This window comes from Roseomonas gilardii, from assembly GCF_001941945.1.
Taxonomy (GTDB): Bacteria; Pseudomonadota; Alphaproteobacteria; order Acetobacterales; family Acetobacteraceae; genus Roseomonas.
Window position 1 is genome coordinate 3,547,672 of the sequence record NZ_CP015583.1, and the last position, 56,785, is coordinate 3,604,456.

Consider the following 56,785-nt stretch of genomic DNA (forward strand, 5'->3'; position numbering starts at 1 on the left):
TGCTGGAGAAGATGTTCGGCCGGCGCTGAGCCGTCCCCCGCCGGTCAGTTCTCAGGGGCCGTCCCGCAGGGCCTCCGCGTTGGCCCAGCCCGCCCGGGCGCGCGGCATCCCGCCCGCGGCCGCACGCCGTTCCGCGCTCCGCTCCGGCGCGGGCACGCGCACCGGCCCCGCCTCGGCGGTGCTGTCCGCCAGCAGCGGGCCGAGCCGCTCCACCTGCCGCGCCAGCTCCGCCTGGCTGCGCACCCCGGTCTTGTGGAAGACGCGGCGCACATGGGTCCGCACCGTGTTGACGGTGATCCCCAGGATCTGCCCCACTTCCGGCAGGCCGATCCCCTGCGCCGCCCAGGCCGCCACGCCCGCCTCGGCCGTGGTCAGCCCGTGGATCTCGCGCAGTTGCTGGCAGAGCTCCGGCGTGGGCATGGTGCCGCGCGCCGGATCGGTCAGCAGCAGCAGCACGCTGGCCCTGGGCGAGGCCGGCAGGACCTGGCGGTGGCGCTCCACCTCCCGCACCGTGAGCGGCATGGCCTGCAAGGCCAGGGACGTCTTTCCCGTGTTGCGCGGCAAAGGCAGCGCCGCATGCTGGCCCAGCGCCGCCCGGTTCACCAGATCCCGCAGCAGGCGCGTCATGCCCGGCGACCCCGCGCGCAGGTTGCCCTGGCGCTCGGTGCCGATGCCGTCGGCCTCCTCCAGCATCCGGCTGGCGGAACGGTTCGCCCAGATCAGGGCGCCGCGCGCATCCGCCAGCATCAGCCCGCAGGCGAGCCGGTTCAGGATCTCCAGCAGCGGCCCGTCCGGCCGCGCATGGGGGGAGGCCAGCCGGTGGTGCATCTCCGCAGCACGGCGCAGATGGGGGGCAAGCCGCATCAGCAGGGCGGTTTCCGGCGGGCCGAAGCGCGTGGCGCGGCGCGGGCGCAGCAGGCGCAGCGTGGCCTGCTGCGGCCGGTCCGGCGGGCAGAGGGCGAGGCACAGCCCGTCCTCCATCCCGTGCGGCCGCATCCAGTCGGTGAAGAAGCGCGTGCGCTCCAGCGCCGGCGAGATCTGCCGCAGCGTCGCCGGCGCCTTCCAGGCCGCACCGGCCAGCACCGCCGGCGTCACCGGATCGAGCGCGTTGTAGCAGCCGCCATACCCGCGTACTGCCTCCTCGGAGAGGCCATAGGCCATGGTGATCCGGGCCGGCACGCCCGCCTCGCCGACATGCAGCGCCGCGGCGCCGCTGCCGAACAGGTCGGCCAGCCGGCCCAGCGTCTCGGGCCAGCGTTCCGGCGCCATGCCGGCCTCGTAGATCAGGCCGGTCACGGTGGAGACCGGGTCCTCGGCCTGCGCCGCCGCCGGCAGCAGGGGGGACAGGCCGACGGTGACACGGGCCTCCGGAGTCGTCCGAACGGATGACGCTTGGCCTTCCAGCATGGTCTATCCTCTCGGCCGGGCTGAGTGCGCCCGGCATATGGCTGATTCGTCTGAGGACATCCTGCTGGGCCGCGGTCCCGCAGGCTGTGCGGCAGGTCACACCGCCCGCCGGCCGCCGCTTTTTTCCGGGATTCCGCCCCCCGGCCGCATGGAAATGCCGCAACGACGCGCCGTCGCGGCCCCGACCCGCCGACATGCCTTCACCAAGCCGCTGAATCCTTTACGCTGCGGCAAGATCATGGGCGGTGTTCAGCATGGATGACGTGCTCCGGTGGCTGCAATCGGTGGGCCTTGCCCAGTACGCACCGGACTTCGCCGAGCACGGGATCAGCCTGTCCGATCTGCCGGAGCTCAGCGAAGCGGACCTGCGCGAGCTCGGCCTGCCGATCGGCGCCCGCAAGCAGCTTCGCCGGGCGCTGCGAACCAGAGGCGCCCGCAGCGGCGCCGAGCGCCGTCCGCTTTCGGTTCTGTTCCTCGACCTGGTCGGCTCCTCCCGCCTCGCGGAGCTGCTGGAGCCCGAGGACCTGATGCGGATCATGCAGCGCTACCGCGAGGCCTGCGCCGGCCCGGTGGCGCGCTATGACGGGCGCATCGCGCAGTTCCTGGGCGATGGCGTGCTCGCCTATTTCGGCTTTCCCGCCGCGCATGAGGACGATCCGGAACGCGCCGTCCGCGCGGCGCTGGAGGCCGTGGAGGCGGTGCGGCGGCTGCGCGTGCCGCTGCCGAACCTGCCGCCGGGGCAGGAGCCGCTGCGCGCCCGGGCCGGGATCGCCACGGGGCAGGTGGTGATCGGCGACCTGCTGGGCCATGGCGATGCGCCGGGCGACAGCATGGCCATCGGCTCCACCCCCAACCTCGCGGCGCGGCTCCAGGCCCTGGCACCGCCCGGCGGGGTCATCGTCTCCGGCGAGACCCGGGCCCGGCTGACCCCGATCTTCGAGATGCGGGATCTCGGCCCGCAGGTGCTGAAGGGCTTCAGCGAGCCCTGCCCCGCCTTCCTGGTGCGGCGGGAGGCCCAGCGCAGCGGCCAGCGCCGGCGCCTCGCCCGCCCCGACGCCTTCGTCAACCGGCTGGCCGATCTCGCGCGGCTGCAACAGGCCTGGGAAAGCGTGTTGGCCGGTGCCAGCCGGACGGTGCTGCTGCGGGGCGAGGCCGGGATCGGCAAGTCGAGCCTGCTGCGCCGCTTCCTGGCGACGCGGCGGGACCGCATCGGCTCCGCCACGCTGACCTTCATCGCCTCGCCCTTCCACACCGACACGCCCTTCCACCCCCTGGTGACGCCGCTGCGCACCCTGGCCCGCCTGGCCCCGGACGAGGAATGGCCGGATGCCCTGGTCAAGCTGCGGCACTGGCTGGGCGACGAGGCGCCGGAGATCGACGAGCGCGCCGCCGCCCTGGCGGAGCTGCTGCTGGTCGGCGACGACGGGGCGGGGGCGCGGCCGGCGGCCCTGTCCGCCATGGCGCCGCGACGCCTCCGCAGCCTGACCCTCACGGCGCTGCTCGACCAGCTCACCCGCCTTTTGGCGCGGCAGCCGCTCTGCCTGATGGTGGAGGACCTGCACTGGCTCGATCCCAGCTCCATGGAGCTGCTCGAACGCGCCCTGTCCCGTCTGCCGGGCCGCTGCCTGCTCCTGCTTACCTCGCGCGAGGCCTTCACCCCACCCGCCACGCCGGCCTGGGGCGATGTCGAGCTGCTGGAACTGCGGCCGCTGAGCGAGCCCGACATGGTGCAGCTGGTGGAGGCTGTGGCCGGCTCCTCCGCGGATGCCCCGCACCTGACGCGGCGGATCAGCCGGCTGGTGGCGTCGCGCACGGAAGGCGTGCCGCTCTACGCGCAGGAACTGGCGCGCGCCATCCTGGACGGCACGGTGGAGGCCGAGGCGGAGGTGCCGCCCAGCCTGCGGGAATGCCTCGTGGCGCGGCTCGACCGGGCGCAATCCGCCAAGGCGGTGGCGCAGGCGGCGGCGGTGGCCGGGCGCTCCGTGCCGCGCGACCTGCTCCAGGCGGTCACGGAACTGCCGAAGGAGGAGCTGGACGCCGCCCTGGCGCATCTGGAACTGGCCGGGGTGCTGCAGCGGCGCAGCCTGCCGGGCCGCGAGGGCTGGACCTTCCACCACGCGCTGCTGCGCGACGCCGCCTATGAGAGCCTGGTGCGCGACCGGCGCCGCCTGCTGCACGCGCGGCTCGCCCAGGCGCTGCCGAGGCTCGATCCGGACCGGGTCGCCGCGGAGCCGGAAGTGCTGGCGCATCACCTCGCCGAGGCCGGGCGGGTGGCGGACAGCGTGCCGCTCTGGCTCGCCGCGACGCGACGCAGCCTGGCGCGCTCCGCCTATCCCGAGGCGACGCGCCTGCTGCGCCGGGCGCTGCGGGCGATCGACACGGTGCCGCCCACCCCGGCGCTGCGCGCGCAGAGGCTGGAACTCCTGGCCCTGCTCGGCCCGGCGCTGATCGCCCTGCATGGGCCGGGCGCCGCCGAGACGCAGGACCACTACGCCGAGAGCTATGCCGCGCTGAACGACACGCCTGCCGAGGAAAGCGCGCATTTCCCCATCGCCTGGGGCTGGTGGCGGGTGTCGCGCGACTACAACATCAAGCGGCTGCGCTCCGGCGCCCTGACCGAGCGGGCCGCCCGGCGCGGCGAGCCGGGCAGCCTGCTGCAGGCGCATCACTGCGGCTGGGGCACGCGCTTCGGCCTGGGCGACCTCTGCGGCTGCCGCCGGGACATCGAGTCCGGGCTCGCCATCTACGAGGCAGGCGACTACCGCCACCACGCCACGCTCTACGGCAACCACGACGCCAAGGTCTGCGCCCTGGGGGAGACGGCGCTGCTGGAATGGCTGGAAGGCCGCCCCGAGGCGGCGCTGCGCGCCGAGACCCGGGCGCAGGCCTGGGCGCTGGAGATCGACCACCTGGGCAGCATCCTGCACGCGCTGGACATCCACGCCATGCACCGCGCCTACCGGCGCGACCCGGCGGAGATGGCGGAGGCGGCGCGGCGCATGATGGAGGCCGCCGAAACGCACGACCTGCCCGACTACCGCGCCAAGGGGATGATCTTCGGCGGCTGGGCGGCCTCGGCGCGTGGCGACGCGGCGGAGGGGCTGCGCTCGATCGAGGCGGGACTCGCCGTGCAGCGCGAGGTCGGCACCATCGAGGACTTCCCCATCTTCCACACCCTGCTGGCCGAGGCGCAGACCACGGCGGGGCAGGTGCAGCGCGCGGTGGCGGAACTCGACGAGGCGCGCGAGCTGTTCGAACGCGTCGGGCTGCATATCTGGATGCCGGAGGTCTGGCGGGTGCTCGGCCTGCTGCGCCTGCAGGCCGGCGGCCCCGGTTCCGAAGCCGCCGCCGAGGCCTCGCTGCGCGAGGCGCTGCGGCTGGCCGAGGCACAGGGCGCGTGGATGCTGGTGCTGCGCACCCGGCTGAGCCTCGCGAATCTCGACCTGCGGCTCGGCCGCCTCGGCGATGCGGAGATGCTGCAAAGGCTGGCCGGCCTCGCGGAGCGGGCGGAACGGGAGGGCGACGGCGAGGTCGAGCGCCTGCTGGCGGCGCTCCGGCGCACCAGCATCTCCTTCGCGCCGTGACCGGCCCCGGCCTCTTTCCCGGCCTGCCGCCGGAGGATGAGGCCAAGCGCTTCCGCCTGGGCGCGCACCGGGTCCGCGACCCCGGGGAAACGCTGGAACGGGCCCTGCGCCACGCGGCGCGCTTCGGCCTGACGCGGGTCGCGGTGCTGACCGGGCTGGACGTGACCGGCATCCCCGTCGCGGCGGCCATCCGGCCCAATGCGCGCTCGCTCTCCGTCTTCCAGGGCAAGGGCGCGACCCTGGCGGCGGCCAAGGCTTCGGCGGTGATGGAGGCGGTGGAGACCTGGCATGCCGAGACCCTGGCGGCGGCGCTGCGCTGGGGCAGCCATGCCCGGCTGCGCGAAAGCGGCCTGGCGCTCCTGGACCCGGTCCGGCTGCCGCGCAGCGCCGCCGCGCCGGACCTGCCGGCGCGGGAGGTGCCGATGCTCTGGGCCGAGGGGCGCGACCTCGCCGGCGGCACGCCGCTCTGGGTGCCGCTGGACCTGGTGACGGCCGACTACGCGCTGGACGGCCCGCCCTCCGGCGGCTTCCTCCAGGCGACCACGAACGGCCTCGCCTCCGGCAACACGCGCGGGGAGGCACTGGTGCACGCCCTGGCCGAGCTGGCGGAGCGCGACGCGCATGCCCTCTGGCTGGCCCTCCCCCCGGCAGCCCGGGCGGAAACGGCGATCGACCCCGACAGCGTCGCCGACCCGCTCTGCGCCGACCTGCTGGCCCGCTTCGCCGCCGCCGGCATCGCCCTGGCGATCTGGGACATCACCTCCGACCTCGGCATCCCCGCCTTCCGCGTCCTGGCCCTGCCGGGACGCGAGGAGCCGGGGGTGGAGGCGGAGCTGGGCCTGGGCTGCCATCCCGACCCCGGCGTGGCCCTGTCCCGCGCCCTGACCGAAGCGGCGCAGTCGCGCGTCACCCGCATCTCCGGTGCCCGGGACGATTTCGCGCCGGAATCCTACGCTCCCCCCGCCCGCGCCGCCCGCCACGCCGCCGCGCTGCGCGCCATGGCCGAGGCGGCGGCGCCCCGGCGGCGCTTCGAGACTGTCCAGGGCTGCGCCACGCCCACCATCCGTGGCGACCTCGCCCTGCTGCTGTCCCGGATCGGGGCGGCCGGGCTCGGGCCCGTGGCCTGGGTGGACCTAACGCGGGAGGAGATCGGCATCCCGGTGGTCCGGGCCGTCGTGGCGGGGCTGGAGGGCACGCCGGGCCCGGCCGGCGGCGGCTATGCCCCCGGCGAACGGGCCCGGGCACGTGCAAGGGCACGCGCATGAACGCGCCCGTCGTCTTCCTCGGCCCCAGCCTGCCCTGGGAGGCCGCCCGGGCGATCGCGCCGGAGGCCGTCCTCCTGCCCCCGGCACGGCAGGGCGACCTCTACCGCGCGGCGCGCTCCCTGCGCCCCCGCGCGATCGGTCTGGTGGACGGGCTGTTCCGGGAGGCTCCGGCGGTCTGGCACCGGGAGATCCTCTGGGCGCTCTCCGAGGGCATCCCCGTGCTGGGCGCCGCCAGCATGGGCGCCTTGCGCGCCGCCGAATGCGATGCCTTCGGGATGGAGGGGGTCGGCACCGTCTACCGCGCCTATCGCGACGGATGCTTTCCTCCCTTCGACGGCCCCTTCGAGGATGACGACGAGGTCGCCATCCTGCACGCCCCCGCCGAGGCCGGCTGGATCGCCGCCTCCGATGCCATGGTGGACCTGCGCGCCACCCTCGCGGCCGCCCTGGGCGCCGGCGTGATCGGGCCGGAGGGCTGCGAGGCCCTGGCCCGCAGGCTCAAGCGCCTGCCCTTCCCCGAAAGGAGCCATGCCCGCCTCGTCGAGGAGGCCGCTGCCCTGCCGGCTCCGGGGCGGGCGCTGGAATGGCTGCGGCATCACCGGGTCGCGCAGAAACGGCGCGATGCCGAGGAATTACTAACGCGAATCGTCCGGACCTCCCCCGATCGGAGGGCGCCGGGCTTCCGCTTCACCCGTAGCCTGGCCTGGGAAAGCTTCCTCGCCACGCAGGCGGCCGTGCCGCTTGCGGAGGAGGAACAGGGGGGAGGCGCATTGCTGCGGGAACTGGCGGTCTCCGATCCGGTCGCATGGCGGGAACTGCGCCTGATGGCGGAGGGCCATCCGGGCCCGCTCGCCTCCGGGGCGGCCGATGCCGCCGCGCTGGAGGATTTCCGCCGGCGCCACGGCCTGTGGCGGCGCGCGGCGCTGGAGGCCTGGCTGGCGGCGCATGACCTCGACGAGGCCGGGCTGCACCGGCTGCTGGCGCGCGAGGCCGCGCTCCGGGAGCATCTGCGCCATCCCCCTGGCCCGGCCACCCTGGAGGCGATGCTGGATGCCCTGCGCCTGTCCGGCCGCCATGCCGGGCTGAAGGCAAGGCTGGCCGGGCGGGAGGAAGACCGGGACTCACCCGGCGAGGCCGTGCTGGATGCGGCATGGCGCTGGTGGTTCGAGACGCGGGCCGACCTGCCGCCACCGCCCCCCGGCGAGGAGGACAGCGGGGCGCGAGCCCATGGCTTCCCCGATGCGGGCGGCTTCCGGCTCGCCGTCTGGCGGGAGTACCGCGCCGCCATGGAGGACGAAGCGGCCGGTGACGGGACGGGCCCCGAGCCCCGGGGCGAGGGCTGAGGCATGGCCGGGGGCACGCTGTTCCGGCTCTTCCCCCAATGGGCCCAGGGCTATGCCGAGCCCGAGCTGGTGGAACTGGCCGCCGCCCCCGGCAGCATCGGCCCGGGCCCCTCGGATTCCCGGATGTATGTCGCGCACGCGGTGGACAAGCGCGAACCCTATGACCCGCCCGTCTGGCTGCCGCCCTACCGGGGGGCGCTGCTGCCGCCCGCCCTGCCGGACGCGGCCGGGAACTTCGACCACATCCCCTTCGGCACGCCGGAATTCCTGTCGGCGCATCTCTACGGCGTGACCCGGCTCGTGCTGGAGATCTGGGAGGACTATCTGGGCCAGCCGGTCCGGTGGTGGCATGCCGATGTCCTGCCGCGGCTGGAACTGCAGCCGGTCGTGTACTGGGCCAATGCCCAGTCCGGCTTCGGCTTCCTGGAGGCGGGGCTGCGCTGGACCCGCTTCGGCCAGGCGCTGCCGCTCTGCCTCAGCTTCGATGTCGTGGCGCATGAGGTCGGCCACGCCATCCTCTTCTCCACCATGGGGGTGCCGGATTCCGGCGCGGTGAGCGGCGCCTTCCTGGCCTTCCACGAAGCCTTCGCCGACCTGATCTCGACCCTTTCCGTGCTGTACTTCCCCTCGGTGGTGACGCGGCTGCTCGCCCAGACCTCGGGCAACCTCTACGAGCTGAACCTGGTCAGCCGGCTCGGCGAGCTTTCGGATGTCGAACAGGTGCGCGTGGTGGACAACACCGTCCGGCTCCGCGACCTGCAAGGGCTGCGCCTGCTGGACGATGGCACCTGGCGCGACCCGCTGAACCTTGGCCGCAACGCGCATATGCTGGCGGCGCCGCTGACCGGCGCGGTCTGGGACATCCTGGTGGAGCTGTTCCAGGAAGGGCTGGTGGCGGAAGGCATCATCCCGCCGGACCGCGACACGCGGAGCTGGACGCCGGCGGCGGTCACGGCCGCGCTGGCGCCGCTGCGCCATGCCTCCGCCGAGGCCCTGGCGCGTTTCGAGGGCGTCTTCCGCCATTGCCTGCACCGGGCGCGCGACCGCATCGGGCTGGCCATGGCGCGCACCATCCTGCGGCTGGACCCGGAGACGCTGAGCTTCGACCAGGTCGCGGCCCTGCTGATCGAGGCGCTGACGGAACCGGGCGCCACCCCGCGCATCACGATGGGCGCGCTGCTCGACATCTTCGACGAGAGGGACATAGACCCTCGCCCCTTCCTGGCGGGGCTCTCCGCCGGAACAGTTCCCCCACCCGTCCCCCGCGCCGCATGGGCCACCCCGGCCCAGCCACGCCAGGGCCGGACCGGACCCTGCGCCTGCCACGGCGACATCATCGCCACACGCCGGATGATGCCGCACGGATCGCGCGCATCGCCGGGTTGAAAACACTGCCGTATCATTCCTGAACGGTTATAATACCGCGAAGCGTCTCGCGGATGGAGATGGAACATGTCGGACAGTCCTGAGCCGGAGAAGACGGAAGCGGAAGGCGCCGAGGCAAAGGCCAGTCCCGCGGAGCGGTTCGAGGAGACCCTCCTCGCCCCGGCCGCGATCCGGCTCTTCGGCGTGCCCTTCCCGGGCCTCACCATCAGCAAGACGTCCCGCACGCCCTATGCACGGAGCGGCGGCTTCCGGGACCCCCTGATGGCGCGGCTGGCGCCGGATGCCGATCCGCCGCCCGCCCTCGCCCGGATCTTCGGCTACAGCTACGACGGGCAGTACGTGCCGCTCGCCGCGCCCGCCATCTTCCTGGTGGAAGGCGAAGGCATCCCCGTGCCGGAACACGGCACCGTCGCGACGACCGGCTTCATCCGGGACTCGGGGCACTTCATGAAGGACCTGCGGGTCTGGCTCTTCGACCGCGGCGACATGGGCCTCCGCATCGACATCAGCACCGGCAGTATCGAGGCCCTGCTGCATGGCGGCCGCGCCGACACGCTGGCGGGACGGGCCGAGGTCACCGGCCGGGCGGAGGTGACGGGACGGGCCGAGGTCTTCGGCCGCGCCAATCTGAGCGGGCGCTGAGCGCGGGGCGCCGTCCCGGAAAAGCTGGAAGGGGAGAGGAAGGCCACAGCGAAGCGGACGAGGCCGGGCGCAACCACCCGGAGCCGATTCAAGGAAACCGCCGGGGAAGCCGCAACGGCTCCGGCCGCGCATCTCCGCCCAGGCCGATTGCCCCTGGCGGAATGCCGCGGCTCCGGATAACCGCTGCACCGGTCCCGGCACCGTTCCGATATTCCGGAGAAGGAAGCCTGGGGCATGTGGAGCCATGGAGTGGATACCGAGAGTCTGGGGCGCCTGGCCCTCCTGCAAGGCGCCGAGCCGGGCGCGCTGGAAAAGGCCGCCCGCCATGCACGCTGCCGTTCCTGCGAGCCCGGCACGGTTCTGATCGACTTCGGCGAGCTGTCGGACGATGTGTACTTCCTCCTCGAAGGCGCCGCGCGGGTCGTGGCGCGCACCGGAGAGGGCTACGAGATGATCCTGGGCGACCTGTCGCCCGGCGAGGCCTTCGGCGAGCTGGCGGCCATCACCGGGCAGCCGCGTTCCGCCAATGTCACCGCCCTGCACCGCTCGCGCTTCTGCGTCCTGCCGGGGCCGGCCTTCATGGAGCTGGTGCTGGCCTCGCCCGCCGTGTCGCTGCGCATGATGCGCTATCTCGCCGACCTCGTGCGCTCGCGCAGCGAGAGGCTGTTCGAGCTGGCGGCCCTGCCGGTGCGCCAGCGCCTCTATGCCGAACTCCTGCGCCTGTCGCGCGGACGCGGCACACCGGGCCAGACGGCCGAGCGCGTGGTCAGCCCGCCGCCGCCGCATCACGTGCTGGCCGCCCGCATCGGCGCCCGGCGCGAGGCCGTGTCTCGGCAATTGTCGGACATGGAAAAGGCCGGGCTGATCGATGCGAGCCGCAGCGGCATCGTGCTGCGGCGGCCCGAGGCGATGCGCGCCGAACTCGACGCCGCGCTGCGCGGCGCCGAACGTGCGGTGAATGCCCTGAACCTGTCATAGGCCCCGCCCGGTTCACGAGCCTTCGGCGCGAAGGCTCCGGGCCTTTTGCCGGGAAAGCGGCTTCACACCGCCGGACGACACCGGCATGCGGCGATCGGCCCTGGCGCCCGCGCGTCAGGCGCGGCTCGGCCTGCCGTAGCGCAGGCCGCGCAGCCAGCGCCAGGCGCGCCACACGAGGCGCTCACCCAGGCCGAGCGATGCGGGCCCCATGGCCCGCCGCCTGTCCAGTCCTTCGAGCCGCTGCCCGACCTGCTCGAAAAGGTGCTGCGCCGGATTCGTCATTGCGGGCCCCTCCCCGTTCCTTGCCTGGACGGCATCCTGGAGGGTCAGCGGCCCTTGTGGCTGTGTGCCGGGACACAGGGTGGGCAGGCCGGCGGGATCAGCCCTGGATCAGCAGCACCAGCATGACCACAGCCATGGCGGCCCCGGCGGAACGGACCACGGCGCGACCGGCCGGGGCGCGCCAGCGGCCGAGCGCCAGGCCCAGCGCATGCAGCCCGGCCGTGGCGAGCAGGAAGCCCGCCGCATAGGTGGCGGCCCCGGCCTCGGGGTGCATCTCCGCGCCATGGGCATGGCCATGGAAGAGGCCGAACAGCGCCGCCAGGGACAGGGCGGCGGCCAGCGGCAGGCGAGCGGCGAGCGCGACCACGGCGCCCAGCACGATCACCGAGGCGGCGATCCCGGCCTCCACCATCGGCAGGCCGAGGCCCGCCATGCCCAGCGCGCCGCCGGCTGCCATGGCGCCGAGGAAGGCGGCGGGCAGCGCCCAGGTCGCGCGGCCGCCCAGCAGCCCGGCCCAGAGGCCGATCCCCAGCATGGCCATCAGGTGGTCGAGCCCGCCCAGCGGATGGGCGAAGCCGGCGGTGAAGCCATCCACCGGGCCGATGCCGGTATGGGCCAGGGCCGGCAGCGGCAGCAGCAGCGCGGCGGCGACGGGAAGGAGGCGGCGCATCAGGCTTGGGTTCCTTGGGCGGTGGCGGAAAGGCCGCGGGCGGGGATGCCACCGGCCTCCAGGATGAAGGCGGCGATCTCGGCCACGCCCTTGTTCTCCTTCAGGTTGGTGAAGAGGAAAGGGCGTTGGCCGCGCATCCGGCGGGAATCGCGGTCCATCACGCCGAGATCGGCGCCGACCAGCGGGGCGAGGTCGATCTTGTTGATCACCAGCAGGTCGGAGCGGGTGATGCCCGGCCCGCCCTTGCGCGGGATCTTGTCGCCCGCCGAGACGTCGATGACATAGATCGTCAGGTCCGCGAGCTCCGGCGAGAAGGTGGCGGCGAGGTTGTCGCCGCCGCTCTCGATGAAGAGGATCTCCAGCCCCGGGAAACGCTCCACCATCTCGCCCACCGCGGCGAGGTTGATCGAGGCGTCCTCGCGGATCGCGGTGTGCGGGCAGCCGCCCGTCTCGACGCCGGTGATGCGCTCGGGCGCCAGCGCGCCGGAGCGGGTGAGGAACTCCGCATCCTCCCGCGTGTAGATGTCGTTGGTGATGACGGCGATGTCGTGCGTGTCGCGCAGGTACTTGCACAGGCGGTCGGTCAGCGCGGTCTTGCCGGAACCGACAGGACCGCCGATGCCGACGCGGAAGGGGCCATTCGCCTGCCGATGACCGGAGCGCCCTGCGGAGGCGTGGATCGGCTGGCCCGAAACGATTTCAGTCATGAACGGAAGAGCCTCGTGTACTGGGTCTCGTGACGCATGGAGAAGAGGTCGAGGACCGGGGCGGCGGTGCCGATCTCTTCGGGATCGGCGGCCAGGGCGGCGTCGGTGGCGGCCTCCACAACAGGCAGGAGCGTGGCGGTGGCGATCTGCCCGTCCGTCTGCCCCAGCGGGACGAGGCGAACGCCGGCGCTGACGAGGTTGGCGGCGAAGCCCGAGAGCCAGGCGAAGAGCGCCGGGCGGAGCGCGACGCCGTTCCAGGCCGCCGCCGCGCCGAACGCCACGGGATGCGTCATGCGGCGCGGGTGACGCGCGACAAAGGCGGCGAAGCGCGGATCGGGCCAGGCGGCGGCGGTGACGCTGGCGAAGGCATTGCCCTGCGCCGTGCTTTCCAGCGCGGTTTCCGCCGTGCCGCGCCAGGCCGAGGAGAGTTCGGCGACCTCGTCGAGGCCCCCTTCGTCGCCGTCCCGCGCGGCGCGCCAGGCGGCGGCGAGGAGCGGCCCGTCCACCGCCCCGGCCCCGCGCGTCAGCGCGGCGGCGATGTAGCCGGCGAGGCCCTGACGGTCGCGCACGGCGCCCTCCTCCACCGCGGCTTCCAGCCCGTGGCTGTAGGTATAGGCGCCGACCGGATAGGCCGGGGAGATCCAGGCCAGCAGGCGGTAGAGGGCGGCGTCGCCCTCAGCCATGCCGGTGGCCGTGATGCGTGTGGCCGTCGCCATGGTGGTGGTCGTGCCCATGGGCGTGATCGTGGTCATGCGCGTGCCCATGCCCCTGCGTATGCCCTTCCTGGGGCCCATGATGATGGGCGGTGTGGCGGTTGTGCTCGCCATAGGCGCCGCCTTCCGGGTTAAAGGGCGCCTGGATCTGGCGGAGCGTGGCGCCGAGGCCGCGCAGCATGGCGGTGATGACGTGATCGTCGCGGATCAGGATTCGCGCGGCGTCGATCTCGGCGGGCAGGTGGCGGTTGCCGAGATGCCAGGCGAGGCGCGCGAAATGCGCGGGATCGGCGGAGGTGACCTCGACCAGCGGCTCGGGCGCGGCATGGACGGCGATGGTGGTGCCGTCCTCGCAGCGCAGCCCGTCGCCGTCATAGAGCACCGTGGCTTCCGGCAGGTCGAGCAGGAAGGAAAGCCCCTTCTCGCCCGTGTAGCGGCGGCGGCGGCGATGGCGGTCGTCGAAATCGAGGGTGATGCTGTCGCGCGCCTCCGCCGGGTTCCATTGCCCGGCGGGGAGGATGGTGGTGGCGCGCGGCAGGGTGTCGTCGGTCATCGGGGCTCTCAGAACAGGAAATATCGCTGCGCCATCGGCAACACCTTCGCAGGCTCGCAGACCAGCAACTCGCCATCGGCGCGGACCTCATAGGTCTCTGCATCCACCTCGATGCGCGGGCAGAGGTCGTTCAGCACCATGTCGCGCTTGCTGATGCCGGATCGGGTGTTGCGCACGGCGAGGAGGGGGCGGGTCACGCCCAGGCGCTCGCCGAGCCCGGCCTCCAGCGCGGCGGCGGAGGTGAAGGTCACGCCGATCGCCGGCAGGGCGCGGCCGAAGCCGCCGAACATCGGGCGGTAATGGACCGGCTGCGGCGTCGGGATGGAGGCGTTGGGATCGCCCATCGGCGCCATGGCGATGGTGCCGCACTTCAACACCATCTCGGGCTTCACGCCGAAGAAGGCCGGGCTCCAGAGCACGAGATCGGCCAGCTTGCCGACCTCGACGCTGCCGACATGCTCGGCGATGCCCTGGGAGATGGCGGGGTTGATCGTGTACTTGGCGATGTAGCGGCGGGCGCGGAAATTGTCGTTGTCGCCCACCTCCTCCTTCAGCCTTCCACGCTGCTGCTTCATCTTGTGGGCGGTCTGCCAGGTGCGGATGATCACCTCGCCGACACGCCCCATCGCCTGGCTGTCGGAGCTCATCATCGAGATGGCGCCGAGATCGTGCAAGATGTCCTCGGCCGCGATGGTCTCGCGCCGGATGCGGCTCTCGGCGAAGGCCACGTCCTCGGGGATTCTCGGGTCCAGGTGGTGGCACACCATGAGCATGTCGAGATGCTCGTCCAGCGTGTTCACCGTATAGGGCATGGTGGGATTGGTGCTGCTGGGCAGCACGTTCGGCTCGCCCACCAGCCGCAGGATATCGGGGGCATGGCCGCCGCCCGCGCCCTCGGTGTGGAAGGCCTGGATGGTGCGGCCGCCGATGGCCTTGATCGTGCTCTCGACGAAGCCGCTCTCGTTCAGCGTGTCCGTGTGGATGGCGACCTGCACGTCCAGCGCATCGGCCACGGCGAGGCAGGTGTCGATGGCCTTCGGCGTGGTGCCCCAGTCCTCGTGCAGCTTCAGCCCCGCCGCTCCGGCATGGATCTGCTCCTCCAGCCCTTTCGGCAGGGCGGCATTGCCCTTGCCCAGGAAGCCGAGATTCACCGGGAAGCCTTCCGCCGCCTGGATCATGCGGGCGAGGTGGAAGGCGCCGGGCGTGGCGGTGGTGGCGAGCGTGCCATGGGCCGGGCCGGTGCCGCCGCCGAACATGGTGGTGACACCGGAAGCCAGCGCCTCCTCGATCTGCTGCGGGCAGATGAAGTGGATATGCACGTCGATGCCGCCGGAGGTGAGGATGCGGCCCTCCCCCGCGATGATCTCGGTGCCCGGGCCGATGACGATATCGACGCCCGGCTGCGTGTCCGGATTGCCCGCCTTGCCGATGGCGGCGATCCGGCCGTCGCGCAGCCCGACATCGGCCTTGTAGATCCCGGTATGGTCGAGGATCAGCGCATTGGTGATCACGGTATCCATGGCGCCGCCGTCGCGCCCGACCTGGGACTGCCCCATGCCGTCGCGGATGACCTTGCCGCCGCCGAACTTCACCTCCTCGCCATAGGTGGTGAGGTCGCGCTCGACCTCGATGACGATGTCGGTGTCGGCGAGGCGGACCCGGTCCCCGGTGGTGGGGCCGTACATGCCGGCATAGGCGGAGCGGGAGATCCGGGCGGGCATGGTCAGAGCTTTCCTTCGATCTCGCCACGGAAGCCGTGGACCACGCGATCCCCGGCGAAGGGGATGAGGCGCACGATGCGGGTCTGGCCCGGCTCGAAGCGCACCGCCGTGCCGGCGGCGATGTCCAGGCGCTGGCCGCGCGCCCGGTCGCGATCGAAGCGCAGCTCGGGATTGGTTTCGGCGAAGTGGTAGTGGCTGCCGACCTGCACCGGGCGGTCGCCGGTATTGGCGACCTCCAGCTCCGTGACCGGGCGGCCGGCATTCAGCTCGATCTCGCCGCTGGCGGGGAAGAGTTCTCCGGGAACCATGGCCTGCCCTCCCCTAGCGGATCGGCTCGTGGACGGTGACGAGCTTGGTGCCGTCGGGAAAGGTCGCCTCGACCTGGATCTCGTGGATCATCTCGGCGACGCCCTCCATCACCTGGTCGCGCGTCAGGACGGTGGCGCCGTCGCGCATCAGCTCGGAAACGCTGCGGCCGTCGCGTGCCCCCTCGACCACGAAGTCGGTGACCAGGGCCACGGCCTCGGGGTGGTTGAGCTTCACGCCCCGCTCCAGCCGCCGGCGCGCGACATGGGCGGCCATGGCGATCAGCAGCTTGTCCTTTTCGCGCGGCGTGAGGTGCATGGGCGGCTCCGTTCGGTGCGGCGGAGTATGCGGGCGGGGCGCGGCAGGGGTCCAGAGGGGGAGCGCGCGACGCGGCAGGCCGGGCGCCGCCGTTCAGGGAAGCAGGCGCCGGACCATCATGATCTCGTCCACCTCCCGGCCCTCGTGCAGGAAGCCGCCGGGGATGCAGCCGATCTGGCGGAAGCCCTCGCGCTCGTAGAAACGGCGCGCGACGGGGTTCTCGGCGCTCACCATGAGCTCGACCTGCCGGTGGCCCAGCCGCCGAGCGTGATCGACGGCATGGCGCAGGAGGCGGCCCGCCAGCCCGGTGCCACGCTGCTCCGGGCGCAGATAGACCATGATGAGCATGGTGCGATGGGCGGTCTTGCTGGAGGACTGGGCCATCAGGCCCATGATCCCGACGGGCTCCGCGCCCTGGAAGGCGACGAAGACCGGGTTCGCGGTCAGGCGGCGGCGCCATTCCTCCGGCGGCAACGCCTCCCAGTCCGCCGCGGTGCTGGCATAGGCGGCGGGCTCGGCGCGCAGGGCCTCCAGGCGAATCCGGCGGAAGACCTCCTCGTCGCCGGGCTGCAGGCATCGGATCATGTTCCGGACTCCTTTCCACCGAAGCGGGCGCCGAGGCCATCGCCGCGGCCAGAGGGACAGAAGTAGCGGGCAGAGGTAGCGGGCTCTTCCCCGGTCCGAAAGCACCGGGGGCCGTATTCAGGTCATCCATAGCCGTGGCAGCGCGCGCGGCAGGCCGAGCAACCCATCGCGGCAGGCGGGAATGGCGCTGGCGAGCGCGGCGCGGACCGGCGCGGCGGAGCCAAGCCAGCGGAGCAGGAGAATGCCCTCGCGCGGCATGGTGGCGGCGCCCTGGAGAGGGCCCGTGGAGGCGGCGAGATCGCGGAAGGCCGCGAGATGCGCGGCCGCGTCCGGGGCGGCGTAGAGGAGCGTGGCATAGGCGCCCGCGCCGCCGAAGGCGAAGCGATCGGCGAGCGACTCCCCGGGCGGATCGAGGCGCAGGGCATCGGTCCAGACGAGGCGCCCGCCGCGGCGCAGGCGCCAGCGATCGTGGAGGAAGCCGGTCGCGAAGCGCTCGCCCCGGGCATGGCGGCCGAAGACGAGCATCTCGGCGGCCAGCAGGCGGGCACTGGCGGCGAGCTCGATGTCGAGGCTGCGCCGCAGGCGGGCGCCGTCGAAGAGGATGGTTTCCTGCGGCAGCCATTCGAGGGTGGCGCCGGGTTCCGCCCGGAGGCTCGTGGCGATGCGGGTGTCGGGGCCGAGGGAGCGGTAGAGCTTCTCGGCGGCGGGGGTGCAGAGCGTGGCGGTGGCGCCCTCCCCCAGCCGCGCCGCGATGCGCAGCGCGTCGCCGCCGGCCAGGCCGCCGGCGGTGTTGACCAGGGCGGCGAGCGGCGGTTCGCCGGGCTCCGGCCTGGGGAAGAGGACGCGCAGCGGGGCGGCCTGATGGAGATGGCGCAGCACGGTGCGGGGCGCGGCGACGGATGCCGCCCGGGCGAAGGCGAGTTCCGCCGTGCCCTCGGCCCGCTGGTGACGGATGGCGGCGGGCATGCCGGGAGAGGCTGGCAGGGAGGAAAGCGGGGAGTCGGGCGGCGTCATGGGCCTGATCGCTATGCCATGCCCAGGCGCCGTCCATAAGCGGGGCAGGATGCCCTCCCGCTGGTCAGGGACGGCGGCGGAGGCGGGGCGCATGACCGGAGCGGGAGAGGCCGGGCGGAATGCGGGAAATGAAGTCCTCGTCATCCTTCCACGCTCGTCGCGCGGCACCGGGAATGGCGCGGCGGCCGGACGGAAAGGCCATGCCGGGGGTGCCCCAAAGGGGTGCCGGGGGTTCACGGCCCTGACCGGCGGCCGCGGCTTGGCATGGGCTGGCTTGCGGGCCGTTCACCCGGCGCCGGGAAAATCCGAACTTCCGGTGACAAAGCATCACAGGGTGAAGTTCGCGGCTCCGTGAACAGGATGTTTCCGGTATGATCATTGCAGAAAAGGCAGCATCAAAGCTGCCACCTCCCCATTCCGCGGGTTCCGTCCATGCCCTTCGCACTTCGCGCCCCGTCCCTTCCGGGAGCGCCCTTCCCGGTTCCGCCCGGCTTCCTGTCCAGGCTGCTGCCCGGAATCCTGCTGGGCTCGGCCCTGTTCCTGCCCGGCGCGCCGGCGGGGGCGCAGGAACGCGGCGGGGGGGCGCCGGCCGTCTCGGTCGCGGTGGCTCCGGCCACGGTGGGTCCGGTGCCGGTGGAGGTGCTGACCAACGGCAATGCCGAGGCGCCCTCGGTCATCTCCGTCCGCTCCCGCGTCGATGGGCAGGTGGAGAAGGTCTGGGTCAACGAGGGCGACCGGGTGCAGGCGGGGCAGGTGCTGTTCACGCTGGACAGCCGCCTCATCCAGGCCCAGCTCGCGCAGCAGCAGGCGAACCTGGACCGCGACCGTTCGACGCTGACGCGGGCGCAGGAGGACGCGCGGCGCTATGCCTCGCTGCAATCGGGCGCCTATGCCTCGCAGCAGCGGCTGGAGCAGGCGCAGGCCGACGCCACCGCGGCGGCGGCCGTGGTGCGGGCGGACGAGGCGCTGCTGGCGCAGACCCGGCTGAACCTGGACTTCGCCACGATCCGCGCCGAGGCACCGGGCCGGCTGGGCGCGCTGCCGGTGAAGGCCGGGAACTTCGTGCGGGCCTCGGAGGGGGTGGTGCTGGCCACCATCACCCAGACGGACCCGATCCTGGTCACCTTCGCCGTGCCGGAGCGCTGGCTGTCGGTGGTGCATGCGGCCCAGCAGGCCGCCGCCGCCGGCCAGTCCGCCGCGCCCCGGGTGCTGGCGCGGGCGCCGGAGGACCAGGGGCCGCGCGCCGAGGGCGAACTGATCTTCGTGGACAGCACGGTGGACAGCACCACCGGCACGATCCGCATGAAGGGCCGCTTCGCCAATGCCCCGGCGCGCTTCTGGCCGGGACAGTACCTGGAGGTGGTGCTGGTGCCGCGCACCGACCCGAAGGCCCTGTCGGTCCCGGCGGCGGCGGTGCAGCGCGGGCAGCAGGGCAGCTTCCTCTACGCGGTGAAGGGCGAGGGCGACAACGCCGCCGCCCGCCGGGTCGCGGTGAGCGTGGTGCGCTATGCCTCCGGCCGGGCCGTGCTGGCCGATGCCTCGCTCTCGGATGGGGAGCCGGTGGTGACGGAAGGCGCGCAGCGGTTGCAGGAAGGTTCGCGCGTGACGGTGCGCAACGGCGCCCCGGGGGGTGCTCCGGCGGGTGCCGCCAAGGTCGGTGGCGCGGAACCGGGCCGCGCGCAGCGTGAGGCGGCGGCGCGATGAACCTCTCCGAACCCTTCATCCGCCGCCCGGTGATGACCGGGCTGCTCGCCGTGGCGGCCGTGCTGGCGGGCATCCTCGCCTATTTCTCCATGCCGGTGGCCGCCGTGCCGCGGGTGGACTTCCCGGTGATCACCGTCTCCGCCCAGTTGCCGGGGGCGAGCCCGGAAACGATGGCGACCTCGGTGGCCCTGCCGATGGAGCGGGAATTCTCGACCATCGCGGGGATCGACAGCATCTCCTCGACCTCCGGCCAGGGCACGACGCAGATCACGCTGCAGTTCGTGCTGAGCCGCAACATCGACGCGGCGGCGCAGGACGTGCAGGCGGCGCTGACCCGGGCGCAGCGGCGGCTGCCGACGGAGATGACGACGCCGCCTTCCTACCGCAAGTCGAACCCGGCGGATGCGCCGGTGCTGCTGCTGACGCTCTCGGGCGGCGACGTGCCGCTGTACAAGCTGAACGACATCGCCTCCACGCTGATCTCCCCCGCCCTGTCGCGCGTGCCCGGCGTGGCGCAGGTGGTGACCTTCGGCGAGCAGCTCTATTCCGTGCGGGTGCGGATGCGGCCGGAGCGGCTGGCCTCGATGGGCCTCACGCTCGACCAGGTGAGCAACGCCATCGCCACGGCCAATTCCAACACGCCGGTCGGCACGCTGAGCGGGCCGCGCCAGCAGCTCGTGCTGCGGGCCAACGACCAGCCGCCCGACGCGGATGCCTTCGGGCACCTGATCGTGGCGGGCCGGGCCGGGGCGCCGGTACGCCTCTCCGACATCGCCGACACGGTGGACGGGGTGCAGAACGACCGCATCGCCTCCTTCCGCAACGGCACGCGCGGCCTGACCCTGGCGGTGCAGCGGCAGCCGGACGCCAACACGGTGGATGTGGTGGACGGCGTGCGGGCGGCCCTGCCCGCGCTGCAGGCGGCGCTGCCGCCGGGCGCGACGCTGGACGTGAACCTGGACCGCTCCGTCTCGATCCGCGCGGCGGTGCATGACGTGCAGGAAAGCCTGCTGATCGCCGTCGCCCTGGTGGTGCTGGTGGTCTGGCTCTTCCTGCGGCGGATGATGGCGACGCTGATCCCGGTGATCGCGGTGCCCGTCTCGCTCGCCGGCACGCTGGGGCTGATGTACCTGCTGGGCTACGGCATCGACAACGTGACGCTGCTGGGCCTGACGCTCGCGGTCGGCCTCGTGGTGGACGACGCGATCGTGATGCTGGAGGCCATCGTCCGCCATGTCGAGGAAGGGATGCACCCGCTGGAGGCGGCGCTGCGCGGCTCGCGCGAGGTGGGCTTCACCATCGTCTCGATCACCTGCTCGCTGATCGCGGTCTTCCTGCCCATCCTGCTGATGGGCGGGGTGGTGGGACGGGTGTTCAACGCCTTCGCCGCCACCGTGTCGCTGGCCGTCGCGGTGTCCTGCGTCGTTTCGCTCACGCTGACCGCCATGATGTCCTCCTGGCTGCCCGCGCACAGCAAGCCGTCGCGGGTCGATGCGGCGCTGGAGGGCTGTTTCCGCGCGGTGGAGCGGGCCTATGCCTGGGCGCTGGACATCGCCCTGCGCTGGCGGGCCGTGGTTTGGCTCTTCTTCATCGCCTCGCTGGCGGCGGCGGGCTGGATGGCCGTGGCGATGCCCAAGGGCTTCTTCCCGATCGAGGATACGGGGCTGCTTTCCGTCTCCACCGAAGGGCCGCGCGATGCCTCCTTCGACGCGATGCTCGACCTCCAGGGGCAGGCGGCGAAGATCATCCAGGCCAACCCCGCCGTGCAGATGGTGAACTCCTCCGTCGGCGCCGTGGGCAACAGCCTGTCGATCAACCAGGGGCGGATGTATGTGGAGCTGAAACCGCGCGACCAGCGGCCGCCGATCGGCGAGGTGGTGCAGCAGCTCCGCCGCGCGACGGCCCGCGTGCCGGGGCTCAGCGTCTATCTGCAGCCGATCCAGAACCTCTCCTTCGGGGCGCGGCAGGCTCGCACGCTCTACATCTACACCCTGCAGGGCCTCGATTCCGACACGCTCTACGACTTCTCGGAGAAGCTCGCGGCCCGGCTGCGGCGTCTGCCGCAGCTCCAGGACGTGAACACCGACCTGACGCTGGACGCGCCCGTGGTCTCGGTGCAGGTGGACCGGGAGCGCGCGGCGGCCCTCGGCGTGAACATCGACCAGGTGCGGCAGGCGCTCTACTCCGCCTTCGGCGCGCGGCAGATCTCGACCATCTATGCCCAGGCCAACGCCTATCCGGTGATCGTCGAGGCCCTGCCGGAGGACCAGCGCAACGAGGACGGGCTGGACAAGATCTATCTCCGCGCCAGCGGCGGCAAGCTGGTCCCGCTCTCCACCCTGGCGAAGGTGACGCGTTCCACCGGGCCGCTGACCGTGGGGCACCAGGGGCAGCTCCCGGCGGTGACCATCGGCTTCAACGTCGCGCCCGGCGTGGCGCTGGGCGACGCCACGGCGGCGATCCAGCAGACGGAGGAGGAGCTGGGCCTGCCCGCCGGGGTGATCGGCAACTTCTCCGGCACGGCGCAGGTCTTCCAGCAGGCGCTGGCGGGCCAGGGCATGCTGATCCTGGCCGCCGTGCTGGTGATGTATGTGGTCCTCGGCGTGCTCTACGAGAGCCTCGTGCATCCGCTGACCATCCTGTCCGGCCTGCCGGCGGCGGCGCTCGGCGCCCTGGCGACGCTGTGGTGGTTCGACCTGGACCTGTCGGTGATCGCGGTGATCGGCGTGCTGCTGCTGGTCGGACTGGTGAAGAAGAACGCCATCATGGTGGTGGACGTGGCGCTGGTCCGGCAGCGGGAGGGCGAGGACGCGCTGTCCGCCGTCCGCGCGGCCTGCCTGCTGCGCTTCCGCCCGATCCTGATGACGACGCTGGCGGCGGCGGCGGGCGCGGTGCCGATCGCGGCGGGCTGGGGCGCGGCGGCGGAGCTGCGGCAGCCGCTGGGCCTCGCCATCGTCGGCGGCCTCGCGGTCAGCCAGGCACTGACGCTCTTCGTGACCCCGGTGCTCTATCTGGGCTTCGAGGCCCTCGGCCAGTGGGCGAAGCGGCTGCGCGGGCGCCGCGCGGGGCCGCATATCGGGCCGGCGGCACAGCCGGCGGAATAGGGACCGCATCCCCGGGGGAACAGGCGGAAAGCCTTGTCCCCCCGGGCCTGCCTCCCTTCAGGCAACCAGCGCACGGCGCGCGGCGGCGGGATCGTTCACCAGGAAGCCGCCAGCCCCCTCCCCGGCCATGCGGCGCAGGGCGGCGGGGTCGAAGTCGCCGACCTTGCGACCGGTGGCCCCCTCGCCCGTGGTGATCCAGACCGGGCGGCCGCGTTCCGTATGGGCGGCGATACGCCCCGGGGCAGTATCCCATTCCCAGAGCCGCAAATGGGTGCCCCCGGCGGTAAAGAAAGCCTCCTCGTCGCTTCCGGGGCCGAGGAAGCCCAGTATGGCACCACTCCAGCCCGCCGCGCGGACCCGGACGACGGAGTCCAGGGCGTGCAGCCCGAGGGTGACAGGGCGGGCGGGCACGCCGCGCAAGGCGTCGAGGATGACGTCCAGCGCCTCGGGCCGCTCATCCTTCACGTCGAAGAGAATGGGCTGTGTCTCGGGCAGCGTATCGAAGAGCAGCGCGAGCGGCGGCGCGGCCGGGGCGCCTCCCGCAGCGATGCCGGCGAGCGCCACGGCGCTGGTCTCCCGCAGCACCAGGGGCTGCGCGGCGAGGCGGCGCAGATCGGCATCGTGGCAGCAGACGATCCGGCCATCGGCGGTCAGGCGGAGATCAGCCTCGATCAGATCGGCACCGGCCTCCATCGCGCCCCGCCAGGCGGCCGGCGAGTTCTCGCGATGGAAAGTGGAGCAGCCGCGATGCGCGATGACACGGGGGAGCACCATCAGGCGAAGCTCAGATTATCGGGACGAAGGTCCATGAAGTAGAAGGTGCAGGGACGCCAGCGGATGTTGGAGCGCACGGCGTAGAACTCGGCGGGCTGGTAGAGGATGGTGCCCGGCGCCTCATCCTCCCAGGCATCGAGCATGTCAGCGAAGAGCGCGCGGCGCTTCGCCGGGTCGGTCTCGCCCTCCAGCGCATGGCCGGCGCGGTTGAAGGCTTCCGTGGAGGCCCAGGATTTCGACACCTGCGGCGTGCTGCCCGGCCCCCACACGATCCAGATCGCGCCGAGCGGGTCCGGCAGGCGGGTGGAGTTGGACCAGTTGCTGATCTGGCCACCGGCCGCCGGACGGAGCTGCGCGGCATTCTCCACCACCTGCAGGCGGACATTGAGGCCGACCGCCTTCCACATCTCCACCAGCACCTGCGCCGCTGGGAGAGCATTCGTGTAGTAGTTGGCCTGGGTGCGGTAGGTGATCTCGGTCCCGTCATACCCCGCCTCGCGCAGCAGGGCCCGCGCACGCTCCGGGTCGTAGCGCAGGCTGCGGTCCGGCAGGAACATGTCGCCGTATTCGGGAAAGTTGTGGCTGTGCGGCACCAGGGCCGCCCCGTTCCAGAGCGTCTTCACCAGCAATTCGCGGTCGATGGCGAGGCCGAGCGCCTGGCGGACCCGCTTGTCGGCGAGGCCGGCGCCGCGCTGGTCGAAGACCAGGACATGGACATTGGCGAGCACCACGCTGCGCAGGTCGATGCCGGAGCGGCCCTGCAGCTCCTCGACCTGATCGGGCGGGATATTGGTGGCGAGGTCGATATCGCCGGCCAGCAGCGCGGCGGTACGCCCGGCGACCTGCGGGATTCCGCGGAACTCCACCGAGCGCGCGGTGGGACGGCCCATCCAGTAGTCGTCGAAGGCGTCGAGCACGATCGCCTGGTCCCGGCGCAGGCTGCGCAGGCGGTAGGGGCCGGTGCCGACCGGGGCCTGCCCGAAGCCCTCCAGGCCGCGCTCCTCATAGGCGCGCTTGTTGACGATCCAGGAGCACCATGAGGCGAGGCGCTGCTCCAGCAGGATATCGGGCACTCGGGTGCGGAAGCGGACGGCGAGCGGCCCTTCCGCGGTCACGGATTCCAGCGTCGGGAAATAGGACTTCGCCTCCACCAGCAGGGGCTGGCCGCCCATCATGCGGGCAAAGGTGAAGACCACGTCCTCGGCGGTGAGCAGGTCGCCGTTATGGAAGCGCACACCGGGGCGCAGCGTGACGAGAAGGTCGCGCTCGCCCTCGCGCCGCCATTCCGTGGCCAGATGCGGCACGAGACGGGCACCGCCGCCATCCGGGGAGGACAGGAAATCGCGCCGGATCAGCGTGTCGAAGACGGAATAGGTGATGCGGGTGCCGACATTGCTGAGTTCCTTCGCCGGTTCCAGGGTCGGCGGCAGGTCGGCGACGCCGATGCGCAGGACAGGGCGTGAATCGGTGCCGGAGGCCGTCTGGGCGATGGCGCGCTGGCCGGGAAGCACGGCGGCCAGGCCGCCGCCGAGAAGATGACGCCGTGTCGGTCGCATGGTCCCGAAATCCCTGATCCGCGAAGGCGCGGAAACTGCGGCGGATCGATGACACGGCGATGACGGAACGGGGTCGGGCGCATGACGATCGGGCGGCGCGACGGCACCCCCGGCCCTTCGCAACCGGACGGGGCGCGGTATGATCCCGCCCCGTTCTTTCCGGAGGTGCCGACCCTGCTGCCGAAGCTCCCTCCCCTCGTGGCGCTGCGGGCCTTCCACGCGCTGGCCAGCACCGGCAGCATCCGCGCGGCGGGCGAGGCCCTGGGGGTCAGCCACACGGTGGTGTCCCGGCACGTCCACAACCTGGAACAGGCGCTCGGCGTGCCGCTCGTCAGCCCCTCCGGGCGCGGGCTGGCCCTGACGGCGGAGGGTGCGCGCTTCGCGGCGCGGGTGGCGCCGCATCTCGCGGGCTTGGCGGAGGCCGCCGCCGATCTCGGCCGCCGCCGGCGGCCGCTGACCATCCGCTGCGTGCCGGGCTTCTCCAACGTCCGGGTGCTGCCGCGCCTGCCGGAACTCCAGCGGCTGCTGCCGGGGCGGGAAGTGGTGCTGGAGCCGCGCCTCTCCCGCAGCCGCCCCGAAGGCGTCGAGGTGGATGTCGAGGTGGTCTATCTGGAACACCTCGCGGTGTTGCCGCCGCTGCGCAGCGAGGCGCTGGCACGGCCGCGCGTCTTTCCGGTGATGAACCGGGAGATGCACGGGCGGCAGAGCATCCGCGACATCGACGATCTCCTGCGCCTGCCGATGCTGCACGACGAATCCATGGACCTGTGGCGGCACTGGCTGCGCGCCATGCGCTCGCGCCGGCAGCCCTTCGGGGCCTGCCTCGGCACGGCGCAGCTCGCGCTGGATGCAGCGCGGCTGGGCCAGGGCGTAGCGCTGGCGAACGAGCTGCTGGTGGAGGACGACCTCCGCGACGGCCGGCTGGTGGAGCCCTTCCCCTCCGAGGTGCGGCCCAAATCCTACCACGTCCTGGCCGATGCGGCGCGATGGGAGGAAGAGGAGATCGCGACCGTGCGCGCCTGGTTCCATGGCATGTGCCACGCGGAATCAAACGGCGCGAATGGTACGGAAAAGACACCGGTCCTCGCCAAATAGCTGATTGTCCTCCCCCGGGGCTGCGGGATCATCGCGGCCACACGCAGAGGAGCCTGCTTCGCATGAGCGATCCCCAAATCGACACCCAGATCGCTGCCCGCATCGCCGAGATGGTGGACCGGAACTTCGACGCGCAGATCGAGACGACGAAGCGCTTCTCCGCCATCCCCAGCACACGCGGCGCCGAGGGCCCGGCCCAGGACATGATGGCCGACCTGCTGCGCGAGCGCGGCTACACGGTCGATGACTGGGCGATCCGGATGGAGGATCTCGCCGACCTGCCCGATTGCGGCGTGATCGAGCACGACTTCTCCCAGGCCCGGACCGTGGTGGGCACGCTGCGCCCGGCGCAGGAAACGGGACGCTCGCTGATCCTTCAGGGGCATTGCGACGTGGTGCCGGCAGGGCCGCTGGACATGTGGGAAACGCCGCCCTTCAGCCCGGTGGTGAAGGATGGCTGGATGTACGGGCGCGGTGCCGGCGACATGAAATCCGGCACCATCGCCGCGCTCTACGCGGTCGAGGCGGTGCGGCAGGCGGGCTACAGCCTCAAGGGGCGGCTGCACTTCCAGTCGGTGATCGAGGAGGAGAGCACCGGCGTCGGCGCGCTCTCGACATTGCAGCGCGGCTACCGCGCCGATTGCGCCCTGCTGCCGGAGCCGAGCAACCGGACGATCACCGATGTCTGCGTCGGCGTGCTGTGGTTCCGGCTGAAGGTGCGTGGCATCCCCGCGCATGTGGCCTATGCCAGCGACGGCTCCAACGCGATCAAGGCGGCCTACCGGCTGATCCAGGGGCTGGAAGGGTTGGAGGCGGACTGGAACCGCCGGGCGAAGAGCGACTCGCATTACGGTTCGATGGAGCATCCGCTGAACTTCAACCCGGGCATCATCAAGGGCGGCGACTGGGCCTCCTCCGTGCCGGCCTGGTGCGACGTGGACTGCCGCATCGCGATCCTGCCGGGCTGGGACGTCGATGCCTGCCGCAAGGAGATCATCGACTGTGTGATGGCCACGGCGAAGGCCGACCCCTTCCTCGGCAACAACCCGCCGGAGGTGGTCTGGTCGGGCTATCTCTCGCGCGGCTACGTGCTGGAGAATGCCGAGGAGCCGGTGGCTCTGCTGCGCGCGGCGAACGCGGCCTTCGGCGGCGGCGAGCTGCGCAGCCGCGCCGGCACCGGGCTGAACGACGCGCGCTTCTACAGCCTGTTCTACGGCATCCCGGCCTTCTGCTACGGGCCGAAGGCGGAACAGGTCCATGGCTTCAACGAGCGCGTGGAGATCGAATCCATCCGCGGCACCACCAAGAGCATCGCCGCCTTCGTCGCAGGCTGGTGCGGCGTCGAGCGCGCCTGAGCCTCCAGAGGCTGGCGCCCGTGGCCCGGGGGACAGTGGCCCCGGGGGAAAGGCTCCGCCTTCCCCCGTACCCCCATCCGCCAGGACCCTGCGGGCCCTGGACCCGATGAGGCTGGCACTGCCGGGAGCCATCGTTCTGCGGGTTCGTCCCCTGGCACTGGCGGCACCCACAGTCGCCGGAGAGTGATGCTCTCCGGTGCAATCCGGCCGCAGGGAGAGCCAACTACAGGCAGGTCCAGGAGCCACCGGCTCCTGGCGGATAGGGGGTATCGGGGGAAAGGCAGCGCCTTTCCCCCGGGCCACGGGCACAACCGCCGACAAGGGCGCGCCGGAACGCCGGGCATGGCATCGTGACGGGCTATTTCATCGCGAGGCGGCCAGGGCCGCCAGACGCAGCGGAAGGATGATGAAGCATGCAGAGACGCAGCCTGCTCAAGGGAAGTGGCGCGATCCTGGGAGGAGCGGCGGCCTCGCTCGCCGCGCCGGCGAAGCTGCGCGCGGCGTCGCAGACCACGCTGCGCTTCATCCCGCAGATCGACCTCGTCTATCTCGACCCGGTCTATACGACGCCCTACGTGTCGCGGAACCACGGCTATCTCGTCTTCGACACGCTCTACGGCATGGACGGCAACTTCCAGCCGCAGCCGCAGATGCTGGAGGGGCACAGCATCGGCAATGACGGGAAGCAATGGGACCTGACGCTCCGCCCCGGCCTGCTCTGGCATGACGGGGAGAAGGTGCTGGCGCGGGACTGCGTCGCCTCGATCCAGCGCTGGGCCAAGCGCGACCCCTTCGGCGCCACGCTCATGGCCACCACGGACGAGCTTTCCGCGCCCGACGACCGCACCATCCGCTTCCGGCTGAAGCGGCCTTTCCCGCTGCTGCCGGTGGCGCTGGGCAAGACGCCCTCCCCCATGTGCGCGATGATGCCGGAACGGCTGGCGAAGACCGATGCCTTCCAGCAGGTGCCAGAGCTGGTCGGCAGCGGCCCCTTCCGCTTCAAGGCGGATGAGCGCGTGCCCGGCGCGCGCAACGTCTATGAGAAATTCGCCGGCTACAGGCCGCGCGAGGGCGGCACGCCGGACTGGACGGCCGGGCCGAAGATCGTCCACTACGACCGCGTGGTCTGGAACACCATGCCGGATATCGGCACCGCCACCGCCGCCCTGCAGAATGGCGAGCAGGACTGGATGGAATACGCCTATCACGACATGCTGCCCCTGCTGCGCGGCATGCGGGACGTCACGGTCCAGGTGCCGGACCCGACCGGGCTGGTGACGATGTTGCGCGTCAACCATCTCCAGCCCCCCTTCAACAACCCCGCCATCCGGCGCGCGCTTCTGCCCGCGATCGACCAGACCGCCTACATGCAGGCGCTGACCGGCGGCGATCCCGCGCTGTTCCATGTGCCGGTCGGCTTCTTCTGCCCGAACACGCCGATGGCGACCGAGGCGGGGCTGGAGGTGTTCAACCCCCCGCATGACTTCGCGAAGGTGAAGGCCGAGCTGATCGCCGCCGGCTACAAGGGCGAGAAGGTGGTGCTGATGGTGCCGGCCGACAGCCCGACGCTGAAGTCGCAGGGCGATGTCGCGGCGGACATGCTGAAGCAGGTGGGCTTCAACGTCGACTACCTCGCGCTGGACTGGGGCACGATGCTGACGCGCCGCAACCGCAAGGACGGGGCCGAGCAGGGCGGCTGGAACGCCTTCGTGACGAGCTGGGCGGGAACGGACTGGCTGAATCCGGCGGGCCATATCGCGCTGCGCGGCAATGGGGAGGCGGGCTATGCCGGCTGGTCCACCAGCCCGCGCACGGAGGAGCTGCGCGACGCCTGGTTCCAGGCGCCGGACGAGGCGGCGCAGAAGGCGATCTGCGCCGAGATCCAGAAGCAGTGCCTGACCGACGTGCCCTACTACCCGCTGGGCCAGTACATCCAGCCCACCGCCTATCGCAAGTCGATCACCGGGGTGCTGAAGGGCTTCCCGACCTTCTGGAACGTGCGGCCGGCCTGAGGGGAAGCCACGGGGAAGATGCAGATGGAAAAGCACGAGGCCCTGCGCCGGCACGCGCTGGACTGGATCGCCGCGAACGAGGCACGGCTCTCCGCTTTCAACGCGCGGATCTGGGCGCATGCCGAGCCCGCCTGGCGCGAGTACCGCTCGGTGCGGGACTATGTGGAGATCCTGCGCGCCGAGGGGTTCGAGGTCGAGGAAGGCTCGGGCGGCATGCCCACCGCCTTCGCCGCGCGCTGGACGCAAGGGGGCGACAAGGGCGAAGGCGGCCCGGTCCTGGCCGGCTTCTCGGAATACGACGCGGTGCCGGGCAATTCGCAGCAGGCCGTCCCCTACCCCGCCCCGCGCGAGGGCCTGCACCCCTATGCCGCCGGGCATACCGACCCGCATTCGGTGCTGGGCACCGCCTCGCTCGCCGCGATGCTGGCGGCGAAGTCGGCGATGCAGGCCCATGGCATCCCCGGCACGCTGAAGCTGTTCGGCGAGCCGGCGGAGAAGGTGTGTGGCTCCAAGCCCTTCCATGCCGCGCGGGGCTATTACGACGGGCTGGACGCGGCGGTGGTCTGGCATCCCTGGCCGCTGAACACGGTGACCGGGGAGACGCATTTCGGCGCCTACTGGAGCGCCGTGATCAGCTTCGAATCCGAGGCTCCCGAACGCTGGGTCGATCCCGCGCTGATGCCGATCGACGCGGCCCATGCGGTGGCGCGCTCGCCCGGCGCGCTGGACGCGCTGTGCCTGATGTACACGATGACGAAGTACACCAAGGAAGCGATGTTCCCGCATGCCGGCTCCTGGACGCTGAACGAGTTCGTCCTCGGCGATGCGGGCGCGACCTCGGACAACCTCACCCCCCGCTTCTCGCAGATCCAGTATTCCTGGCGTGCCTCGGCGCTGGAGATCCAGGAGCAGATCTGGCGCGTGCTGGCCAACAACGCGCGGCAGACGGCGGCGACCACGGGCTGCCGCGCCTTCGTGCGCTGGGTGACCAAGACGCGGGTCGGGCTGCCCAACAGTGCGATGACGGACATCACCTGGCGCAACCTCCAGGCCGTCGGCGCCCCCTCCTATTCCGGGGAGGCGCTGGAGTTCGGGCGGGAGATCCAGCGCAACCTGGGCCTGGCGCCGATGGAGGACCCCTTCATCGCGGGCGTGACGAAGCTGACGCCGCCGCAGGAATACGAGGCCGCGCAGCGCGCTGGCCTGCCCTCCTGGCAGAAGCATCTGAGCGCCGACGACTATGTCGAATATTCCTGGCACGCGCCCACGGTGCGGCTGCTGGCGGCGCGTCCCCGGCTGCGGCCGCCCTCGCCGGGCTACAGCTACCCGGCCTGGGCCTACAACGCGCTGAGCGGGCTGCCGGCAGCCATGGACCCGGGCCTGTTCACGGCGGCCCGCACCATGGCGCTGACGCTGCTCGATCTCGCCGGGCGGCCGGATCTGCTGGAGGCGGCACAGGCGGAATTCCGCGAACGCACGGGCGGCGGGGTGGGCGGTTCGCGCTGGGTGGGGCCGCTGCTGCCGCCCGACCTCGACCCGCCGGTGGACCTTCGCTGGCCGGAATACGTCGCCACGGCGCGGGGCGAGGAATGGTGCTTCCCGACGCCCCATGCCGGGACGGGGGCCGGGGAGCCGCTCTGACCCCTGGAAACGGCTGGCACCTCCATTCAGGAGGCGCCAGCCTGCCAGCGCCGCCCCGGGCCCGAATTTCCAGCCCGGCGATATTTTTCCTGTCATGCTCTCGTGAGTTGTAGCCCAGCCCCATATATTGGAACCTGAAACGCCAGAACGGGAGGACATGGCGTCGGCTACCGGCGATCCTCCTCCCATCCGACGGAACATCAGGGCATGGGCCGCCCCTGGGGTAAGGATCGATCCCGATCCGGCCTGCCCCGGGGCTGCCGCGGGAGAACGCGTGCTTGATCGGCCTGATACAATCCGTCCTAGTGGACCTCCTGCATGAAAAAGGCGGGGAAACCCTGCTGCGGGACACACTCGTCCTGGCGAACCTTCCCCCCGACACCAGGTTCCGGATCGACCGCAACTACGCGGATGGCGAGTTCGAGCACCTGCTGGAAGCGGCCATCGCGACCACGGGCCTGAGCCGGCCCGCGCTGATCGAAGCCTATGCCACGGCCTTCCTGGAACGGGCGAAGACGCTGTTCCCCGGCTTCTTCTCCCTGCCGGGCGGGGCACGGGGCTTCCTGCGGCGGCAGGCCGCCATCCATGTCAGCATCGCCGCCGGTCTGCGCAGCCCGGAGGAGCGGCGCGACGTCAAGGACAAGTTCCACATCGAGGATGGCGAGCGCGGCGACCTCGTCGTGTCCTACCAGTCCCCCAGCCAGCTCTGCGACCTCTACCAGGCCCTGGCGCATGGCGCGGCGCGGGAATTCGGAGAGACGCTGACCCTGACCGAACTGCGCTGCCAGCACCGCGACGGCGGCTCGGGATGCGTCTTCCGCCTCTCCTTCCCCATGATGGCCACCGCCCATGAATAGCCGGCCGGAGGCTGCATCCCGCGACACCGAAACCCTCGCGGCGGATGTCTCGCATATCGCGGACCAGCTCTCGCTCACGGTGGACGGCAATTTCGACCTCCATGTGAGTTGCGAGTCCGAAGAAGTCTCGGTCCAGAAGCTGTCCATGATGGTCAACTTCCTGCTGGACAACGTGCGCCGCGCCCTCGCCGCCCAGCGGGAGGTCCAGGAGAACCTGGAGCATCTGGTGGCGCAGCGGACCGCGCAGCTCAGCCTCATCCTGGAAGGCTCCAATGACGGGGTCTGGGTCTGGGACATCGCGGGGCAGACACTGGCCCTCTCGGCGCGCTGGCTGGCCATCAGCGGGCTGGCCGGGCTGCCCACGGAGGGCAATTCCGTCTCCGTCTGGTTCGACCATGTGCACAGCCATGACCGGGCCGGGCTGCACGATGCGATCCGCCGCCACCTCGAAGGGCTCTTGCCGCATGTGGAGGCCGAGTACCGCATGCGCTCCGCCGACGGCACCTCCCGCTGGATGCTCTGCCGCGGCGTCTGCCGCCGCGACCAGCGCGGCGAGCCTCTGATGCTGGCCGGCACCCAGACGGACATCACCCTGCGGCGGCACCTCGACCCCGCGACGGGCCAGCCCAACGAGCAGTTCCTGCTCGACCGCCTCGCCGAGATGCAGGAGGAGGGGCGGGATGCCACGCTCGTGCTGCTGGGCTTCGACGGGCAGGCGCAACTGGCGGAGGCCCTGGCACCGGCACAGACCCGGGAATTCCTCCGCCTCCTGCTGCAACGGCTCACACAGTGCCTGCCGCTGGCCGTGCCGATGGCGCTGCTGCCCGGCAAGTCCGTGGGCGTGATCCTGCCCGGCGGCGCGACGGAAGCACTGGCGCTGACGGAGACGATCCTGACCCGGCTCTGCGAGGAGCCGATCCAGCCGGGCGGCGCCGAGAGGCGCTGGCTTTCCCCCCGGGCCGGAGTGGTGCCGCTGCGGGACATGACAGGCCACGAGGCGGATGCCATCCTCTCCGCCGCCTGGACCGCGTTGCGGCATGCGCGCGAGGGGCGGCGGCGCGAACGCATCGCCGTTTACGATCCGGCGCAGCGCCGGCAGAGCGAGAAGGACCTGGCCGACGAGGTGCGGCTGCGCGAGGCACTGGACCATACCCGGGTGGAAGCCTTCTTCCAGCCGCTCATCCACCTCCTCGATGGAACCCTGGCCGGGTTCGAGGCACTGGCGCGGATGCGGGCGGAGGATGGCACGGCCGTGTCGCCGGCGGAGTTCATCCCCGTCGCCGAGCGGACCGGGCTGATCGCCGCACTCGGCGCGCAGATCCTGGAACAGGCGCTGGCCCGGCTGGCCGAGTGGCGCCGGCAGGGGCTGGTGGACGGGCGGGCGACCATGAGCGTGAACCTCGCCGCCGCGCAGATCGCCGACCCGCATCTGCCCCGCGACCTCGCGACGGCGCTGAGGCGGCATGGGCTGCCGGCCTCCTGCCTGAAGGTCGAAGTCACCGAGACGGTGCTGGTCGAGGACCTGGACATGGCGCTGGAAAGCCTGAACGCGGTGCGCGCGCTCGGGGTCCGCGTGGCGCTGGACGATTTCGGGACGGGCTATTCCTCGCTGAGCTATCTGCGGCGGCTGCCGGTGGACATCCTGAAGATCGACCGCAGCTTCGTCACCGATATCAACGCGCTGTCGGACAAGTGCGCGATCACCGGCACGATCTGCGCCCTGGGGCGAACCCTGGGGCTGGAACTCGTGGCCGAGGGCATCGAGACGGAGGCCGAGGAAGAGGCGCTGCGGGCAATGGGCGTGCAGTACGCACAGGGCTACCTCTACAGCAGGCCCATGTCCGGCGGCGATATCCCGGCGATGATCCCCCGGATGCTGCGGGAGATCGGAGCGCGGGAGATGTGGGAAAGCCACTCCCGGCAGCATGGGCGGAACCGGGCGGCCATGCCGGGCGGGGTCTGATCCAACCGGCGGAACGCACCTCCCTACGGAGCGCGCCGCGCGCCCCGGCCAGCCCCGGGGGAAAGGCTCCGCCTCTCCCCCGGAACCCCCTCTCCGCCAGGACGCTGCGCGCCCTGGACCCGGTGAGCTGGCACTGGCGGCAACCGTCAGCCTGAAACGCCGATCCTTCGGCACGGACGGATACGACAGCACCGGAAAAGAGGAAGAACACCCTGTCCGCTCGCGTGGCGACGGCCGTCGCCGGAGAGCCATGCTCTCCGGCGCGATCCGGCGTCAGCACGAGCCAACGAATGGGGTCCAGGGCGCGCAGCGTCCTGGCGGATGGGGGTATCGGGGGCAAGGCGGAGCCTTCCCCCGGGCCACGCGTCCCGCCGACGGATCGGGGGGCACTGGTAGGGCGGCCTCGCGCCGGAAAGGGTCCATGCCATCGCCGGGGCCTTCCGGCTCCCGGCAACACGGCATGAGGCCGTGTCAGCCGGAACCTTTGGCCACCCCTCCCTGCTTTCCGCCTTCCTCCTGGGATGTCCGGGTCCCGGCGATCGGAGCGGCCAGGGGGGCGACCTGGGGGGCGACCTGGGGGGCGACCTGGGGGGCGACCTGGGGGGCGGCCTCGCGCCGTCCACCGGATTTCAGGAAGGCCTCGTGCATTTCGGCCGCGAGGCCGCGCAGCGACCGGCCGATGGCGGCGTACTGGTACTCGTTCAGATTGGCCAGGGAGGCACGGCCCGAGGGATGCGGAGCGCCGAAGCCCTTGCCGGGCAGCAGGACGATGCCGGTCTCGGCGGCGACGCGGAACAGGATCTCGGTCGGGTTCTGCGTGTCCCGCACCCAGTCCGCGAAGTCGCGGCCATAGAGTCCGAGCGTCACCCTCTCCAGGTCGATCAACGTGTAGTAGTCCACCGAATTGACATCGTCGTCGATCGGCACGCCGAGTTCACGATAGAGCGCCTTCTTGCGGCTGCGGATGACCTTCTTCAGCGCGGCCTTGTAGCTGTCCTTGCCGTCCATCAGCGCGAAAAGCGAGAAAAGCAGCATCTGCACCTGCTGTGGGGTGGAAAGCCCCGCCGTGTGGTTCAGCGCGACGCTGCGGCTGTCCGCCACCAGCCGGTCGAGAAAGGCGAGCTTGCGCGGCTCCGGGGTGAGGCTGCGGTAGCGCTCGTCGAGCGCCTTCCTGTCCTCCTCCGGCAACCCGGCCAGGGCGCGGTCCAGCATGTTGTCGCGGTGCATGGCGATCACGCCCAGCCGCCAGCCGGTGGCGCCGAAATACTTGGAGAAGGAATAGACCAGCGCGGTGTTGCGCGGGCATCGGGCGAAGAGGGATTCGAAATCGTCGGCGAAGGTGCCATAGACATCGTCGGTGAGGATAATCAGGTCCGGCCGCTTCTCCGCGACAATGGCGGCGATGGCCTCCAGCCCCTTCGCATCGATCTTCACCGAGGGCGGGTTGCTGGGATTGGTGACGAAGAAGACCTTCACAGCCGGATCGGCGAGCTTGTCCAGCTCCGCCTGCGGGAACTGCCAGCCCATCTCCGGATCGGCATTCACCGGCACCTCGACGAGCTGATAGTCGGCGAGCTCCGGAATCTCGATATAGGGGGTGAAGACCGGCATGCCGATGGCGACCTTGTCGCCGGGCGCGATCAGCCGGTTCTCGCGCAGCGAATTGAAGATATAGGTCATGGCGGCGGTGCCGCCTTCCACCGCGAAGAGATCGACATCGGCGGAGGAAAGCAGGCCGCCCACCATCTCCTTCACGATGTATTCGCGCACCACCTTCTCGGTCAGTTTCAGCATGCGCGGCGGCACGGGGTATTCGCAGCCGAGAATGGCCTCCGTGATCTCGTGGACGAATTCCGGCTCCGGCAAGCCGATCTGGTCGCGCACATAAGAAACGGCGCGGCGCAGGAAGGCGGTGCCCGGATCGTCGTGGTGGCGGGCGACGAAGCTCTCGAAGCGGGCGGTGATGCCCTCCAGATGCGGCAGGCCGCCCACGCCCTCGGGCATGTAGGAGAAGGACATCTCCGATTCCTCCACCGCGAAGCGGCCCAGGGCGAAGAAGGCCTGTCGCGGCAGGGTGGCGAGGAAGTTCGGGTTGCCGCGCCCGGCATTGAGCATGGTGCGGCTGGCCTGGCTGGAAGCGAGGCCGATCAGCGTGTCCTTCAGCTCGAAGGGGCTGAGCTGCGCGAGGCGGGCATAGTCGATCTGGGCCATGGGATGTCCCCTGACGGGCAAGGAGGATGGGGTGCGGGGGCGTCAGGCGAGCAGCATGATGATGACCATGCCCCAGATGGTCAGCAGCGTGTTCCCGACGGCATAGGTGACGGTGTAGCCGAGGGCCGGGATCTGGCTCTTCGCGCGGTCGGTGATCATGCCGAGCGCGGCGGTGGTGGTGCGCGCCCCGGCGCAGCAGCCGAGGACCAGCGCGTCGTCGAAGCGGAAGACGTACTTGCCGATATAGAGCGCCAGGATCAGCGGCACCGAGGTGGCGAAGATGCCCCAGAGGAAGAGGCTGATCCCCAGCTCCCGCACGCCGGCGACGAAGCCGGGGCCGGCGCTGATGCCCACCACGGCGATGAAGACGTTCAGCCCGACCGAGTTCATGAACCAGACCGTGGCGGGCGGAATGCGGCCGAAGGTCGGATGGATCGAGCGGAGCCAGCCGAAGAACAGGCCGGAAATCAGCGCCCCCCCGGCGGTGGAAAGGGTGAGCGGCACGGCGCCGACGCGCCAGACCAGCGCGCCGGCCAGGGTGCCGAGGACGATGGCGGCGCCGATGAAGGCGACATCCGTGGCGTTGCCGCGCTGGTCGGCATGGCCGAGGGCCTGGGCCGAGGCCGCGATCTCCTGGGTGCGGCCGACCAGCGTCAGGACGTCGCCGCGATGGATCCGCGTGGCGGGGAGGATCGGGATCTCGGTGCCGGTGGCACCGCGGCGGATGCGGCGCAGGAAGACGCCATGCGCCGGGGGCTCGTGGCTGAGTTCCGCCAGGGTCTTGTTGTCCACCGCCTTCCGCGTGACGAGGACGTCCACGCCCTCCATCGGGATGCTCAGCAGTTCCGGATCGTCCACCTCCGTGGCCCGGTGGCCGAGGAGATCGACCAGCACGCCGCGCGGCCCGGACACGGCGACGACGTCGCCCGCCTGCAGCACCGTGCCCCCCTTGGCCTCCAGGATCTTCCCGTCACGGCGCAGGCGTTCCACGAAGAGGCGGGCCTGGGGATAGCTGGCCTCGGCCTCGGCGGCGGTCCTTCCGACCACCGGCATGCCCGGCTCCAGGCGATAGGCGCGCAGCACGAAGTGGTGCCAGGCGCTGCCCTCTCCGCCAGGCTCCGGCCTGCCGCCCATGCGGGCCTCATAGGCCTTGCAGGCGGCCTCCAGGTCGAAGCCCAGCAGCTTCGGTCCCAGCAGCGCCAGGATCAGGGCGGAGCCGATGGTGCCGTAGATATAGGTGACGGCATAGGCGACCGGCATGGCATCCAGCAGCGGCCTGGTCTGTTCCGGCGGCAGGCCCAGCCGGTTCACCGCGTCCGTGGCGAGGCCGAGCGAAGCGGAGATGGTCTGCGAACCGGCGAAGAGCCCCGCGGCGAAACCCAGGTCGTAACCGGCGATGCGGGCGGCGAGCCAGGCGGCGCCGAGGCAGAGCAGGCAGACCACGGCCGAGAAGACCGCCTGCGGCACGCCATCCTTGGCGATGCCACGGACGAATTGCGGCCCGACGCCATAGCCGATGGCGAAAAGGAACAGCAGGAAGAAGATGGACTTCACATTGGCCGAGACGGTGATGCCGAGCTGGCCGATCAGGATCGCGGCGAGCAGCGTCGCGGTGACGGCGCCGAGGCCGATGCCCCGGATGCTGAACGCCCCGACATAGTAGCCGATCGCCAGGGAAAGGAAGACGGCGATCTCCGGATAGGTCCGGAGCGTTTCGACGAACCATGTCCACATCGGCTCAGGGCTCCTGGCCTGGATCTGGTCTCGGGACAGGGCCATCCCCGGGGATGATCCTTGCCGGCCACGGGAAGGGCCGGTGCCCGGATGGGCACCGGAAAGGAGAGCACCGCACGCCACGCCGTCTCCCGCCGGCGGCACAAGCCGGGCGGCGGGCTCGGGAGCTCGTTCCGCGACCTGGCTGGGCGGATCATGAGGGCATCGCGACGCCCGCCAACTCACCTCCCGGTGTCCGGGCCGTGTGGCGGGTCCCTGCCCCGGCGGGCCGGCCTCCGCGCGGTCCTGGCGACGCCGGTATTTCCGGTTGGAAAGCAACGTATTGACGCCACGAGCCCAGCAGCGCGCAATCGTTCCGGCAACAGGTCAAATCCCAGCGAGCCCGGACGAACCCGCCGCGCTTCAATCAGGTGGAGGCAGCGATTGACCCGGCGGGGGGGCAAACCTACCTTCCCTGACGTGCTGGAACACTTCTTGCTGCCTGCTGGGACATGTCCACCGCGAGCCGGGCGTACCGGGACCTGGAAGGCATGATCTCAAGCAATCTCGAAAAGGCGCTGGATGGCCGCGGGGCCGCGGTCCTGCGCCAGATCGTGGAACTCTACGTGGAAACCGGGGAGCCGGTGGGCTCGCGCACCCTGTCGCGCCGCCTGCCGCATGCCCTCTCCCCGGCCACCATCCGCAACGTGATGGCGGATCTGGAAGAGGCCGGCCTGCTCTTCGCCCCGCATACCAGCGCCGGGCGGCTGCCCACCGAACGGGGCCTGCGCCTCTTCGTGGACGGCCTTCTGGAATTCGGCCAACTGACCGAGCAGGAGCGTGAGGCCATCACCGCGCGCTGTGCCGCCTCCGGACGCTCGCTGCACGACACGCTGGGCGAGGCGGGGCGGATGCTGTCCGGCTTGGCCGGGGCGGCGGGTCTGGTCGTCGCGCCCAAGACCAACAGCCCGGTGCGGCATATCGAGTTCGTGGCGCTGGGCCCCGGCCGGGCGCTGGTGATCCTGGTGAGCGAGAACGGGCAGGTGGAGAACCGGGTGATCGAGGTGCCGGCCGGCCTGCCGACCGGCTCGCTCACCCAGGCGACCAACTACCTGAACCACCGGCTGAACGGCCGCACGCTGGACGAAACGCGCGAAGAGGTGAACCGCGAGATCACGGCGAACCGCAGCGCGCTCGACGAGCTGACGGCGCAGGTGGTCGAATCCGGCCTCGGCATCTGGTCCGGCGGCGGCGGCGGCTCCCTGATCCTGCGCGGGCAGTCACGGCTGCTGGAGAACCTGGACCAGACGCAGAAGATCGGGGAAATCCAGGCACTGTTCGACCAGTTGGAGGCGCAGGAAACCATGCTGCGCCTGCTGGAGCTGGTGCAGCGCGGCGAGGGCGTGCAGATCTTCATCGGCGCGGAAAGCGGGCTCTTCGATGCCTCCGGTGTCTCGATGATCGTGGCGCCCTTCCGCAACTCCCAGGAGCGCATCGTCGGCGCGGTCGGCGTGGTCGGACCAACGCGGATCAACTACCGCCGGATCATCCCGGTGGTGGACTACACCGCCGGCGTGATCGGGCGCCTGCTGGGCTGAAGGGATCCGGCCCGGCCCTCTGCCCCGAGTGCCTGCGTCCAGCCCCGGGGGCAAGGCTCCGCCTCGCCCCCGGCCCCCACTCCGCCGGGGACCGAAGCCGGTCCCCGGACCCCGGGCTTGAGTTGGCGCCTGTGATGACCGTCAGGCTGCGGCCCGATCCCTGGGAACAGGTGGATCAGCGGGGCCCCCGAAGAAGAAAATCACCATTTCCGCGCTGGCGGCACCGGCAGTCGCCGGAGAGCATGGCTCTCCGACGCGATCCAGCCGCAACAAACACCAACGAACGGGGTCCAGGGCCCGCAGGGTCCTGGCGGATAGGGGGTCCGGGGCGAAAGGCAGCGCCTTTCCCCCGGGAAGCGCAACGCCCGAAGTGACGCGCCGCCGATCCTACATCGTCCAGCCGCCGTCGATGACGTGGATCTGGCCGGTGGTGTAGGTGGCGGTGGCCAGATAGAGGGCGAGGTCGGCGATCTCCTCGGGCTGGCCGATCCGGCCGATCGGCTGACGGGCGATGAAGGCGGCGCGGGCCCCCTCGTAGTCGCCCCCGGCGGCGAGGCGCTGCTGCAGCGAGGGGCTTTCCACCGTGCCGGGGCAGATGGCGTTGCAGCGGATGCCACGCGTCACATAGTCGGCGGCGATGGACTTGGTGAGGCCGACCACGGCGGCCTTGCTGGTCTGGTAGGCGAAGCGGTTGGGCACGCCCTTCACGCTGGAGGCCACCGAGGACATGTTGATGATGCAGCCGTCGCCGCGCTCCAGCATGCCCGGCAGCACGGCACGGCTGGTGCGGACCAGGGCCTTCACGTTCAGGTCCAGGGCGAAGTCGAGATCCGCGTCCGGCATCTCCAGGATCGTGCCGCCATGCACGACGCCGGCGCAATTGAACAGCACGTCCACGCGGCCGATCTCGGCCATGGCCTGACGCACGGCGGCATCGTCGAGCACGTTCAGCACGCGGCGCTCGATGCCGGGGCCTTCCAGCTCCTCCAGCCTCGCCGCGTTGACATCGGTGGCGACGACCTTCGCGCCCGCGCGGGCGAAGAGTTCCGCCGTGGCGCGGCCGATGCCCTGCGCCGCGCCGGTGATCACGGCAATCCTGCCGTCCAGACTGAGGGTCATGTGTCGTCTCCCGCTCGGGTGCTTCGGAGCCCGCCCGCCTTTCGGCGGCGTGGGGCGGGCTCCCGTCTCTTTCATGGCATGGCCCTCGCGGGGGTCATGCCGGGGCGAAGGGCGGCCGCGCTCAGTCCGCCGGATGCATGTGCAGTGCGGGCATCGGATCGTCCGCCCGCGCCCGCTCCGCCATGCCCTGGCCGAACCGTCGGTACCAGAGGCCGGTGATGATCGGCACCACCAGGGAGGTGACGATGATGCAGATCGCCACCAGCACCGTGGCGGTCTGGGCCACCGGCATGAACTGCGGGGCGACGGCGGCGATGGCCAGCGGGTTGGCCGCGGCGGCGCCGGCGGTGGAGGAGGCGGCGATGCCGGCGGTGCCCGTGCCGCCGCCGATGATCCGGTCGGCCAGGATCAGCGGGATGCCGGTCAGCACGATGACCGCCAGGGCGAGCACCACGCCGAGGCCCGCCAGCGGCGAGAGCAGCGTGTTCAGGTCGATCGTGTTGCCCAGCGAGAAGGCGAAGAAGGGGATCATCAACTGGCCGCCGGGCGCGAAGAAGGCGCGCAGCTTGGGGTCGAGATTGCCGAGGGCGAAGCCGACCAGGAAGGGCAGCACGGCGCCGACGAAGATCTGCGGCTCGAAATGCGCGGCGCCCGAGGCGCCGAGGATGATCATGCTCATCAGCGGGCCGGATTCGATGGAGGTGAGGACGAAGGCGCCGGCTTCCTCCTTCGTGCCGTAGCTCTGCATGAGCGAGGCGTAGAGGCCGCCATTCGTCATATCCATGGCGCAGACGATGGCCAGGATGGAGAGGCCGGCGAAGAAGCCCGTCTGGATACCCTCGGCCGGGATGAACATCGAGGCGACGAGGGTGATGATCCAGGCGGCGACCAGCTTGGTGAGCACCAGAGTGCCGGACTTGCGCAGCACCGTGCCGGTGGCGGAGAGCTTGATCGAGGCGCCCATGCAGAAGAACCACACGGCCAGGATCGGGATCACGCCCGTCATGATGCCCTGGGTGAAGCCCTTGAAGTAGAGCGGGGCACCGGGGGCGAAGGTCTTGCACAGCGCGCCGAGCAGCAGCGGCATCAACATCAGACCGCCGGGGATCCGGTCGATCGTATCCTTGATTCTCATGGACGTACCCTCACGCTTCCTGATTGCGGGGCGAGGGTTCCCGGCCCATGGGCCTCGCCCTCCGCCCGTGGCCCCGCCCTTCTCTGGACCGGTGGCCGGGGTTGTATGGGTGACAGGAGCCGGGGCGCCGTGCGGGTGCTCCCGGGAAGTCCGGACCGGCCAAGCCGGCCCGGGAAAGGCGGTTCAGCCGGCGGAGACGCGCTGGCGCTGCACGCCGAGGCCCTGGATCTCCACCTGCATCGTATCGCCGTCGCGCAGGTAGCGGGGCGGCTTCATGCCCATGCCGACGCCGGGCGGGGTGCCGGTGGTGATGACGTCGCCGGGCAGCAGCGCCATGAAGCGCGAGATGTAGGAGACCAGGAAAGGCACCTGGAAAACCATGGTGCGGGTGGAGCCGTCCTGCACCGTCTCACCGTTCACGGAGAGGGTCATGCGCAGGTCCTGGGGATCGGCGATCTCGTCCTTCGTCACCAGCCAGGGGCCGAGCGGGCCGAAGGTCGGGCAGCCCTTGCCCTTGGTCCACTGCCCACCGCGCTCAAGCTGGTATTCGCGCTCCGACACGTCGTTGCAGACGCAGTAGCCGGCGACGTAGTCCAGCGCCTCGGCCTCGGAGACATAGGAGGCGCGCTCACCGATCACCACGGCGAGTTCCACCTCCCAGTCGGACTTGGTGGAGCCGGGCGGCAGCAGCACGGTGTCGTCCGGGCCGACGATGCAGGAGGGGGCCTTGTTGAAGAGGACGGGCTCGCTGGGCACCGCCATGCCGCTCTCGGCCGCGTGGTCCGCGTAGTTCAGCCCGACGGCGATGAAGTTGCCCGTGCCGGCGACGCAGGCGCCGAGGCGCGCCCCCTCGGGGGCCAGGGGCAGGTCCGCCACGCGGACGTCACGCAGGCGGGCGAGGCCGTCACGCGACAGGACCGGGCCGGCGATGTCGGGCACCACCGAGGACAGGTCGCGGATACGGCCATCGGCATCGACGAGACCGGGCTTCTCGGCGCCGGGTGAACCGAAACGAACGAGCTTCAAGACGCTGTCTCCCTAGGCATGCGGCCCCTGGCCAGGCCTGTCGGCCGCTTCTTCACGAGTCTGGAACCTTGGTGCAGGCTTCCCGCCGATCTTGCGAAATGTCAATATGGTTCGAAAGAACCACCGATTTTCGAAAATAACGGGGTGCCGTCGGAGTGCAGCAGGCAAAGGAACGGGTGGAGACGCGCACGCTGGCAGGCGATGCCTATGCCACCATCCTGGACGCGATCCGCCGCGGATCGCTGCCACCGGGGCAGCGGCTGCGCTTCGCCGATCTCCAGGCGCTCTGCGGCACCAGCGTGTCCCCGGTGCGGGAGGCGCTGGTCCGGCTGACGGCGGAGGGCTTCACCCTGGCCGACAACCACCGGGGCTTCTGGGTGGCACCGGTTTCCGCCGCCGAGATGATGGATATCGTGCGCAACCGGCAACTGCTGGAAGGCGAGGCCCTCCGTCTGTCGATCCTGCACGGGGACGCGGAATGGGAAAGCCGCGTGCTGGCGGCGCACCACCTGATGGCGCGCCTGCCGCGCGAACGCGACGACATCCCCTCGGCGATGCGGGACGACTGGGAGCAGAAGCACGCCGCCTTCCACGCCAGTCTTCTCTCGGCCTGCGGATCGCCGATCCTGACTGGCCTGTGCGGGGCCCTGCTGGCGCGGGCGGAACGCTACCGCCGCATGTCGGTCAGCATCCCGGGCGTGAGGCGCGATGTCGTGCGCGAGCACCGGGACATCCTCGACGCCACGCTCGCACGGCAGCCGGAGGAGGCGGTGCAGGCGCTGCGGGAGCACTACCAGCGGACGGCGGATGCGGTCCGCCTGTTCTTCGACCGGCGGCAGGAGCCGGGATAAGGCCCCCCGGCTCCGCCCGCCTCACTCGTACCAGGTGCGCCCGTCGCGCTCGATCAGGGCGATGGCGGCGGTGGGGCCCCAGCTTCCGGCGGCATAGGGGCGCGGGGTCTCGGGCTTGTTCTCCCAGCTTTCCAGCAGGGGCTCGACCCAGTTCCAGGCGGCCTCGACCTCGTCGCGGCGCATGAAGAGCGTGGCATTGCCACGCACCACATCCATCAGCAGCCGCTCATAGGCATCCGGGTAGCGGCTGTTGAAGGCCTTCTCGAAGGAGATGTCGAGGCCGGTGGGACGCAGGTGCAGGCCGCCCGGCCCGGGCTCCTTGGTCATCATCTCCAGCCGCATCCCTTCCTCCGGCTGCAGGCGGATCAGCAGGCGGTTGGGCTCCAGCTGGCCGGCATCGGCGGGGAAGATGGTGAAGGGCGGGCTGCGGAACTGGATGACGATCTCCGAGACCTTCTGCGGCAGGCGCTTGCCCGTGCGGAGGTAGAAGGGGACATTGGCCCAGCGCCAGGTGTTCACATGGGCCTTCATGGCGATGAAGGTCTCGGTGGTGCTGGCGCCGTCGCCGAGATCGGCGAGGTAGCCCGCGACGGGCTGGCCGTTCACCGCGCCCGCCGTGTACTGGCCCCGCACGATCGTGCCGGCGAAATCCGACGGCACCAGCGGGCGCAGCGCGCGCAGCACCTTCAGTTTCTCGTCGCGCACCGCGTCGGCGTCGAGCGAGACGGGGCTTTCCATGGCGAGCAGGCAAAGCAGTTGCAGGATGTGGTTCTGCAGCATGTCGCGCATGGCGCCGGACTTGTCGTAATAGCCGCCGCGCCCCTCCACGCCGACGGTCTCGCCGACGGTGATCTGGACATGGTCGATCATGTCCGCGTTCCAGAGCCGTTCGAAGATGGTGTTGGCGAAGCGCAGCGCCAGGAGGTTCTGCACCGTCTCCTTGCCGAGATAGTGGTCGATGCGGAAAAGCTGCGCCTCCGGCACCACGGCACCGACCGCGTCGTTGATCGCCCTGGCCGAGGCGAGGTCGCGGCCGATCGGCTTCTCCAGCACCACGCGCGACTTCGGCGTCAGGCCGCCATGGGACTCGATGTTGCGGCAGATCGGGCCGTAGAGATCGGGCGAGGTGGCGAGGTAGTAGGGGCGCACGACATCGGGGCGTTCGTCCAGCCGCCCTATCAGCTCCGGCCAGCCATCCTCGCCGGCGCCGTCCACGCGGTTGTAGACGACGAGGCGCAGGAAATCCTGCACCGTGGCGGCGTCGAAATCCGCCTTCACGAACTGCCGCAGACCCTCCTCGGCGCGGGCGCGGTAGCCATCGTCGGAGAGTTCGGTGCGCGCGGCGGCGACGATGCGGCAAGTGTCGTCGAACTGCCGGTCGCGGAAGCGGTGGTAGAGCGAGGGCAGCAGCTTGCGCATCGTCAGGTCGCCGGTGGCGCCGAAGACGACATAGTCGAACTGCGGGACGGGAACGATCTTGGCCATCACGGTCTCTCGGGGCTCTTTCCTGGCGGTGACGGTCAGAAGACGCTGGCTCCGCTCTCGGCGGAGCCGACGCTGGCACGGAAGGCGGTGAACAGCTCGCGCCCCACGCCGCTGTGATAGTGCGAGAGATCGGCCTCGGCATGGCCGCGGGCGGCCCATTCCTCCGGCGCCACCTTCACCTCCAGCCGCCCGGCCACGGCATCGACGCGGACGATGTCGCCATCGCGGATCTTGCCGATATCGCCGCCCTCGGCGGCCTCGGGCGTGACATGGATCGCGGCGGGCACCTTGCCGGAAGCACCGGAAAGGCGCCCGTCGGTGACCAGGGCGACACGGTGCCCACGGTCCTGCAACACGCCGAGCGGCGGCATCAGCTTGTGCAGCTCCGGCATCCCGTTGGCCTTGGGGCCCTGGAAGCGCACCACGGCCACGACATCGCCGTTCAGCTCCCCCTTCCTGAAGGCCGTCTGCAATTCGGACTGGTCGTGGAAGACGCGGGCGGGAGCCTCGATGACATGGCGCTCCTCGGCCACGGCGGAGGTCTTGATCACGGCGCGGCCGAGATCGCCCTCCAGCACGCGCAGCCCGCCGGTCGGCTGGAAGGGCGCCGTCGCCTTGCTGATGATCTTCGGATCGGCACTGTCCGCCGGCACGTCGCGCCAGGTGAGCGTGCCGTCCTCGGCGACGCCGGGATCGGCGACATAGCCGCGCAGGCCGGTGCCCCAGACGGTGTTCACGTCCTCGTGCAGCAGCCCGGCATCGAGCAGCTCGCGGATCACGAAGCCCATGCCTCCAGCGGCGTGGAACTGGTTCACATCCGCCTTGCCGCTGGGATAGACGCGGCAGAGCAGCGGCGTCACCTCCGCCAGATCGGCGAAATCGTCCCAGCGCAGCGAGATTCCGGCGGCGGCGGCCATGGCGACGAGATGGATGGTGTGGTTGGTGGACCCGCCGGTCGCGTGCAGCCCGACCATGCCGTTGACGAAGGCGCGCTCGTCCAGGATGCGGCCGACCGGCATGAACGCGTTGCCGGAGGCGGTGATGGCCAGCGCGCGGCGCACGGCCTCCTTCGTCAGCGCGTCGCGCAGCGTGGTGCCGGGGTTGACGAAGCTGGCCCCCGGCAGGTGCAGGCCCATGATCTCCATGAGCATCTGGTTGGTGTTGGCGGTGCCGTAGAAGGTGCAGGTGCCGGGACCGTGATAGGAGCGCGTCTCCGCCTCCAGCAGCGCCTCGCGCCCCACCTTGCCCTCGGCGAAGAGCTGGCGGATCCGCGTCTTCTCGTCGTTCGGCAGGCCGGAGGTCATCGGCCCGGCGGGGATGAAGACGCCCGGCAGATGCCCGAAGGACAGCGCGCCGATCACCAGCCCCGGCACGATCTTGTCGCAGATGCCGAGATAGACGGCGGCGTCGAAGGTCTGGTGCGACAACGCGACGGCGGTGGCGAGCGCGATGACGTCGCGCGAGAAAAGCGAGAGCTCCATCCCCGCCTCGCCCTGCGTGACGCCGTCGCACATGGCGGGCACGCCACCCGCGACCTGCGCCGTGGCCCCGGCGGCGCGCGCGGTCTCGCGGATCAGCTCGGGGAAGCGCTCATAGGGCTGGTGCGCCGAGAGCATGTCGTTATAGGCGGTGACGATGCCGAGATTGGGCGCGTCGCTGCCGTAGAGGCGGTCCTTGTCGGCCGCGCCACAGGCGGCGAAGGCATGCGCCTGGTTGGCGCAGCCGAGCGCCTTGCGCGGCGCCTTCGCGGCAGCGGCCTCGATCCGTTCCAGATAGCGGGCGCGCGCCGGGCGGCTGCGCTCCACGATGCGTTCGGTGACTTCGCCGATCCTGGCCTGCAACGACATTGTTCTCAACCCATCGGAACCCCGCCCGCAACCTGAGCATTGTTCGGCGATGCCGCAAGCCGATTGTGCGGAGCCGAATACGGGAAAGGGCGGCCCCTTGCGGGAGCCGCCCATTCCGTTCCGTGTCCCCGGGGGTTCAGCCCTGGTTGGACTTGCCCGCCTGCGGCGCCTGCATGGCCACGAAGGCGCCATGGCCGTCCCGCAGCACCCGCAGGGCCACCGCGCCGCCACGGCTCTGGGCCGCCTCGCGGATCGCCTTCGCGGCCTCCTCGGGGTCGGCCACCGGCTTGCCGGCGACGCTGGTGATCACGTCGCCCGGCTGCAGCCCCGCCTGGGCCGCGGGGCCATCCGGCTCCACGGCCGAGACCACGGCGCCCTTGGTGCCGCGCGGCAGGTCGAGGCCCTGCCGCTCGGCATCCTGGATGCTGGCGAGGCCGATACCGAAGCGGGGCTGGCTGCCCTCCTCGTTGCCGGCCTGGGCGCGGGCCCCGTCCTGGGCCGGCAGCGAGGCCAGCTTCACCGAGAGCTTCTGGTCCTCCCCGTCGCGGCGCGCGGTCAGCGTCGTCTCGGTGCCGGGATGGTGGTCGGCGATCACCCGGGCCAGCTCGCGCGGGCTGTGGATCGTGGCGCCATCCACGGCGGTGATCACGTCGCCCGCCTTGAGCCCGGCGCGGGAGGCGGGGCTGTCGGGCTCGACCTGGGCCACCAGCGCGCCCTGGGCCTCGGGGATCTGCAGCGCCTTGGCCATGGTGGCGGTCACCGGCTGGGTGCTGGCGCCGAGGAAGCCGCGCTCGACATGGCCGTTCTTCTCCAGCTGCGCCACCACCGTCTGCACGATGTTCGAGGGGATGGCGAAGCCGATGCCGACCGAGCCGCCGCTGGGCGAGAAGATGGCGGTGTTGACGCCGATCACCGTGCCGTCCTGGGCGAAGAGCGGGCCGCCGGAATTGCCGCGGTTGATCGGGGCATCGACCTGCAGGAAGTCGTCATAGGGGCCGGCGCCGATGTCGCGGCCACGGGCCGAGACCACGCCCGCCGTCACGGTGCCGCCGAGGCCGAAGGGATTGCCCACCGCCACCACCCAGTCGCCCGGGCGGGCCTTGTCGGAATCGCCCAGCTTCAGGAAGGGCAGGTTGCTGCCGGCATCGATCTTCAGTAGCGCCAGGTCGGTGCGCTCGTCGCGGCCGACGATCCTGGCCGGCAGCTCGCGCCCGTCATCCAGCGTCACCTTCACCGAGGCGGCGTCCTTCACGACGTGGTTGTTGGTGACGACATGCCCCTCGGCATCGACCAGGAAGCCCGAGCCCAGCGCCTCGGCCACGCGGCCACCCTGGCGGCCGCCCTGCGGCCCACCCTCGGGGGCGCCGAAATAGCGGCGGAACATGCGGTCCTGCTGCGAGCCCGGCGGGAAGGGAGAGCCGGCCTCGGCCTGCTGCTGCGGCTTCTCGATGGCGGTGATGGTCACCACCGCCGGGCGGACCTTGGCGACGAGATCGGCGAAGCCGGGCAGGCCCTGCATGGCCGGGGCCACCACGGCGGCGGCAGGCTGGATCTGGCCACCCACGGGGCCACCCACAGGGCTACCCTCGGCGAAGGCGGGAGCCCATCCGGCGGCCACGCCTCCCAGGGCCGTACCGGCCAGCAGCACGGCGGCGAAGGCGGCGTTGCGACGATTGCGGAAGGGGTTCGACATCCGAGCGGTTCCTCTCAGGATTGCGGCCGGTGGTGATGCCACCGCGATGGATGCCATCTGGACCCGGACCGCTGGAGGCGCTCCGACAGGATCATGAAAGAGTTTTCAGAGTTCCGGCGAAGCCCCCCGTGACAGCGCTCCGGAAGAAGGCTGAGCCTTGCTGGCGGCGGAAAGGTCCAGGACGACGGTGAGCCCCCTCCCCCCCGGCCCGTCGCGGAGTTCGAGCCGGCCGTCATGGAGGCGCGCCACGGCGGCCACGAGGGCGAGGCCCAGGCCGGTCCCCGGCGTGTTGCGGCTGCGGTCCAGGCGGTAGAAGCGGCGGAGCACCTTCTCCCGCTCCCCGGCCGGGATGCCGGGGCCGTCGTCGGAAACTTCCAGCACCGGGCCGGGACGCAGCGAGACGCACAGCGTGTCGCCACCATGGGCCAGGGCGTTGTCGAGCAGGTTCGCCAGGGCCTGCCGCAGCAGGGTGGCATGGCCGGCGATGCGCTGGCCGGGGGCGATCGCCGTCTCCAGCCGCCGGCCGGCCTCCTCGGCGACGGGGGCATAGACCTCCGCCACCTGGGCGGCGAGGGCGGAAAGGTCGAGCGGGGCGATGTCGTCCCGCCCCGTCCCCGCCTCGGTGCGGGCGATGCGCAGCAGGGCGGAGAAGGTGGCGAGGATGCCGTCGAGCTCCCCGATCGCCGCCTCCAGCGTGGCGGCATCGGCTTCCGGCGCGCGGGCGCCGGCCAGGGCGGTTTCCAGCCGCTGCCGCAGGCGGAAAAGCGGCGAGCGGAGGTCGTGCGCCACGTCGTCGGTGACCTGCCGCACCTCGGCGACCAGGCGCTCGATGCGCTCCAGCATGGCGTTCATCGTGGCGGCGAGGCGGTCGAACTCGTCGCCGCGCCCCGAGGCGGGCAGGCGGCGGCCGAGATCCCCCGCCATCACGGCGCGGGCGGCGGTGCTGACCCCCGCCAGGCGCCGCTCCAGGCTGCGCGCCGCCAGGAAGCCCAGGGCCAGCGCGAGCACCGCTCCCAGCGCGCCGGAAATCCAGGGCGTCCAGGCCAGGGCGGCGGCGGCGCGCTCGGCCGGGGCGAGGTCGGTGGCGAGGACGAGCCCGACGCCGCCCTGCAGCACGGTGCCCAGGGCTCGCAGCCGGGTGCCGTCCCGCCCTCGCAGTGTGGCGAAGCCGCGCAGGCCGGGCGGCACGCCGGGCAGGTCGCCCAGCAGGGGGCGGCCATCGGCAGTCTGCAACTGCACGCGGAGCGGGCCGCTGCGCCGGACATAGGACTGCGCCACGGTGGCAAGGCCGGACAGGCCGCCGGCCTCGTATTCGCGCAGGAACCCCTCGGCCTCGGCGGCCAGGATCAGGTCGAGCTGCTGGTTCAGCGCCGCCTGGGCACGCAGCCAGCCCCAGCCGGCGCCCAGGCCGGAGGCGAGCATCACCACGGCGGCGATCAGCAGCGCGGCGCGCGGGGCGAAGGAGCGGGTCCAGCGGAAATGGCGGCGCAGGCGCATGGGGCTTGGGGAACCGGGCTCCAGGAACACGATGCCGGGGGGGCATCGAAGGCCGGGCGCACGAGGCCCGGAAGCGGATCATGCGGCGGGCGGCGGCATTCCGGCACCACGATTCCCGCCCCGCGGGCGGCGGCTGCGATGGCTGTAGGGCGAAACCGGCCCGCGAGGCGAGTCCGGATGGCGGCGGGCCGGGCTCACGCTCCCCACTCCCGCCCCAGGCCTCTCGCCGGGAAAGGCCTCATCCCCATGGCGCCCCCCGTGCCGGAGCGGCTCAGACCGTGGCAGGCTGTCCCGCACGGCCCCGCCCCCGGGGCCACGGGACGACGGACAGACAAGGAACGCCAGAGCATGAAGACCAACGGCCCCATTCCCGCACCGGCCTCCACGGCAGCCTCCGCCGGGGCGCCGGCGTGAGCGCGTCCGCGGCTGCCCCGCGCCACCGGCCCGAGGCGCTGCGCGCCTTCGCCGCCCAACTCTTCGGCGCGGCGGGGATGGAGGCGGAGAAGGCCGAGGCCGTCGCCGATATCCTGGTCGAGGCCGACATGCTCGGCCACGACACGCACGGGCTGGAACTGGCGGCGCGCTACCTGGGCGAGATCGAGGCCGGGACCATGGCCCTGCGGGGCGAGCCGGAGATCCTTTCCGACCGGGGCGCGGCGATGGCCTGGCGCGGCAGGCGCCTGCCCGGCGCCTGGCTGGTGCTGCGGGCGCTGGAGACCGCCTATGAGCGGGCGGCGCAATTCGGCATCGCCAGCATCGCCATCGGCGACTGCCACCACACCGGCTGCCTCGCCGCCTATCTGCAGCGCGCGGCGGAACGGGGGCTGGTGCTCTCGATCCATTCCTCGGCCCCCGGCGCGGCCTCGGTGGCGCCCTTCGGCGGGGTGAAGGGCACGCTCTCCCCCGCCCCCTTCGCCTTCGGCTTCCCGACCGGCGGCGACCCGGTGATGATCGATGTCAGCGCCTCCATCACCACCAACAACATGGCGTTGCGCCTGATCCGCGAGGGACGGCGCTACGAGCGCCCCTGGCTGATGGATGCGGAGGGCCAGGTGACGGAGGACCCCACCGTGATCCAGCGCGGCGGCACGGTCCTGCCGGCGGGCGGGCAGGACCACGGGCAGAAGGGCTATGGCTGGGCCCTGACCGCCGAGGCGCTGAGCCAGGGCCTGTCCGGCCATGGCCGGGCCGACGGGGCGCCGGGCATGTCGAACGCCGTCTTCCTCCAGCTCTTCGACCCCGCCGCCTTCGCCGGGCTGGAGGCCTTCACCCGGCAAACCGACGCCATCACCGGCAACTGCCGCGCCAGCCCGCCACGCCCGGGCTTCGGCCCGGTGCGCCTGCCCGGGGAGGCCGGGCTGCGCCGGCGGGCGGCGGCGGAACGCGACGGGCTGGCGCTGCGGCCGGGCATTCTCGACTCGCTGCGGCCCTGGGCGGAGAAGCTCGGCGTCGCCATGCCCTGAGGACGGCACGCGGTCCCGGCCGGGGGAAGGCGCCGCGCCCTATCCCCCGCCGGCGCCGTGTTCCGGCGCCTCCAGCGCATAGCCCGCGCCGCGCACGGTGCGGATCATCGGCGGCTCGCCGCCCGCCTCCAGCTTGCGGCGGAGGCGGCTGACATGGACGTCCACCACATTGGTGGTGGGGTCGAAGGAGAAATCCCAGACCTTCTCCAGCAGCATGGTGCGGGTCAGCACCTCGCCCGGATGGCGCAGCATGTATTCCAGCAGGCGGAGCTCGGTGGGCAGCAGCTCGATGACGCGCGCGCCGCGCGTGACGGTGCGGCGGAGCAGGTCCATGCGCAGGTCGGCCAGGGACAGCTCGGTGGATTCCATGCTGGCGACGGGGCGGCGGGCCAGGGCGCGCAGCCGGGCGCGCAGCTCGGCGAAGGCGAAGGGCTTGGCGAGGTAGTCGTCCGCCCCTGCCTCCAGCCCCTCCACCTTCCGGTCCACCTCGCCCAGGGCGGTGAGCATCAGGACAGGCGTGGCGATAGCCGAGGCGCGCAGGGCCCGCACGATGGCGACGCCGTCCGGTCCGGGCAGCATGCGGTCGGTGACGATCACGTCGAAGGGCTCGTTGAGCGCGAGGAACAACCCGTCCTTGCCGTTGCGCGCCACGTCCACGACATGGCCATCCTCGCCCAGGCCCTTGGCGATGTAGTCGGCCGTCACCGTATCATCCTCGATCACCAGGATACGCATGCCGCCGCCACCTCAGCCCCGCCCTCCGGTCCAGAAGACCATGGCTGCCGTTGTGGCGCAGATCGGACCGGGCGACAACGCGACGGGGCCGTGCCACGGGACCACCCCGTTCCCGGCAGGTCCGGCATGCCGGGGCCCGGGTTGGACCTGGGGCGGCGGCGATGCCACTCTCCCGGCCAAGAGTCGCGGGAGCGGCCGGAACGGAGGAAGCGCCGGGCTCGCCGCCCTTCGGGGTCGGCCGGCCGCCGCGGACCTTGTCCTTCCGGGCCGTGGCGACGCCCGTTCGGAGGAAGGTACTGCCCATGGAAACGCACAAGCACTTCATCGGGGGCCGTTGGGTCGGCTCGGAGAAGGCCCTGCCGGTGGTCAACCCCTCGGACGGGCAGGTGATGACCCAGATCGCGCGCGGCACCGCGGCGGATGTGGATGCCGCCGTGGCCGCGGCGCAGGCGGCGATGGAGGGCGACTGGGGCCGTCTCGACGCCGTCACGCGCGGCCGCCTGCTGCTGCGCTTCGCGGAACTGGTCCGGCGGGATGCCGAGGCGCTGACCCGCATGGAAAGCGAGGATGTCGGCAAGCCGCTGGCCCAGGCGGCGGCGGACGTGGCCGCCTGCGCGCGGTATTTCGAGTTCTACGGCGCCGCCGCCGACAAGGTGCATGGCGAGACCATCCCCTTCCAGGAAGGCTACACCGTCCTGACGATGTGGGAGCCGCATGGCGTCACCGCGCATATCGTGCCCTGGAACTATCCGCTGCAGATCACCGGCCGCTCGGTGGGCGCGGCGCTGGCCATGGGCAACGCGGTGGTGCTGAAGCCGGCGGAGGACACCTCCCTGACGGCGCTGGCCCTGGCGCGGCTGGCCAACGAGGCGGGCTTCCCGGCGGGGTCGTTCAACGTCGTCACCGGGCTGGGCGAGGAGGTCGGCGCGGCGCTGAGCGCGCATCCCGGCATCAGCCATATCAGCTTCACCGGCTCGCCCGAGGTCGGCACGCTGATCCAGGCGGCGGCGGCGCGGAACACCATCCCCGTCACGCTGGAACTGGGCGGCAAGTCGCCGCAGATCGTCTTCGCCGATGCCGACCTGGCGGAAGCGGCGCCGACCGTGGTGAAGGCGATCATCCAGAATGCCGGCCAGACCTGTTCCGCCGGATCGCGCGTGCTGATCGAGGATTCCATCTACGACAGCTTCACCGCCGACCTCGCCGCGCGCTTCCGCAAGCTGCGCGTCGGCGCGGCATCGCAGGACCTCGATCTCGGCCCGGTGGTGAACGCGGCGCAGAAGGAGCGGATCGAGCGCTACCTCGCCATCGCGGAGCGCGACGGGCTGCCCATCCTGGCGCAGGGCGAGCTGGGATCGAACCTGCCGCGCGACGGCTTCTACGTGCGGCCGGTGCTGATCGGCGACGTGCCGCCGGACCATGTGCTGGCGCAGGAGGAGATCTTCGGCCCCGTCCTCGTCGCCATCCGCGTCCGCGACGAGGCGGAGGCGCTGCGCGTCGCCAACGGCACGGAGTTCGGCCTGGTCTCCGGCGTCTGGACGCGCGATGTCGGCAAGGCGATGCGGCTGGCGCGGCGCGTGCGCACGGGACAGGTCTTCATCAACAACTACGGCGCGGCGGGCGGCGTGGAACTGCCCTTCGGCGGTATGAAGCGCTCCGGCCATGGGCGCGAGAAGGGTTTCGCCGCGCTCCATGGCTTCGCCACGCTGAAGACCATCGCGATCCGGCACGGCGCCTGATCAGGGCGTATGATTTCGAGGGAGGAAATAGCATGAGACTCAAGGACAAGGTCGCGATCGTCACCGGCGCGGGCAGCGGTTTCGGCGAGGGGATCGCGAAGCGCTTCGCGCAGGAAGGCGCGAAGGTCGCCGTGCTCGACCTGCGCGCCGATGCGGCGGAGCGCGTGGCGCGCGAGATCGGCGGCGATGCCATCGCCGTCACGGCGGATGTGGGCGACGGCCCCTCCGTGCACCGCGCGGTGGAGCAGGTGCGCGCCGCCTTCGGCGGCCGCATCGACACCCTGGTGAACAATGCCGGTACGACGCACCGCAACCAGCCGGTGCTGGACGTGGACGAGGAAACCTTCGACCGCGTCATGCGGGTCAACGTGAAGTCGATCTACCTCTTCGCGCGCGAGGTCGTGCCGGTGATGCGCGAGGCGGGCGGCGGCGTGATCCTGAACATCGGCTCCACCGCCGGGCTGCGGCCGCGTCCGGGCCTGTCCTGGTACAATGCCAGCAAGGGCGCGGTGAACGTGATGTCGAAGTCGCTCGCGCTCGACTTCGCGCCGTGGAAGATCCGCGTGAACGCGATCTGCCCGGTGATGGGGGCGACCGGCCTGCTCAGCGAGTTCATGGGCGTGCCCGACACGCCCGAGAACCGCGCGAAATTCGTCTCCACCATTCCGCTCGGCCGCATGTCGCGGGCGGAGGATATCGCCAACGCGGCGCTCTACCTCGCCTCCGACGAGGCCGAATTCATCACGGGCGTGGAATTTCCCGTGGATGGCGGGCGCACCGTCTGACACCGGCCCGCGGAAGCCCCGGCTTCCGCGGGCAGGCATCTCCCGCGGGGCCGGGGTGGCCGCGCAAGGGGAAAGGCCCACACCGGCCGGTGCGGGGAGGCGCCTCTTCCGCCGGCCGGCCTGACGGCGCGACGGAACCGCGTTCTCCGGCGCCGTGACGGGTGCCGGAAATTGCGCTGGCATCCCATGCCTCTTGCGCGCAGAATGCCGTGGCGAGCCGGGCTTCGCGCCATCGTGCCTGCCGGTCCGCGGCCCATCCTTCCCATGGGCATCCGCATCCATGGATTGCCTCTGTGGATGGAAGCGGGCAAAACCCGCCCCGATCCATGATCCGGACGGGCATCGGGGAAAAACGCCGGGTTGGCCCATACGGGACCCGTCCCGCGCAAGGCGTCCGAAAGGGCATTCGCATTCGTTGTTTGGCCAGGAACTTCGTGACGGAAGACAGATTGGAACGCAGGGCGTGACAGCAGGAAGCAAGTCGCCGCCAAGTCCTGTCCCGTTTGCCCTTCGCACAGGTTCTGCAGATATTATGAGAATTCATCGGTGCAACTGACGCGCGAGCAGTATGCGATCGCGGAATCGCTCGGCTGCCGTTTCCTGCCGGCGACCGAATCCCAGATCCATCGCCTGTCCATGCAGCAGCGGATCTTCTGGCTGGACGGAAAGGCCTTTGTCGTGAGCCGCCGGGACGGGTTCCACGAGACCGCCGGAACGCTGCGCCGCCTCCTCGCGCATGCGCCCGCGCCTGGCCTTCCCACGGGGCCTTCCGGCAGCCATGCCGCCACTCCACCAGCCGACGTCCCGCCGGCCGGCGCGGCCCAGGCCCCCGCTGCCCCGGCGCCGCGGAATGCCGCGCCTTCGGCCTCGTTGCCCCAGTCGCCAACATCCCAGGCGCCAACATCCCAGGCTCCGGCATCCCAGGATGTTGTCCCCCGGGCCGAAGCACGCCCGGCCGTTGAGGCATCGCCGCCACCGCCCGCGCAGGATGCCCCTGCCCCGCCTCCCCCGGCTGCCACCCCGCCGGCGGAAAGCGTCGCGCGGCGCCGCCGGATCGCTGGCAGGACGGCATCCAGGACTCCGGAGCAGCCTGCCCTGGCCCTCCAGGACGCTTCACCGGACATTCAGGCAGGCACCGTGGACAGCCCGGCGGAGACCGCCGGGAACGTTGCCGAATCTCCCGAACCCATCCCCGTGGCGGCCCCCGCAGAGGGCGAGGAGGTCCGGGCCGATGCCGCCGCCGCCCTCCTGGCCGGCGCCGGCCTGGGCAGCCTGCTGCACCCGGAAGCCCTGGCACGGAAGCGCCCCCGCAAGCAGATCCCGGGACTGCTGGCTCCGAAGAAGCGCGATCCGGTGTCGCTGACCGTGCAGATCGTGGCGGCCCATGTCTCGAACAACGCGGTGCAGACCACCGACCTGCCCAGCCTGATCGCCGAGGTGCACCGCGCCCTGACGGGTCCGGTGGGAGTGGCGGACGGGGCGCCGGAGCCGGTCCGCCCGCCCCCCGTGGCAGCCTCCCCGACCCGGCGCCGTGCGGAGAGCGCCCAGAAGGGCTGATCGCCGGGACGGCGGCCCTATTCCCCGGGCGCCGGGAAGAGCGTGGCGCTGCGCCCCATGAGCCGGTAGCCGAGCAGGCCCAGCCATTCATGTACGGCGCTGTCGAGGTTGCCGAGCTTGTCGGGCAGGCTGTTCTCCAGCGTTTCGCCATAGGGCGCGCCGCTGCGGTAGTCGACCGGCCAGGGCAGCACCTGCCACCCCGCCCGCCGGAACACGCCGACGGAGCGCGGCATGTGCGCGGCGGAAGTCACCAGCAGCCAGGTCTCCCCCGGCCCGGGCCGTATCTGCTGCCGCAGGAAGACCGCGTTCTCATAGGTCGTGCGGGACTCGTCCTCGTAGATGACCGGCCGGGTCAGGCCGAGTTCCTCGAAAAGGCGGCGCGCCACCTCGGATTCCGTGACATGCCCGGCCACCAGCCGGCCACTGCCACCGGTGAAGGCCAGCCGCGCCCCGGGATAGCGCCGGGCCAGCCCCACGAAGGCGGTCATCCGCTCCGCCGCGCCGTTGAGCGAGGGGATGCCATGCACCTCGGTCAGCTCCGTCCGCACCGCCCCGCCCAGCACGATGACGCCATCCACATGGGCCGGGGGCGGATCGGGCTGCGGGAAGCGGTTCTCCAGCGGCGCCAGCAGCCAGGAATCGACCGGGAGCAGCAGCAGGACCACCTGGACCCCCGCCGCCAGGCCAAGGAGCGTGAGCCCGCTGCGCCGCCAGCGGCGCCAGACCAGCAGGGTGCCCAGCAGGAGGCACAGGAACAGCAGGAAGCTCGGCTGGGCGAGCAGCGAGAGGATCTTCG

46 protein-coding genes (2 of these 46 running past the window's edge) are annotated in these 56,785 nt (G+C 71.6%); 21 read left to right on the forward strand and 25 right to left on the reverse strand.

The window, feature by feature from the left end:
- On the forward strand, window positions 1–29 hold the end of the coding sequence (mutL, locus tag RGI145_RS16185) for a DNA mismatch repair endonuclease MutL (protein ID WP_075799162.1). 1,882 nt of this gene lie to the left of the window's left edge; 29 of the gene's 1,911 nt are visible here — the last part of the coding sequence; its start codon lies off the left edge, out of view; it ends in the stop codon at window positions 27–29.
- 22 nt (window positions 30–51) lie between these two features.
- On the opposite strand, the gene RGI145_RS16190 is transcribed toward mutL, so the two are convergent.
- On the reverse strand, window positions 52–1,407 hold the full coding sequence (locus RGI145_RS16190) for a helix-turn-helix transcriptional regulator (protein WP_075799163.1): 1,356 nt from the start codon (window positions 1,405–1,407) through the stop codon (window positions 52–54).
- 254 nt (window positions 1,408–1,661) lie between these two features.
- Here RGI145_RS16190 and RGI145_RS16195 point away from each other — a divergent pair, with 254 nt between their 5' ends.
- The 6 genes from RGI145_RS16195 to RGI145_RS16220 all read left to right on the forward strand — a co-directional run bounded on the left by RGI145_RS16195 (window position 1,662) and on the right by RGI145_RS16220 (window position 10,605).
- Window positions 1,662–4,991, forward strand: coding sequence for an ATP-binding protein (locus RGI145_RS16195; protein ID WP_156878573.1), 3,330 nt, complete (start codon window positions 1,662–1,664; stop codon window positions 4,989–4,991).
- Window positions 4,988–6,256 carry a YcaO-like family protein gene (locus tag RGI145_RS24735; RefSeq protein ID WP_075799165.1) on the forward strand — a complete coding sequence of 423 codons (1,269 nt, stop codon included), beginning with the start codon at window positions 4,988–4,990 and terminating at the stop codon, window positions 6,254–6,256. The genes RGI145_RS16195 and RGI145_RS24735 overlap by 4 nt, the downstream gene beginning before the upstream one ends.
- Entirely contained in the window at window positions 6,253–7,599 is a 1,347-nt protein-coding gene (locus RGI145_RS16205) for a TfuA-like protein (protein WP_075799166.1), read from the forward strand. The genes RGI145_RS24735 and RGI145_RS16205 overlap by 4 nt, the downstream gene beginning before the upstream one ends.
- A 3-nt stretch (window positions 7,600–7,602) precedes the next feature.
- The gene (locus RGI145_RS16210) at window positions 7,603–8,985 is read left to right on the forward strand and encodes a gluzincin family metallopeptidase (protein ID WP_075799167.1); all 1,383 of its coding nucleotides are present in this window, start codon (window positions 7,603–7,605) and stop codon (window positions 8,983–8,985) included.
- A 66-nt stretch (window positions 8,986–9,051) separates the two neighbouring features.
- Window positions 9,052–9,627: a hypothetical protein gene (locus RGI145_RS16215; RefSeq protein ID WP_075799168.1), complete on the forward strand. Its 576-nt coding sequence runs from the start codon at window positions 9,052–9,054 to the stop codon at window positions 9,625–9,627.
- 249 nt (window positions 9,628–9,876) lie between these two features.
- A complete protein-coding gene (locus tag RGI145_RS16220; protein ID WP_237183101.1) occupies window positions 9,877–10,605 on the forward strand; it encodes a Crp/Fnr family transcriptional regulator in 729 nt (242 codons plus the stop codon).
- Window positions 10,606–10,719: 114 nt separating this feature from the next.
- Here RGI145_RS16220 and RGI145_RS25155 read toward each other — a convergent pair whose 3' ends face one another.
- The 10 genes from RGI145_RS25155 to RGI145_RS16265 all read right to left on the reverse strand — a co-directional run bounded on the left by RGI145_RS25155 (window position 10,720) and on the right by RGI145_RS16265 (window position 17,474).
- Window positions 10,720–10,887: a hypothetical protein gene (locus tag RGI145_RS25155; protein ID WP_156878575.1), complete on the reverse strand. Its 168-nt coding sequence runs from the start codon at window positions 10,885–10,887 to the stop codon at window positions 10,720–10,722.
- Between the two features lie 97 nt (window positions 10,888–10,984).
- On the reverse strand, window positions 10,985–11,557 hold the full coding sequence (locus tag RGI145_RS16225) for a HupE/UreJ family protein (RefSeq protein WP_075799169.1): 573 nt from the start codon (window positions 11,555–11,557) through the stop codon (window positions 10,985–10,987).
- Window positions 11,557–12,264, reverse strand: a complete 708-nt coding sequence (gene ureG, locus RGI145_RS16230; RefSeq protein ID WP_237183102.1) for an urease accessory protein UreG — start codon at window positions 12,262–12,264, stop codon at window positions 11,557–11,559. Before ureG ends, RGI145_RS16225 begins: the two co-directional genes overlap by 1 nt.
- Complete coding sequence (locus tag RGI145_RS16235; protein ID WP_418314482.1) at window positions 12,261–13,016, reverse strand: urease accessory protein UreF; 756 nt, start codon at window positions 13,014–13,016, stop codon at window positions 12,261–12,263. The genes ureG and RGI145_RS16235 overlap by 4 nt, the downstream gene beginning before the upstream one ends.
- Window positions 12,940–13,530: an urease accessory protein UreE gene (locus RGI145_RS16240; protein ID WP_075799170.1), complete on the reverse strand. Its 591-nt coding sequence runs from the start codon at window positions 13,528–13,530 to the stop codon at window positions 12,940–12,942. The genes RGI145_RS16235 and RGI145_RS16240 overlap by 77 nt, the downstream gene beginning before the upstream one ends.
- 8 nt (window positions 13,531–13,538) lie before the next feature.
- Window positions 13,539–15,251 (reverse strand): urease subunit alpha, encoded by a 1,713-nt coding sequence (gene ureC, locus RGI145_RS16245; protein WP_075799171.1) that lies wholly within the window; start codon window positions 15,249–15,251, stop codon window positions 13,539–13,541.
- Between the two features lie 2 nt (window positions 15,252–15,253).
- Window positions 15,254–15,559 carry an urease subunit beta gene (locus tag RGI145_RS16250; RefSeq protein WP_027280652.1) on the reverse strand — a complete coding sequence of 102 codons (306 nt, stop codon included), beginning with the start codon at window positions 15,557–15,559 and terminating at the stop codon, window positions 15,254–15,256.
- A gap of 13 nt (window positions 15,560–15,572) precedes the next feature.
- On the reverse strand, window positions 15,573–15,875 hold the full coding sequence (locus RGI145_RS16255; RefSeq protein ID WP_019460838.1) for an urease subunit gamma: 303 nt from the start codon (window positions 15,873–15,875) through the stop codon (window positions 15,573–15,575).
- Window positions 15,876–15,968: 93 nt separating this feature from the next.
- Window positions 15,969–16,460: a GNAT family N-acetyltransferase gene (locus RGI145_RS16260; protein WP_019460837.1), complete on the reverse strand. Its 492-nt coding sequence runs from the start codon at window positions 16,458–16,460 to the stop codon at window positions 15,969–15,971.
- Between the two features lie 117 nt (window positions 16,461–16,577).
- Window positions 16,578–17,474, reverse strand: a complete 897-nt coding sequence (locus RGI145_RS16265) for an urease accessory protein UreD (protein WP_075799172.1) — start codon at window positions 17,472–17,474, stop codon at window positions 16,578–16,580.
- A gap of 432 nt (window positions 17,475–17,906) precedes the next feature.
- On the opposite strand from RGI145_RS16265, the gene RGI145_RS16270 reads away from it, so the two are divergent.
- Together RGI145_RS16270 and RGI145_RS16275 are read left to right on the forward strand one after the other, a co-directional pair.
- Window positions 17,907–19,178, forward strand: coding sequence for an efflux RND transporter periplasmic adaptor subunit (locus tag RGI145_RS16270; protein WP_237183103.1), 1,272 nt, complete (start codon window positions 17,907–17,909; stop codon window positions 19,176–19,178).
- The gene (locus tag RGI145_RS16275) at window positions 19,175–22,282 is read left to right on the forward strand and encodes an efflux RND transporter permease subunit (protein ID WP_075799173.1); all 3,108 of its coding nucleotides are present in this window, start codon (window positions 19,175–19,177) and stop codon (window positions 22,280–22,282) included. Before RGI145_RS16270 ends, RGI145_RS16275 begins: the two co-directional genes overlap by 4 nt.
- Window positions 22,283–22,339: 57 nt before the next feature.
- On the opposite strand, the gene RGI145_RS16280 is transcribed toward RGI145_RS16275, so the two are convergent.
- The gene (locus tag RGI145_RS16280) at window positions 22,340–23,056 is read right to left on the reverse strand and encodes a glycerophosphodiester phosphodiesterase (protein WP_075799174.1); all 717 of its coding nucleotides are present in this window, start codon (window positions 23,054–23,056) and stop codon (window positions 22,340–22,342) included.
- A complete protein-coding gene (locus tag RGI145_RS16285; RefSeq protein WP_075799175.1) occupies window positions 23,056–24,612 on the reverse strand; it encodes an ABC transporter substrate-binding protein in 1,557 nt (518 codons plus the stop codon). The genes RGI145_RS16280 and RGI145_RS16285 overlap by 1 nt, the downstream gene beginning before the upstream one ends.
- A gap of 81 nt (window positions 24,613–24,693) precedes the next feature.
- On the opposite strand from RGI145_RS16285, the gene RGI145_RS16290 reads away from it, so the two are divergent.
- From RGI145_RS16290 to RGI145_RS16315, 6 genes are all read left to right on the forward strand, one after another.
- The gene (locus RGI145_RS16290) at window positions 24,694–25,707 is read left to right on the forward strand and encodes a LysR family transcriptional regulator (protein ID WP_083670835.1); all 1,014 of its coding nucleotides are present in this window, start codon (window positions 24,694–24,696) and stop codon (window positions 25,705–25,707) included.
- 62 nt (window positions 25,708–25,769) lie between these two features.
- Entirely contained in the window at window positions 25,770–27,062 is a 1,293-nt protein-coding gene (locus RGI145_RS16295) for an ArgE/DapE family deacylase (RefSeq protein WP_075799176.1), read from the forward strand.
- Window positions 27,063–27,475: 413 nt separating this feature from the next.
- Entirely contained in the window at window positions 27,476–29,074 is a 1,599-nt protein-coding gene (locus tag RGI145_RS16300) for an ABC transporter substrate-binding protein (protein ID WP_075799177.1), read from the forward strand.
- 24 nt (window positions 29,075–29,098) lie between these two features.
- A complete protein-coding gene (locus tag RGI145_RS16305) occupies window positions 29,099–30,715 on the forward strand; it encodes a M20/M25/M40 family metallo-hydrolase (protein WP_075800137.1) in 1,617 nt (538 codons plus the stop codon).
- A gap of 278 nt (window positions 30,716–30,993) precedes the next feature.
- Window positions 30,994–31,572, forward strand: a complete 579-nt coding sequence (locus tag RGI145_RS16310; RefSeq protein WP_075799178.1) for a heme NO-binding domain-containing protein — start codon at window positions 30,994–30,996, stop codon at window positions 31,570–31,572.
- Window positions 31,565–33,535 (forward strand): putative bifunctional diguanylate cyclase/phosphodiesterase, encoded by a 1,971-nt coding sequence (locus tag RGI145_RS16315; RefSeq protein WP_075799179.1) that lies wholly within the window; start codon window positions 31,565–31,567, stop codon window positions 33,533–33,535. Before RGI145_RS16310 ends, RGI145_RS16315 begins: the two co-directional genes overlap by 8 nt.
- 471 nt (window positions 33,536–34,006) lie before the next feature.
- On the opposite strand, the gene RGI145_RS16320 is transcribed toward RGI145_RS16315, so the two are convergent.
- Both RGI145_RS16320 and aspT read right to left on the reverse strand, forming a co-directional pair.
- Window positions 34,007–35,746, reverse strand: coding sequence for a bifunctional aspartate transaminase/aspartate 4-decarboxylase (locus RGI145_RS16320; protein ID WP_075799180.1), 1,740 nt, complete (start codon window positions 35,744–35,746; stop codon window positions 34,007–34,009).
- A 42-nt stretch (window positions 35,747–35,788) separates the two neighbouring features.
- Window positions 35,789–37,480, reverse strand: a complete 1,692-nt coding sequence (gene aspT, locus RGI145_RS16325; protein ID WP_075799181.1) for an aspartate-alanine antiporter — start codon at window positions 37,478–37,480, stop codon at window positions 35,789–35,791.
- 530 nt (window positions 37,481–38,010) lie between these two features.
- Here aspT and hrcA point away from each other — a divergent pair.
- The gene (gene hrcA, locus RGI145_RS16330) at window positions 38,011–39,057 is read left to right on the forward strand and encodes a heat-inducible transcriptional repressor HrcA (protein WP_019460825.1); all 1,047 of its coding nucleotides are present in this window, start codon (window positions 38,011–38,013) and stop codon (window positions 39,055–39,057) included.
- 387 nt (window positions 39,058–39,444) lie between these two features.
- On the opposite strand, the gene RGI145_RS16335 is transcribed toward hrcA, so the two are convergent.
- From RGI145_RS16335 to RGI145_RS16345, 3 genes are all read right to left on the reverse strand, one after another.
- On the reverse strand, window positions 39,445–40,176 hold the full coding sequence (locus tag RGI145_RS16335) for an SDR family oxidoreductase (RefSeq protein WP_075799182.1): 732 nt from the start codon (window positions 40,174–40,176) through the stop codon (window positions 39,445–39,447).
- A gap of 121 nt (window positions 40,177–40,297) precedes the next feature.
- On the reverse strand, window positions 40,298–41,311 hold the full coding sequence (kdgT, locus tag RGI145_RS16340) for a 2-keto-3-deoxygluconate transporter (protein WP_075799183.1): 1,014 nt from the start codon (window positions 41,309–41,311) through the stop codon (window positions 40,298–40,300).
- Window positions 41,312–41,494: 183 nt separating this feature from the next.
- Complete coding sequence (locus RGI145_RS16345) at window positions 41,495–42,337, reverse strand: fumarylacetoacetate hydrolase family protein (RefSeq protein WP_075799184.1); 843 nt, start codon at window positions 42,335–42,337, stop codon at window positions 41,495–41,497.
- Window positions 42,338–42,513: 176 nt separating this feature from the next.
- On the opposite strand from RGI145_RS16345, the gene RGI145_RS16350 reads away from it, so the two are divergent.
- Entirely contained in the window at window positions 42,514–43,188 is a 675-nt protein-coding gene (locus RGI145_RS16350; RefSeq protein ID WP_075799185.1) for a GntR family transcriptional regulator, read from the forward strand.
- Between the two features lie 21 nt (window positions 43,189–43,209).
- Here the strand turns inward: RGI145_RS16350 and zwf are convergent, their stop codons facing one another.
- The 4 genes from zwf to RGI145_RS16370 all read right to left on the reverse strand — a co-directional run bounded on the left by zwf (window position 43,210) and on the right by RGI145_RS16370 (window position 49,710).
- Window positions 43,210–44,673, reverse strand: a complete 1,464-nt coding sequence (gene zwf, locus RGI145_RS16355) for a glucose-6-phosphate dehydrogenase (protein WP_075799186.1) — start codon at window positions 44,671–44,673, stop codon at window positions 43,210–43,212.
- A 35-nt stretch (window positions 44,674–44,708) separates the two neighbouring features.
- Complete coding sequence (gene edd / locus RGI145_RS16360; protein ID WP_075799187.1) at window positions 44,709–46,520, reverse strand: phosphogluconate dehydratase; 1,812 nt, start codon at window positions 46,518–46,520, stop codon at window positions 44,709–44,711.
- A 136-nt stretch (window positions 46,521–46,656) separates the two neighbouring features.
- Entirely contained in the window at window positions 46,657–48,213 is a 1,557-nt protein-coding gene (locus RGI145_RS16365) for a DegQ family serine endoprotease (RefSeq protein ID WP_075799188.1), read from the reverse strand.
- A 105-nt stretch (window positions 48,214–48,318) separates the two neighbouring features.
- Window positions 48,319–49,710, reverse strand: a complete 1,392-nt coding sequence (locus tag RGI145_RS16370; protein WP_075799189.1) for a sensor histidine kinase — start codon at window positions 49,708–49,710, stop codon at window positions 48,319–48,321.
- Window positions 49,711–50,120: 410 nt separating this feature from the next.
- On the opposite strand from RGI145_RS16370, the gene RGI145_RS16375 reads away from it, so the two are divergent.
- A complete protein-coding gene (locus tag RGI145_RS16375; protein ID WP_075799190.1) occupies window positions 50,121–51,173 on the forward strand; it encodes an Ldh family oxidoreductase in 1,053 nt (350 codons plus the stop codon).
- 39 nt (window positions 51,174–51,212) lie between these two features.
- Here the strand turns inward: RGI145_RS16375 and RGI145_RS16380 are convergent, their stop codons facing one another.
- Entirely contained in the window at window positions 51,213–51,908 is a 696-nt protein-coding gene (locus RGI145_RS16380) for a winged helix-turn-helix domain-containing protein (RefSeq protein ID WP_075799191.1), read from the reverse strand.
- A gap of 302 nt (window positions 51,909–52,210) precedes the next feature.
- Here RGI145_RS16380 and RGI145_RS16385 point away from each other — a divergent pair, with 302 nt between their 5' ends.
- Both RGI145_RS16385 and RGI145_RS16390 read left to right on the forward strand, forming a co-directional pair.
- Window positions 52,211–53,647 (forward strand): aldehyde dehydrogenase family protein, encoded by a 1,437-nt coding sequence (locus RGI145_RS16385; RefSeq protein ID WP_075799192.1) that lies wholly within the window; start codon window positions 52,211–52,213, stop codon window positions 53,645–53,647.
- 32 nt (window positions 53,648–53,679) lie between these two features.
- Window positions 53,680–54,432, forward strand: a complete 753-nt coding sequence (locus tag RGI145_RS16390) for a glucose 1-dehydrogenase (RefSeq protein ID WP_075799193.1) — start codon at window positions 53,680–53,682, stop codon at window positions 54,430–54,432.
- A 540-nt stretch (window positions 54,433–54,972) separates the two neighbouring features.
- Here RGI145_RS16390 and RGI145_RS25810 read toward each other — a convergent pair.
- Window positions 54,973–55,170, reverse strand: a complete 198-nt coding sequence (locus RGI145_RS25810; RefSeq protein WP_167668298.1) for a hypothetical protein — start codon at window positions 55,168–55,170, stop codon at window positions 54,973–54,975.
- 456 nt (window positions 55,171–55,626) lie between these two features.
- On the opposite strand from RGI145_RS25810, the gene RGI145_RS26130 reads away from it, so the two are divergent.
- Window positions 55,627–55,989 carry a MucR family transcriptional regulator gene (locus RGI145_RS26130; protein ID WP_167668300.1) on the forward strand — a complete coding sequence of 121 codons (363 nt, stop codon included), beginning with the start codon at window positions 55,627–55,629 and terminating at the stop codon, window positions 55,987–55,989.
- Window positions 55,990–56,006: 17 nt separating this feature from the next.
- Here the strand turns inward: RGI145_RS26130 and RGI145_RS16400 are convergent, their stop codons facing one another.
- Window positions 56,007–56,785 carry the 3' portion of a YdcF family protein gene (locus RGI145_RS16400; protein ID WP_075799195.1) on the reverse strand. It continues 16 nt past the right edge of the window, so 779 of the gene's 795 nt are visible here — the last part of the coding sequence; its start codon lies beyond the right edge, outside the window; it ends in the stop codon at window positions 56,007–56,009.

Excerpts from the sequence above, each read along its gene's own strand:
- RGI145_RS16190 (WP_075799163.1), bottom strand. The coding sequence starts at position 1,407 with ATGCTGGAAGGCCAAGCGTCATCCGTTCGGACGACTCCGGAGGCCCGT.
- RGI145_RS16335 (WP_075799182.1), bottom strand. The coding sequence starts at position 40,176 with ATGACCCTCAGTCTGGACGGCAGGATTGCCGTGATCACCGGCGCGGCG.
- RGI145_RS16255 (WP_019460838.1), bottom strand. The coding sequence starts at position 15,875 with ATGCACCTCACGCCGCGCGAAAAGGACAAGCTGCTGATCGCCATGGCC.
- RGI145_RS16210 (WP_075799167.1), top strand. The coding sequence starts at position 7,603 with ATGGCCGGGGGCACGCTGTTCCGGCTCTTCCCCCAATGGGCCCAGGGC.
- ureG (WP_237183102.1), bottom strand. The coding sequence starts at position 12,264 with ATGACTGAAATCGTTTCGGGCCAGCCGATCCACGCCTCCGCAGGGCGC.
- RGI145_RS16205 (WP_075799166.1), top strand. The coding sequence starts at position 6,253 with ATGAACGCGCCCGTCGTCTTCCTCGGCCCCAGCCTGCCCTGGGAGGCC.
- aspT (WP_075799181.1), bottom strand. The coding sequence starts at position 37,480 with ATGTGGACATGGTTCGTCGAAACGCTCCGGACCTATCCGGAGATCGCC.
- RGI145_RS16265 (WP_075799172.1), bottom strand. The coding sequence starts at position 17,474 with ATGACGCCGCCCGACTCCCCGCTTTCCTCCCTGCCAGCCTCTCCCGGC.
- RGI145_RS25810 (WP_167668298.1), bottom strand. The coding sequence starts at position 55,170 with ATGCGCGAGGAGGCGGCGCAGCGTTCCGGCGGTCTCGTGGAACCCGTC.
- RGI145_RS16295 (WP_075799176.1), top strand. The coding sequence starts at position 25,770 with ATGAGCGATCCCCAAATCGACACCCAGATCGCTGCCCGCATCGCCGAG.
- ureC (WP_075799171.1), bottom strand. The coding sequence starts at position 15,251 with ATGCCCGCCCGGATCTCCCGCTCCGCCTATGCCGGCATGTACGGCCCC.
- RGI145_RS16380 (WP_075799191.1), bottom strand. The coding sequence starts at position 51,908 with ATGCGTATCCTGGTGATCGAGGATGATACGGTGACGGCCGACTACATC.
- RGI145_RS16390 (WP_075799193.1), top strand. The coding sequence starts at position 53,680 with ATGAGACTCAAGGACAAGGTCGCGATCGTCACCGGCGCGGGCAGCGGT.
- RGI145_RS16290 (WP_083670835.1), top strand. The coding sequence starts at position 24,694 with ATGACGATCGGGCGGCGCGACGGCACCCCCGGCCCTTCGCAACCGGAC.
- RGI145_RS16305 (WP_075800137.1), top strand. The coding sequence starts at position 29,099 with ATGGAAAAGCACGAGGCCCTGCGCCGGCACGCGCTGGACTGGATCGCC.
- zwf (WP_075799186.1), bottom strand. The coding sequence starts at position 44,673 with ATGGCCAAGATCGTTCCCGTCCCGCAGTTCGACTATGTCGTCTTCGGC.
- RGI145_RS25155 (WP_156878575.1), bottom strand. The coding sequence starts at position 10,887 with ATGACGAATCCGGCGCAGCACCTTTTCGAGCAGGTCGGGCAGCGGCTC.
- RGI145_RS16365 (WP_075799188.1), bottom strand. The coding sequence starts at position 48,213 with ATGTCGAACCCCTTCCGCAATCGTCGCAACGCCGCCTTCGCCGCCGTG.
- RGI145_RS16275 (WP_075799173.1), top strand. The coding sequence starts at position 19,175 with ATGAACCTCTCCGAACCCTTCATCCGCCGCCCGGTGATGACCGGGCTG.
- RGI145_RS16235 (WP_418314482.1), bottom strand. The coding sequence starts at position 13,016 with ATGACCACGATCACGCCCATGGGCACGACCACCACCATGGCGACGGCC.
- RGI145_RS16315 (WP_075799179.1), top strand. The coding sequence starts at position 31,565 with ATGAATAGCCGGCCGGAGGCTGCATCCCGCGACACCGAAACCCTCGCG.
- RGI145_RS16270 (WP_237183103.1), top strand. The coding sequence starts at position 17,907 with ATGCCCTTCGCACTTCGCGCCCCGTCCCTTCCGGGAGCGCCCTTCCCG.
- RGI145_RS16385 (WP_075799192.1), top strand. The coding sequence starts at position 52,211 with ATGGAAACGCACAAGCACTTCATCGGGGGCCGTTGGGTCGGCTCGGAG.
- RGI145_RS16195 (WP_156878573.1), top strand. The coding sequence starts at position 1,662 with ATGGATGACGTGCTCCGGTGGCTGCAATCGGTGGGCCTTGCCCAGTAC.
- RGI145_RS16370 (WP_075799189.1), bottom strand. The coding sequence starts at position 49,710 with ATGCGCCTGCGCCGCCATTTCCGCTGGACCCGCTCCTTCGCCCCGCGC.
- RGI145_RS16280 (WP_075799174.1), bottom strand. The coding sequence starts at position 23,056 with ATGGTGCTCCCCCGTGTCATCGCGCATCGCGGCTGCTCCACTTTCCAT.
- RGI145_RS16285 (WP_075799175.1), bottom strand. The coding sequence starts at position 24,612 with ATGCGACCGACACGGCGTCATCTTCTCGGCGGCGGCCTGGCCGCCGTG.
- RGI145_RS16250 (WP_027280652.1), bottom strand. The coding sequence starts at position 15,559 with ATGGTTCCCGGAGAACTCTTCCCCGCCAGCGGCGAGATCGAGCTGAAT.
- kdgT (WP_075799183.1), bottom strand. The coding sequence starts at position 41,311 with ATGAGAATCAAGGATACGATCGACCGGATCCCCGGCGGTCTGATGTTG.
- edd (WP_075799187.1), bottom strand. The coding sequence starts at position 46,520 with ATGTCGTTGCAGGCCAGGATCGGCGAAGTCACCGAACGCATCGTGGAG.
- RGI145_RS16300 (WP_075799177.1), top strand. The coding sequence starts at position 27,476 with ATGCAGAGACGCAGCCTGCTCAAGGGAAGTGGCGCGATCCTGGGAGGA.
- RGI145_RS16240 (WP_075799170.1), bottom strand. The coding sequence starts at position 13,530 with ATGACCGACGACACCCTGCCGCGCGCCACCACCATCCTCCCCGCCGGG.
- RGI145_RS16260 (WP_019460837.1), bottom strand. The coding sequence starts at position 16,460 with ATGATCCGATGCCTGCAGCCCGGCGACGAGGAGGTCTTCCGCCGGATT.
- RGI145_RS16320 (WP_075799180.1), bottom strand. The coding sequence starts at position 35,746 with ATGGCCCAGATCGACTATGCCCGCCTCGCGCAGCTCAGCCCCTTCGAG.
- RGI145_RS16215 (WP_075799168.1), top strand. The coding sequence starts at position 9,052 with ATGTCGGACAGTCCTGAGCCGGAGAAGACGGAAGCGGAAGGCGCCGAG.
- RGI145_RS16225 (WP_075799169.1), bottom strand. The coding sequence starts at position 11,557 with ATGCGCCGCCTCCTTCCCGTCGCCGCCGCGCTGCTGCTGCCGCTGCCG.
- hrcA (WP_019460825.1), top strand. The coding sequence starts at position 38,011 with ATGATCTCAAGCAATCTCGAAAAGGCGCTGGATGGCCGCGGGGCCGCG.